Origin of the sequence: Aquimarina litoralis (assembly GCF_039523995.1) — a bacterium.
Classification (GTDB): Bacteria; Bacteroidota; Bacteroidia; order Flavobacteriales; family Flavobacteriaceae; genus Aquimarina; species Aquimarina litoralis.
Genome location: NZ_BAAAGE010000006.1, coordinates 57,672 through 115,342, shown reverse-complemented (window position 1 = coordinate 115,342; position 57,671 = coordinate 57,672). Strand labels below are relative to the sequence as shown.

Annotated in this window: 48 protein-coding genes (1 of these 48 only partly in view); 16 read left to right on the top strand and 32 right to left on the bottom strand. The window is 33.1% G+C overall.

The window, feature by feature from the left end; all coding sequences use genetic code 11:
• The 15 genes from ABD077_RS22650 to ABD077_RS22580 all read right to left on the bottom strand — a co-directional run.
• On the bottom strand, positions 1–1,700 hold the 5' portion of the coding sequence (locus ABD077_RS22650) for a Piwi domain-containing protein (protein WP_343914488.1). 346 nt of this gene lie to the left of the window's left edge; only the first 1,700 of its 2,046 coding nucleotides appear in the window; the start codon lies at positions 1,698–1,700; the stop codon falls past the left edge of the window.
• Positions 1,701–2,242: 542 nt separating this feature from the next.
• Positions 2,243–2,836, bottom strand: coding sequence for a hypothetical protein (locus ABD077_RS22645; RefSeq protein WP_343914487.1), 594 nt, complete (start codon positions 2,834–2,836; stop codon positions 2,243–2,245).
• A 515-nt stretch (positions 2,837–3,351) separates the two neighbouring features.
• Positions 3,352–3,759, bottom strand: a complete 408-nt coding sequence (locus ABD077_RS22640) for a DUF6326 family protein (RefSeq protein WP_343914486.1) — start codon at positions 3,757–3,759, stop codon at positions 3,352–3,354.
• Positions 3,760–3,789: 30 nt separating this feature from the next.
• Entirely contained in the window at positions 3,790–4,434 is a 645-nt protein-coding gene (locus ABD077_RS22635) for a hypothetical protein (protein WP_343914485.1), read from the bottom strand.
• 734 nt (positions 4,435–5,168) lie between these two features.
• Positions 5,169–5,867 (bottom strand): LytR/AlgR family response regulator transcription factor, encoded by a 699-nt coding sequence (locus tag ABD077_RS22630; protein ID WP_343914484.1) that lies wholly within the window; start codon positions 5,865–5,867, stop codon positions 5,169–5,171.
• A 59-nt stretch (positions 5,868–5,926) separates the two neighbouring features.
• Positions 5,927–6,952, bottom strand: a complete 1,026-nt coding sequence (locus ABD077_RS22625; protein WP_343914483.1) for a sensor histidine kinase — start codon at positions 6,950–6,952, stop codon at positions 5,927–5,929.
• A 261-nt stretch (positions 6,953–7,213) separates the two neighbouring features.
• Positions 7,214–8,932, bottom strand: a complete 1,719-nt coding sequence (locus tag ABD077_RS22620; RefSeq protein ID WP_343914482.1) for a serine hydrolase domain-containing protein — start codon at positions 8,930–8,932, stop codon at positions 7,214–7,216.
• Between the two features lie 66 nt (positions 8,933–8,998).
• Positions 8,999–9,811 carry a helix-turn-helix domain-containing protein gene (locus ABD077_RS22615; protein WP_343914481.1) on the bottom strand — a complete coding sequence of 271 codons (813 nt, stop codon included), beginning with the start codon at positions 9,809–9,811 and terminating at the stop codon, positions 8,999–9,001.
• A gap of 67 nt (positions 9,812–9,878) precedes the next feature.
• Entirely contained in the window at positions 9,879–10,415 is a 537-nt protein-coding gene (locus ABD077_RS22610; RefSeq protein ID WP_343914480.1) for an SRPBCC family protein, read from the bottom strand.
• A 178-nt stretch (positions 10,416–10,593) separates the two neighbouring features.
• Complete coding sequence (locus ABD077_RS22605) at positions 10,594–12,507, bottom strand: DUF1963 domain-containing protein (RefSeq protein WP_343914479.1); 1,914 nt, start codon at positions 12,505–12,507, stop codon at positions 10,594–10,596.
• 8 nt (positions 12,508–12,515) lie between these two features.
• The gene (locus ABD077_RS22600) at positions 12,516–13,334 is read right to left on the bottom strand and encodes a M23 family metallopeptidase (RefSeq protein WP_343914478.1); all 819 of its coding nucleotides are present in this window, start codon (positions 13,332–13,334) and stop codon (positions 12,516–12,518) included.
• A gap of 82 nt (positions 13,335–13,416) precedes the next feature.
• A complete protein-coding gene (locus ABD077_RS22595; RefSeq protein ID WP_343914477.1) occupies positions 13,417–15,159 on the bottom strand; it encodes a TonB-dependent receptor in 1,743 nt (580 codons plus the stop codon).
• A gap of 27 nt (positions 15,160–15,186) precedes the next feature.
• The gene (locus ABD077_RS22590; RefSeq protein ID WP_343914476.1) at positions 15,187–18,204 is read right to left on the bottom strand and encodes a tetratricopeptide repeat protein; all 3,018 of its coding nucleotides are present in this window, start codon (positions 18,202–18,204) and stop codon (positions 15,187–15,189) included.
• 179 nt (positions 18,205–18,383) lie between these two features.
• Positions 18,384–19,316: a hypothetical protein gene (locus ABD077_RS22585; protein WP_343914475.1), complete on the bottom strand. Its 933-nt coding sequence runs from the start codon at positions 19,314–19,316 to the stop codon at positions 18,384–18,386.
• A complete protein-coding gene (locus tag ABD077_RS22580; RefSeq protein WP_343914474.1) occupies positions 19,316–20,737 on the bottom strand; it encodes an MBOAT family O-acyltransferase in 1,422 nt (473 codons plus the stop codon). Before ABD077_RS22580 ends, ABD077_RS22585 begins: the two co-directional genes overlap by 1 nt.
• A 132-nt stretch (positions 20,738–20,869) precedes the next feature.
• On the opposite strand from ABD077_RS22580, the gene ABD077_RS22575 reads away from it, so the two are divergent.
• From ABD077_RS22575 to ABD077_RS22565, 3 genes are read left to right on the top strand one after another with little or no spacing between them, the layout of a single operon-like run.
• Positions 20,870–21,553 carry a cell division ATP-binding protein FtsE gene (locus ABD077_RS22575; RefSeq protein ID WP_343914473.1) on the top strand — a complete coding sequence of 228 codons (684 nt, stop codon included), beginning with the start codon at positions 20,870–20,872 and terminating at the stop codon, positions 21,551–21,553.
• A 3-nt stretch (positions 21,554–21,556) separates the two neighbouring features.
• On the top strand, positions 21,557–22,300 hold the full coding sequence (locus ABD077_RS22570) for a methyltransferase domain-containing protein (RefSeq protein WP_343914472.1): 744 nt from the start codon (positions 21,557–21,559) through the stop codon (positions 22,298–22,300).
• Positions 22,300–23,271, top strand: coding sequence for a class I SAM-dependent methyltransferase (locus tag ABD077_RS22565; RefSeq protein WP_343914471.1), 972 nt, complete (start codon positions 22,300–22,302; stop codon positions 23,269–23,271). The genes ABD077_RS22570 and ABD077_RS22565 overlap by 1 nt, the downstream gene beginning before the upstream one ends.
• Positions 23,272–23,285: 14 nt before the next feature.
• On the opposite strand, the gene ABD077_RS22560 is transcribed toward ABD077_RS22565, so the two are convergent.
• Positions 23,286–24,116 carry a 2OG-Fe(II) oxygenase gene (locus ABD077_RS22560; RefSeq protein ID WP_343914470.1) on the bottom strand — a complete coding sequence of 277 codons (831 nt, stop codon included), beginning with the start codon at positions 24,114–24,116 and terminating at the stop codon, positions 23,286–23,288.
• Between the two features lie 59 nt (positions 24,117–24,175).
• On the opposite strand from ABD077_RS22560, the gene ABD077_RS22555 reads away from it, so the two are divergent.
• Both ABD077_RS22555 and ABD077_RS22550 read left to right on the top strand, forming a co-directional pair.
• Complete coding sequence (locus tag ABD077_RS22555) at positions 24,176–25,054, top strand: glycosyltransferase family 2 protein (RefSeq protein WP_343914469.1); 879 nt, start codon at positions 24,176–24,178, stop codon at positions 25,052–25,054.
• Entirely contained in the window at positions 25,054–26,004 is a 951-nt protein-coding gene (locus ABD077_RS22550; RefSeq protein WP_343914467.1) for a glycosyltransferase family 2 protein, read from the top strand. The genes ABD077_RS22555 and ABD077_RS22550 overlap by 1 nt, the downstream gene beginning before the upstream one ends.
• Here ABD077_RS22550 and ABD077_RS22545 read toward each other — a convergent pair.
• From ABD077_RS22545 to ABD077_RS22530, 4 genes are read right to left on the bottom strand one after another with little or no spacing between them, the layout of a single operon-like run.
• Positions 25,987–26,430 (bottom strand): sugar 3,4-ketoisomerase, encoded by a 444-nt coding sequence (locus ABD077_RS22545; protein ID WP_343914466.1) that lies wholly within the window; start codon positions 26,428–26,430, stop codon positions 25,987–25,989. The genes ABD077_RS22550 and ABD077_RS22545 overlap by 18 nt on opposite strands.
• Entirely contained in the window at positions 26,400–27,536 is a 1,137-nt protein-coding gene (locus ABD077_RS22540; RefSeq protein WP_343914465.1) for a glycosyltransferase, read from the bottom strand. Before ABD077_RS22540 ends, ABD077_RS22545 begins: the two co-directional genes overlap by 31 nt.
• A complete protein-coding gene (locus ABD077_RS22535; protein ID WP_343914464.1) occupies positions 27,514–28,803 on the bottom strand; it encodes an O-antigen translocase in 1,290 nt (429 codons plus the stop codon). Before ABD077_RS22535 ends, ABD077_RS22540 begins: the two co-directional genes overlap by 23 nt.
• Position 28,804: 1 nt before the next feature.
• On the bottom strand, positions 28,805–29,926 hold the full coding sequence (locus tag ABD077_RS22530; protein WP_343914463.1) for a DegT/DnrJ/EryC1/StrS family aminotransferase: 1,122 nt from the start codon (positions 29,924–29,926) through the stop codon (positions 28,805–28,807).
• A gap of 178 nt (positions 29,927–30,104) precedes the next feature.
• On the opposite strand from ABD077_RS22530, the gene ABD077_RS22525 reads away from it, so the two are divergent.
• Positions 30,105–31,253 (top strand): glycosyltransferase, encoded by a 1,149-nt coding sequence (locus ABD077_RS22525; protein ID WP_343914462.1) that lies wholly within the window; start codon positions 30,105–30,107, stop codon positions 31,251–31,253.
• A gap of 50 nt (positions 31,254–31,303) precedes the next feature.
• Here the strand turns inward: ABD077_RS22525 and ABD077_RS22520 are convergent, their stop codons facing one another.
• The 3 genes from ABD077_RS22520 to typA form a co-directional block, all read right to left on the bottom strand.
• Positions 31,304–32,236 (bottom strand): GNAT family N-acetyltransferase, encoded by a 933-nt coding sequence (locus ABD077_RS22520; protein WP_343914461.1) that lies wholly within the window; start codon positions 32,234–32,236, stop codon positions 31,304–31,306.
• 228 nt (positions 32,237–32,464) lie between these two features.
• Positions 32,465–32,698: a uroporphyrinogen decarboxylase gene (locus tag ABD077_RS22515; protein ID WP_299610187.1), complete on the bottom strand. Its 234-nt coding sequence runs from the start codon at positions 32,696–32,698 to the stop codon at positions 32,465–32,467.
• Between the two features lie 232 nt (positions 32,699–32,930).
• Positions 32,931–34,730 (bottom strand): translational GTPase TypA, encoded by a 1,800-nt coding sequence (gene typA / locus ABD077_RS22510; RefSeq protein ID WP_299610188.1) that lies wholly within the window; start codon positions 34,728–34,730, stop codon positions 32,931–32,933.
• A gap of 320 nt (positions 34,731–35,050) precedes the next feature.
• Here typA and kdsA point away from each other — a divergent pair, with 320 nt between their 5' ends.
• Positions 35,051–35,869: a 3-deoxy-8-phosphooctulonate synthase gene (kdsA, locus tag ABD077_RS22505; RefSeq protein ID WP_343914460.1), complete on the top strand. Its 819-nt coding sequence runs from the start codon at positions 35,051–35,053 to the stop codon at positions 35,867–35,869.
• Here kdsA and ABD077_RS22500 read toward each other — a convergent pair.
• Entirely contained in the window at positions 35,856–36,218 is a 363-nt protein-coding gene (locus ABD077_RS22500) for a DUF1801 domain-containing protein (protein ID WP_343914459.1), read from the bottom strand. The two genes, kdsA and ABD077_RS22500, sit on opposite strands and share 14 nt — an antisense overlap.
• Before the next feature lie 61 nt (positions 36,219–36,279).
• Here ABD077_RS22500 and ABD077_RS22495 point away from each other — a divergent pair, with 61 nt between their 5' ends.
• The 8 genes from ABD077_RS22495 (at position 36,280) to ABD077_RS22460 (ending at position 42,251) form a co-directional block, all read left to right on the top strand.
• Positions 36,280–37,764 carry a carboxypeptidase-like regulatory domain-containing protein gene (locus tag ABD077_RS22495; protein ID WP_343914458.1) on the top strand — a complete coding sequence of 495 codons (1,485 nt, stop codon included), beginning with the start codon at positions 36,280–36,282 and terminating at the stop codon, positions 37,762–37,764.
• 69 nt (positions 37,765–37,833) lie between these two features.
• On the top strand, positions 37,834–38,439 hold the full coding sequence (locus ABD077_RS22490) for a hypothetical protein (protein ID WP_343914457.1): 606 nt from the start codon (positions 37,834–37,836) through the stop codon (positions 38,437–38,439).
• Positions 38,440–38,484: 45 nt separating this feature from the next.
• Positions 38,485–38,778, top strand: a complete 294-nt coding sequence (locus ABD077_RS22485) for a winged helix-turn-helix domain-containing protein (protein ID WP_343914456.1) — start codon at positions 38,485–38,487, stop codon at positions 38,776–38,778.
• Between the two features lie 56 nt (positions 38,779–38,834).
• Positions 38,835–39,296 carry a hypothetical protein gene (locus ABD077_RS22480; RefSeq protein WP_343914455.1) on the top strand — a complete coding sequence of 154 codons (462 nt, stop codon included), beginning with the start codon at positions 38,835–38,837 and terminating at the stop codon, positions 39,294–39,296.
• Positions 39,293–39,610, top strand: coding sequence for a hypothetical protein (locus tag ABD077_RS22475; RefSeq protein ID WP_343914454.1), 318 nt, complete (start codon positions 39,293–39,295; stop codon positions 39,608–39,610). Before ABD077_RS22480 ends, ABD077_RS22475 begins: the two co-directional genes overlap by 4 nt.
• Complete coding sequence (locus tag ABD077_RS22470; RefSeq protein ID WP_343914453.1) at positions 39,607–40,260, top strand: DUF1361 domain-containing protein; 654 nt, start codon at positions 39,607–39,609, stop codon at positions 40,258–40,260. Before ABD077_RS22475 ends, ABD077_RS22470 begins: the two co-directional genes overlap by 4 nt.
• A 28-nt stretch (positions 40,261–40,288) precedes the next feature.
• The gene (gene creD / locus ABD077_RS22465; protein ID WP_343914452.1) at positions 40,289–41,644 is read left to right on the top strand and encodes a cell envelope integrity protein CreD; all 1,356 of its coding nucleotides are present in this window, start codon (positions 40,289–40,291) and stop codon (positions 41,642–41,644) included.
• Between the two features lie 112 nt (positions 41,645–41,756).
• A complete protein-coding gene (locus ABD077_RS22460; protein WP_343914451.1) occupies positions 41,757–42,251 on the top strand; it encodes a DUF192 domain-containing protein in 495 nt (164 codons plus the stop codon).
• Positions 42,252–42,331: 80 nt separating this feature from the next.
• On the opposite strand, the gene ABD077_RS22455 is transcribed toward ABD077_RS22460, so the two are convergent.
• From ABD077_RS22455 to ABD077_RS22425, 7 genes are all read right to left on the bottom strand, one after another.
• A complete protein-coding gene (locus tag ABD077_RS22455) occupies positions 42,332–46,018 on the bottom strand; it encodes a starch-binding protein (protein ID WP_343914450.1) in 3,687 nt (1,228 codons plus the stop codon).
• A 441-nt stretch (positions 46,019–46,459) separates the two neighbouring features.
• On the bottom strand, positions 46,460–49,507 hold the full coding sequence (gene secDF, locus ABD077_RS22450; protein WP_343914449.1) for a protein translocase subunit SecDF: 3,048 nt from the start codon (positions 49,505–49,507) through the stop codon (positions 46,460–46,462).
• 199 nt (positions 49,508–49,706) lie between these two features.
• Positions 49,707–50,324, bottom strand: a complete 618-nt coding sequence (locus ABD077_RS22445; RefSeq protein ID WP_343914448.1) for a hypothetical protein — start codon at positions 50,322–50,324, stop codon at positions 49,707–49,709.
• Between the two features lie 84 nt (positions 50,325–50,408).
• Entirely contained in the window at positions 50,409–51,332 is a 924-nt protein-coding gene (locus tag ABD077_RS22440; RefSeq protein ID WP_343914447.1) for a SecDF P1 head subdomain-containing protein, read from the bottom strand.
• 99 nt (positions 51,333–51,431) lie between these two features.
• Positions 51,432–52,358: a malate dehydrogenase gene (gene mdh, locus ABD077_RS22435; RefSeq protein ID WP_299610214.1), complete on the bottom strand. Its 927-nt coding sequence runs from the start codon at positions 52,356–52,358 to the stop codon at positions 51,432–51,434.
• Positions 52,359–52,466: 108 nt separating this feature from the next.
• A complete protein-coding gene (locus tag ABD077_RS22430; RefSeq protein ID WP_343914446.1) occupies positions 52,467–53,456 on the bottom strand; it encodes a DUF6588 family protein in 990 nt (329 codons plus the stop codon).
• A gap of 286 nt (positions 53,457–53,742) precedes the next feature.
• The gene (locus ABD077_RS22425; protein WP_343914445.1) at positions 53,743–54,510 is read right to left on the bottom strand and encodes a LytR/AlgR family response regulator transcription factor; all 768 of its coding nucleotides are present in this window, start codon (positions 54,508–54,510) and stop codon (positions 53,743–53,745) included.
• Between the two features lie 370 nt (positions 54,511–54,880).
• Here ABD077_RS22425 and ABD077_RS22420 point away from each other — a divergent pair, with 370 nt between their 5' ends.
• Positions 54,881–55,195 carry a hypothetical protein gene (locus tag ABD077_RS22420; RefSeq protein ID WP_343914444.1) on the top strand — a complete coding sequence of 105 codons (315 nt, stop codon included), beginning with the start codon at positions 54,881–54,883 and terminating at the stop codon, positions 55,193–55,195.
• Positions 55,196–55,586: 391 nt separating this feature from the next.
• On the opposite strand, the gene gyrB is transcribed toward ABD077_RS22420, so the two are convergent.
• Positions 55,587–57,527, bottom strand: a complete 1,941-nt coding sequence (gene gyrB, locus ABD077_RS22415) for a DNA topoisomerase (ATP-hydrolyzing) subunit B (protein WP_343914443.1) — start codon at positions 57,525–57,527, stop codon at positions 55,587–55,589.
• Positions 57,528–57,671 lie beyond the last annotated feature (144 nt).

The following is a 57,671-nucleotide window of genomic DNA, read 5'->3' as shown; positions in this document are numbered from 1 at the left end:
TTGTTAAACCTAAAATTATGACCATCACCTACATAGACAAAAGAATACTTAAAGTTTAAACCACTGAATTCTGAAATCATTTTACTCAGTGCATCAATTTCATTATGATATCCTGGTTTCTTGAATAAATGAAAAACTAAATAAATTGGTTTTGCGGAATCCAAAATTTTGGAGTCCAAACAATCTTGAATGTTTCGGGATAACACTTCATTTAAATGCTTATTATAGTCAACAATACTTGTCACTGCAGCTACATTACCCACTAAGTATTTTCCATCACCTTGGAATATTGAAGTCATTCCGATTTGAGGAGTTCCTTCAGAATCCGTTGTTGCTCCAACACCTATTACTAGCTCGTTTCTATTTTTTGGATTAGACTTAACGGTCCACGCAGTTCCGCCTAATTTTGCATAGATGTTAAGTGAAATATTGTGATCCGCATAATTGGAATAACCAGACTCTTGATCGGATATGAATTTATTTATTTGCTGTATTTGAACCTCTTGACTATTTATTCCTCTCTTAATAAATTCTGCCTTGCAAAAGTAGTAGGGAGAATCTTTTATTGGTAACAATTCATGAATTTCATCTACGACAACTATTGCTAAATCAATTCCTGTAGTTTCCTGAAATACTGATTGATATGAACTTAATTGTGAGTCTTCGATTGGAAATGTTATATATTCAAAATTTGATTTTTGAATTCTATAAATTTCGCATAACTCTTCTTGAACAGCTTTCATAAATCTTGAAATTTTCAAATGATTTGGTTTTGGAAAAACAACACCGATTGTTATTGTCCTATTTTCAAAGCTATCATAAGAGGTTGGTTTATTATATTTTATCTTACTTCTCATAGGAAACTTATCTGCACTTTCAGGGGGAGTTGAGTTTCCGTAGAAATAGAATTTTGGATTAGGCAAAAGTTCAAATCCATATCCTTTAGTATCTTGAATTTCCGAGAAATTAATCTTTCGAATATTCAATATTTCAAGGTTGTCAGGTAATTTGTAATTCTTCCCGTTAACGAAAAATTCATTTACAAAAGAATTACAGCAAGAGATATTTATGCTTTCTTCTGTTAACTTGTCTATTGACTGTTTAAGCTTGCTTGAATCTCCAAAAAGGTTACTAATTTTATATATGGATACTGTATCTGCTCTTACTTTTCCGTTTTCTAAAATCGTTAAACCACTAGTTGAAAGATCGTTAGTTTCAAAGTCTTCAATTCCCCATGTCAACTGATGGCTTATTCCACAAGTGATATTAAATCCAAGACTTGTGATTCCATCTACATTTATTGGACTGAAAGTTAGATTGTAGTGTCGGTAAGTATTTAAATAAGGGAAATCATTATTCGATATATCAAGTCGATAATCCGTTATTCTTATTATTCCATAAGATCTGACTATAAATAGCTTTGCCTCATGGTAGAATTGTGATAATAATGCCTCGGAGATCAGCTTGATTAATAAATAATCATGTTGACCTTTATCAACATATTCTTTTGAGGCAGCATGAAAATCAATATCATCCCATATATAGACTTTGTCTTTGTATCGTACAAAAGTAGAGTTATTATATTTTTCTCTAAAAGATTTGAGGTTGTCTGAATTTCTAAACTCAATGGACTGTATACTCACATTAGATTTAGATAATTCTATCTCATGCCAATTACTTTTTATAAAGTCATTTTTCATTTATCTATCTTTGATCTAATTGCTCATAAAGTAGGTGTATACCAACCTATCGTTTTATTCTAACTGTATTTAATCTATTTGTACCTACTTACAAACCCCACTAAAGAAACGTAAATTTCCCCAAATAAAAAAACCAGCTTGTATAAGTTGCTGGTTTTGTTGTGTGAGTGGTTGTGCTTTGGGAGCACTTCGACAAGCTCAGTGTGACACTGCATGATTACTGTACCGCACTTCGAGAGCACTTCGACAGGCTACTATTGCCGTATTTTATAAAACATTGTTTTTCAAATCGATGCAATGAATTTAATTTTATCTAATTCACTTTAATGGAGCTTCTTTTCTTTTTTTCATTACCAACCCTTCGACAGGCGCTGTCCTGAGCTTGTCGAAGGGCTCAGGATGAAACCGCGGTGTACGCTTCATTTTTGTTCTTCAAAATTTACTTGTCTTCGATACAATCCGCTAGAGGCGGATCACTCTGACTGACGTAAATTTTGTGTCAGCTCAGCGTGACGCCTCAGTGCTCGGGTTCTTGGTTGGTTTTAAAATTGGTAGCCGATAAAGAACCAAAAGTTGTTTACAAAGCGGTGTGCGTTAATCGTAGCGCCTTCCCACTGCGTTTCTGGGATGTTATTAAAGTAATACCGAAAAGGGATAGAGATATTGGTATATAAATGTTTGATCCCAAATATATTTTCTTTTCGGTATCCAATCGCAACTCCTACGGTAGCGGTTTCATTTACCAAACGATTGGTAGAGATCAGATGATTATATTCATCTTTTACATAGGCAATACTACCACTGTAGTAAAAGTTCTTCCGCTTTCCAAAATACCGGTCGTAGTACAATTCATAAATACGAAAATAGCCTTCTACATTGTCGCCATCCACCGCTGCAGATTCCCACTTACTAGACAAATGCCTTTCGGTGAGATTCACCTCTCCGATCATGAGTCGGATTTGATGTTTTTCATTAAAACGATAGCCTACTTCTCCCGCAAAATTCTGGAACTTATTCATCGTCATTTCAAAGGTTTCGTATCCCACAAAAAATGAGGAACGATCTTGTTGCTGTGCATTCATTGCTATCATCCATAGCAGTAATGCGATTATTAATAGTTTCTTTATATGTATCATATGTTTTTTGTTTGTGTTGATTACACTTCTAGAGGGCATCATTGACGTTTTTTATAAAACATTTTTTTTCAGACCGATAAAATGAATTTAATTTTATTTAATTCACTTTGATGGAGCTTCTTTTCTTTTTTTCATTGCCAACCCTTCGACAGGCTCAGGATGACAAAACAAAAAAGTCTAGGCTTACAAAAAGAACTTAAGAAAATGCTACGCCACCTTCAGCCACGGATGAAAAAAACTCGCTATCGCTCAAACAGTTTTTCATCCCCAAGCCCTCGCTGCTGCCTTGATTTTTAAAGTTCTTTTTGATAGGCCATTTCAAACTCATTAGGTCAAATCCCTAAACTGGGTAAGATTTTTATTGGATGGTTTGGTGTGACATCTTGGTGTACTCTTTCAGCTTTGGTTTAGTATAATTAGATCCTTTTTCAAAATTTACTTGTCTTCGATACAATCCGCCCAAAGCGGATCACTCTGACTGACGTAAATTTTGTGGTATTAAACTCATATTAAGTTTATAATAATTGCTCTGTATTTGGTTTTGAGAGTGGATTGGATAGTTTCCAGGAAACTCTGATGATTACGAGTAGTAAGATATTTTCGATCACTACAAAGAAGATATCATCCATATCTGCGTTAGGTAATGTGCTTAGAAAACCTAGTGACGTTATGATCGCTGCAATGGTATTGTACCACGTATTGGCTTTGTCTTTTAATATTCTGGATAATAAGATCATTAAAATTGGAATCTGAGATACGAACCCATATACCAACATATTTACTTCTGGGATTTGAAGTGACATCATATGTTCGATATATCCTTCGCGCAAAAATTCGTGTAAATCTCTTACGATCATATTAAATAAAATGACAATCCACAAGGTGGATAATAATATTCTTGGGTCTATAGTGTTTGTTTTCATCTGTTTGTATTTTTTAAATGGATTGAAATGTTAGTGTATGGCTGTGATGCGATGGTTGGGTACAAATTTTAGATCATCCAATACGGCATTGGATTGCCCCCAATAAAAACTATCATCGCTACCGGATATTAATTGAATCGCAATGGTGACATAGGTATTCTTTTGGATCTTGTCTATCTCTAAATAGAACCTATCGAATTGGGCTTTGGGCGTGGTTATATCCAAAATATTGGCATCTTCCAGATGTGTATCTGAGATAGTTTGGATCATTTTTTCCGAAGAAATAACGATGATTCGTAGTACGTCTTCTGCCTCATCGATATCTGATCCTGAAAATTTATATCGTCCAGTCAATTGTAGTTGTTGGATATTCTCGGTAACAAAAAAACTGGTTAGAATTTCATTGGTTTGTGCGAGATATCCTCTATGCAATGCCAAGGCATTTTCATTGGCATCTGGTAATTCATATTTGTAAGCAAAACCTTCGTTATAGGATTGTCTCCATCGTTCGTTTTTAGGATGTTCTTTCCATCCTACTGGTAGTTCATATTCCTGATCTTGACATCGGATCATTACGAACTGATTAAAATCACCGTTTGGAATTGTTACCTGCGCTGCCATCTCAGATACCGTGGCGATGATGAATAACAATAATTTGATTCGTAAAGTTCTCATTACTTCATTTTTTACTGGATTACACAATTAATACTGAAGCAAATATCTAGTGAAGTGAATGGTTATAAAACTTTACTATGCAAGACGGAGATATGTCTCTGCAAAAGCGGATTTTCTATCTGCAAAAGGTTTTGAGATTTATGAGAATTATCGTTGAGAATAAAAGCTATTCTCGATACCTTCTGGAGGCGGGCTAATTTTTCTACATCCCATTATGAAAAAATTACTCGAATGGAGACTATTTAGATATATAGCATATTAGTTTATAGCAAGCTATAAGTAATAAAAAATATAAAACACTAATTTTAAATCATTTACATTTTTTTTTGTTTTAAAAAACATCCTCACCCTTCCCAACGCGCTAACTCGCCCATCACTGTCATGACGTCGTTTCAAAGGAGAGGAGTCAAAGATCCCTCTTTAGAAGAGGGATTTAGGGAGATGTATTAGTTGTATTATTAAAACACTAATTTAAAAGAACTAAAAACACTACAAACTTTGCATTAACTAGAATACACATCAGCACTATACTATAAATTAATTATATATTTAGAAAGAGGTTTTCTAAAAAGTATGTAGAACTTGTATTTGTCAGTCTGACTCTCCTCCATAAACGGACAAGTGTCGAAGACAAATTAAAAATCAGCTGACTAAGAACTTCGACAAGCTCAGTTTGACAATAATATAGTATTTTAACTTAGAATTCAGCCTATTGAATATTAATCCACACAACCTTACCATTTACTGGTACTGATTTGCTGAAAAAAAGAAGCTTTATAGGTTTCGGAAATGGGAATGAGTTGTTCTCCGATTCGTATTCGGTTTCGTTCTATAGAATCAATTTTACTAATAGAAACCATATAGGACTTATGAACCCTACAAACTAAATTGGTAGGAATGATCTGCTCAAATTCTTTAAAGTTTTGCAGTGTCATAATTCTTTTATCTGGCATATGTATTCGGCGATAATCTCGCATTCCTTCGATATATAAAACATCTGCAAGATTGATTTTTTCTAATCGATTTTCTGTCTTTACAAAAATGAAATCTGGTTGTTGCTTTTGGGTTTTATTTTCTAGATTTTCCTGAGCTTTATTCACCGCTTGTAAAAACCTATTAAAAGTAAAAGGTTTTAATAGGTAGTCCGTAACATTAAGTTCAAAACTTTTTAAGGCATATTCCTGATAAGCAGTAGTCATAATTACTTCACTCGTAATCTTGGAGCTTTCTAACAGTTCAATACCCGATAATTCGTCCATATTGATATCCAGGAAGATTACATCTACGGTATTTGCTTTTAAAAAAGCGAGACCATCTAATGCATTGTCAAAAGTAGCAGCAACATTGAGAAAAGGAATTTTCTCTGCAAATTCTTTAGTTCTCTCAAGTGCTAAAGGTTCGTCTTCGATAATAATGCATGAATATGGTGTCATTCGTGATTCAATTCTTTAAAATTTACTCGATAATCGAGTTTTAGATGCTACTCAATAGTTTACTCGGTGATTATCAAACGTACTTTATATTCTTCTTTTTCTTTTACGATAGCTAAAGTGTGTTTTTCGGGATACAGCAGTGCCAACCTTTTTTCGATCAGTGCATTTCCTAATCCATGATTCATATGCGTTACTTTCCTATTGGAATTGAACTTGTTCGCACACTCAAACCGAATACTTCCTTCTTCTATAAAGATATGAATCGTAATGGCATTGTCGATTTTTTTATTAGAAGTATGTTTAAAAGCATTTTCAATAAAAGGAAGAAAAACCATCGGAGCAATTTCTTTACACTTTGGTGAACCTGTTATCTGATAATTGATATAGCGCTCATTGGCCGTTCTTATCTTTTGCAGTGCTAAGTACTTTTCGATATACTCCAGTTCTTTGGTGAGCAAAATTTTGTCTGTTTTGGTCTCAAAGAGCATAAAACGCATGATATCTGATAATTTGTTTAAGTAATTGGAAGCTTCTTCTGCATTTTTAAGAATCAGAATATCAATATTATTAAGGGTATTGAATAAAAAATGAGGATCTAGCTGTGATTTTACCAAAGCCATTTCCATTTCATGATTTTTTTGCTTCAGTGCTTCTTTTACTTTTAATTCTTCATACCAAGTAATAAATCCTTTGGTCACTAATGCGATCACTCCAACGATAAAACTGACAAAAGAAATAAACACGATACCTACGGTAACCGATTCCTGAGCTTCTGTTAAACTCTCCTTTCCCAGGAATACATAGATCAATACATTTCCGATGAAGGCTGCGCCAATCGAGAAAACAAAAGCATATATGATCGACAGTAGTATCCTTTTTTCTTGAATTTTGGGGAATACCAAAAAATAAAATGAGTAATAAGAAATAACGGATGGAACTATCGAAAAATAAAAAGATCGCACCATCATTTGCTCCACAATTTCATTGCCTTCACTTGCTACTGAGAGATATACCAGAATAATTGTTAATACTAAATAGCATAACCAAAATCCAATTTGTAATCCAATAATGATTGACTTCTTCACGATGAACAGCTATAAGTTTACTCGATAATAGAGATCTAAATGTTCTAGGTTTGCCTATACATCTACATCTTTTTCAATCCAACTCTTTATGGTCTTACCACTGAGGTGAATTACTACTACAAAAATCATCTTTTAATTTATAACTATAAATTATATTCTGCAAAGTGGCAGTATTTGTCTGCAAAATTGGAAATAAGGAGTTTGTATATTATTCTATATCTCTCTTCATCATTATACTTTGAGAACTCTTGTGTGTTTCACTTATTCTATGATCGCTGGTAGGATAAATTTTTGTAAAAGATCTCTTGGGTGGTTTCCTTTTCTGTTTCTGAAATTTCCGGAAGTAACCACTATCACCGTTTCTAATGCTGGTACGATAAAAATGAACTGTCCACCAGCTCCTCTGGCTTCGAAGGTTTCAATGCTTTTTCCTTTTACTTCATACACATCATGCCACCATAAATACCCATATTGATTTTTGTCATTTGTATCCTGTAATCTCCTGTATTTACCAAAGGATTCTTGCACCCATTTTTCAGAAATAATCTGTTGTCCTTTCCATGTTCCTTTGTTCAGATATAACTGTCCAAACTTTAATAAATCTCTTGGTGTTAGCAACATTCCGCCACCAAAATATGGAATGCTTTCGGTATCATCGGTCTGATTGATATAGTTTCTGATGCCAAGTGGTGCAAATAACTTCTCATCCATATAATTTTCTAATGGCATATTCAACCGTTCATGTAAACAAACTCCCAGTAAAAAAGGATTTGCAGATCCATAATCGGCATAGCTTCCTGGTTCTTTCACCATTGGAGCTTCTAATACTGTTTGTAACCAACTATTAGGATTACTTGGATTCTGATAGGTATTCTCTGAAGCTTCTTTATTTACTGCTAAACCACTGCTCATTGTTAGTAAATCTTGTAGCGTTATCTTAGCTTTTAAAGGATCTTTGGTATACTGAAACTTTTCGGGAATAAAATCATATAGCTTTTGGTCTACTCCTTTAATAATTTGATCATCTATCGCAATCCCGATCATGGCAGACGAAATACTCTTGGATGCGGATCGCAAATCATGTGGAATGCCTTCATTAAAACCTTTGAAATAGGTTTCAAAAACTAAAGTATCTCTCTTGGCAATAAGAACACTATGAGTAAATATTTGTTCTTCTTTACGGATATCCTGGATAAGTGTTTCTAACGTACTAGTATTTATTCCAAAATCTTTGCAATTGGCAGTAGCCCAACCATCTTCTAATTGCTTTGGTGTATCTGTATTTTGTACTTGTGGTATTGGATGCTGCGAATATTCCCAACCATCTTTGGCAAAGGTTAAAGTAGTTTTGGTTAAAACTACATCTGTTAATAAAATTTCTAGTTCGATGTTATCTATCAATAGTTTTGCTCTAAAATTAAAACCAGTATTACCATCGGTAAATGACAATATGTTTCCTTCTTTTTTAAAATCTTTGGTCCAGGCACCTCTAAACCGTTGATCTCCAAAGAAAGGATAGGCAGCGATGTTGCTACTCTCGGTATGTTCTACATATAAATCGATATCATCGGATTGCAAACTATTGTTAATCATAAATGGATTCCAATCTGCTTCGTATCGATTTTTTGCAGTTTTATGAAATCTAGTTCTGTACAAAAACTTTCCACTTTTGATAAAACCAACCAATGCTTTTCCATCTTCTTCATACTCCAACTCAAAAAACAATTGCTGATTTATATTTAATTGAACACCTTCCGTGCTAGTCGATGTTAGTTTTTTATCAATGATTGTTTGATCATTTGTAATGGTAAGATTGTAGGTATTAGTTTCCGACTTTTCTAGGGTTACTTTGAAGTTGAAGGTGTTTTTGTTAGGCAAATGCCCTACCCATTCGCCTTGATAATTCTTTTTAGGACTTTGTGCGCAACTCATTAAAGCAGTGCATACGATAAAAACTAAAATTGTGAAGTGTTTGTACATAAATGTAAAAGTTTTGAGCAACAAATGTATTGCATCACCAACTTTAGAAATTGTATGAAATTAACATCAGGAGTTTTTTATAATTTTCTTTCGATAATGACTCGGATTCATGTCGAAATGTGATTTGAAGACACGATTAAAGTGACTTTGATCAGAAAAGCCTGCTTCATAAGTGATTTCTGTTAATGAATTAGAGGTGTTTAATAATAGTGGAATCGCTTTTTTTAGTTTCTGCTGTCTTATATATTTTCCCAAACTCATGGAAAGGTATTTGGGCGCTGCTCTAGAAATATGGACTGGATGAACATTCAGTTCTTTGGACAAATACTCCAAGGATAAAGGAGTACCATCATAATGTAGGAGTTCTTTTAGATGACGTACCCAATCTGGATGTTTCAGCGCTTCCATTTGTTTTACATCGCTCAACGCATCACACACCTGAACTAGTAATAATTCTACTGACACATCGCTAAAGGTATCTGACAGGATAAATTCGCGATAAATTTCTGCAAAAAGAAAATGTAATTTTGGATTATGAATCAGTTGGCTACCTTCCCAAACCTCTAAAGAGATCCCATGCTTGTGGAGCCAGTTTTTTTCAAACTCTAGATGAAATCCACTCGCGTTGGACGAATGTTTAGAACCAAAATGTGGTTCTTGCCAATTGTTAAACATCAAACTACCCGAAGGACAGAGCGTCTTTACCCTTTTATTACAGTCCTTCATGTCTCCTTCTAACACATACATGAAATATGGGTTTTCATGATAATGCCAATCCGTTCGTTCTGCTGTGTAGTCATATCGCGATAACAAAACACCATTGAATGAAATTTCAGAATTTTGTTTTCCGTAATATGTGCCTTTGGTTAATATTCTCAAATTCCGTAATTACTTTATGATCCTATTTTCTTATGAATGTAAGGTTACTTTTGATAATTCTAATGTACTATTCTAAAGCGTAATCCTTGGTGTTATCATCGATAAGTTTTTTAAGCGCGGCTAAGTTTTTATCCTCTTGTTCTTTCATACCACCTTTCATCAAAGCGATCATGGATTTAGCCATCAGACTGTTTCCTTTTATCACTGATTTAGAAGTTATGGTAGTCTTACCATTATCCTCATCAAAAGACATTTCATACTCCATATCCATAAAATCCATAGAAAAAACCATTGCCATAAGTTCATTGGGTTTCATAGCGGTAATGGTTTCTGTCATCATCATTTCTTCTCCCCTTTCATCAATGTAAACGTTAGAAACCGCAGCTACCGTATTAGGTGTGCCACTTACATGTTCTGTTCTTATAAAACCCTCGATCCATTTAGGTAGATTAGATTCATCAGACATTACGGCCCAAGATTCGTTTGCTGGTTTATTGACAACGATTTCATTTTCGTAAGAAACGGAAGAAGTAAAAAGTCCTATTCCAAAAAAGATCAATACGATTACGACTACTGCGATCAGTAGATATTTTAGATATTTCATAATGTTATGTATTGGTTAGTGGTTGTGATATGTATAAGAAAGATTCTCTTTATAAATATACTAATTTTCTGGAAGTTTCTAATATGGTAATTTAAGGGTTGGTACCTAAGTTTTAGATTAATTTATCATTACTCAATCACGTCTAGTGAGAATTCTTCTCACTAACCAAAGACAACACTTAACTACTCTCTATACTACTGCTAATATTGGAAAAGTTCTGAATAGCTAGATCTTTTTTATGAATGCAATAGGTTAGTGTACCTGCATCCCAAAAACTAAACTCTCCAACACTTTCCATATTTAATAACACCATCCACTCTGAAGGTTCTCCTCCAAATTTGGCTGCTGCAATTTCCTGTGGTGATTCATGTTGTGTAAATACAGAACTATGTATACTATGAGAAGCTAATTGAATATGACCATTATCAAAAGCTAACGGTGTGTTTATCTTATCTTCTAATTGTTCTATATACTCTTCTAACAATTCCATGCGATCGTATGCTTCATCTGAATCATCTTGAAATAAGAATGCATATTTCGGAAAACGTTCTTCGCCATGATTCATGGAATTATAAACATTAGGAATACTTATCGCATTTTGAAACTTTAAAGCCACCGCATTTCTAGGATTTCCATCAAAATCGCTATCGGTAAACTTAGTATCTTGATCGTAAGAAGTACTAACCAGTTCTTGATCACTTTCTGCATATAATACAATTGGATGCTGTGCGTATTCCTCGTCGTTCACAAAAAAATACAGCATTCCTTTTCTTGGTAAATAAGACTGAAAAGAAGCTGCCTCTTCGCAATTAATCTGTGCATGAAAAATATAAAAATTACCATTTTTATTAGTAGGATGCTCCCACTCTTTTGGTAAATCTGGAGTTCCTCCAACTTTCGAAGCGCCAATTGTAATTTCTTTTCTTGCAATATCAGGTATTAAATAGGTAGCTATGGAACTATATTCCAAAATTAGATCTTTAAACGACACCAATTCTGGAATATCAAGGATTATTTTTTCCAGATATTGCTTTTCGTTAGGATACCTAGATAAATCATATAAAGCTTCGTCAATCCCGTTTGGGTTTTTACTTTTATAATTTGTATCCTGATATAGTTTTCTATGTTTACGATCGATTTTTACGCTAAAAATATTATTAAGGCTTTTGGGTAGTTCTTTAAACCTATTACCAACAATATTTAGTTCTTTTAGATTAGGTAATAGACCAATATTTTCAGGTAGCGACGTAAGTTGATTATACTCAAAATTTATGTTAGAAAGTTGTTCTAACTCACATATGTTATCAGGTAGTGTAACCAAGTTTCCAGATCTTATTATTAATTCTTCTAATTTAGATAACTGTTCTATTTTCTCCGAAACTTCACCAATTGTATTATTATAAAACTGAATGGTATGCAATTCTTTTAGCTCAAAAAATGCGTCTGGAAGTATTTTAAAATCAAACTGCGCTTGTCCTCCTACCCACAGGCTTTCCAGATTTTTATAACCCAATACTTCTTCCGGAAATTCTTTAAACGTTCCTTTTCCGATATGAAGTGCATAAACTTCTTCAGGATCTTTTTCTCTAGCCTGATCTAAAGTGTATTTTCCTCTTTTGGGAAGTAATTTTTTGGGTTCAAAAGACTTTATAACTTCTACTGGAATACTTGGTTTTTCATCACCATAAGAATTTCTGAATTCTCCTTTTATAGCGACATACCCTTCTTGAATATCGATAGTTCCATGAAACCGAATAGGTTCTGGAAAACCATAGGTTTCGAAACCTGTGGCATTGTTACCATACGGACAAACAATTTGTGTATTGTAAGCGCCACTTTCTACTTCCAGATCATAATAAGTAACCATACGTAAGTAATCAATATGACGAAGATTATCGAAATATGGATCACTCAACATTCCGTTATGCATCTGATCTGTAATGGTAAGTGATGGCGTGAGCAGACTAATTCTTAGCTTTCCTTTCCTAACAAATATTTCTGTATTAAGAGCTCCTTTGGTGAATATTGTTCCTACTGTTGGGTGATTCGCAAATCCAACATCGATGTTATTTATCTTAAAATACTCTTTCATAATTTATACTAATACGATTTACGATACATTTTTCCCTCCTCCAATTGGGTAAATTCTTTTCCGTTCCCGATCAGAAACTTTGTGGGTAAAGTTTCTCGATCATTAAACCGTTGTAGAAAAACAATAAAATGCAGGTGTGGACCTGTAGACCAACCTACGTTACCACTAAATCCAATATGTTGTCCTTTTTTTATGAGATCTCCAGGAGCTACTATAGCGCCATCTTTTTTGATATGTGTATATTCTGCAAATGTGCCATCGGAGTGATACACCAAAATGTAATTATTAAATCTGGCGCAATCTTCTCCTGTACATGTCTTGTTAAAACTCTGCTCTACCAAAACAACCTTACCTTCTCTGGCTGCATAAATTGGAGTGCCAATTGGCATTCTAAAATCTAATGCATTTTCATTATGATGTGAAATGGTACCATTATACCCTTGCGTAACCATATGCTCCGTTCCCTTCTTAAAAGGAAGATGATATGCATAATCGGTATCATAGTCTTCTTGCAAGTGATCTCCATGGTTATAGCGTACACTAAAACCTAAGCGCAATGCTTTTTTTCTATCCACCACCGTAAGATCTGCAATATAAAATTGCGTAGTTTGCTCTGGGACTTCTATAATCTTAATATCCCCAATACTAGAAGTAAGATTTTCGATCTTAAAATCAATCTCTACAGAAACCGGACAAAACTCACCATTATCAGCTAGAATTTTATATCCATCATCCGTTTCCTGATAATATACTTTAAAATTTTCCTGTGAAAAAACTGTTATCCAACATAACGACAGTATCCAAAAAACTACATGCTTCCTATTCATCTCTTTTCCAATTACCAACTTAAAGTACTGTTTTTATTTGGAAATTGCTAATAAAGAATTTTTGTTTTAAAGAATTATTAGATCAATAATTAAACTTATAGGTAATTCCTCCTAATACCTGGATTCCCTGTACAGGAAAGTTTGCCCAGCGTTCGTAATTCTGACCTGCCAAGTTATTACCTTTTACAAAAACTGATAGTTTCTCATTAAATCGATACCCTAAATTTACATTAGCATCAAAATAACTATTTAGGGTCACAGTTGCTTCGGGTGTTGGTGCCGCAAAAGGCACTGCAGTATTAATATCTTTTCGTTCTCCAACATAAAACATTTGTGCTCCTGCAAACCATTGATCTGTGATCTGATAATCTAACAATACGGATGCTTTTAATTCTGGCAAATTCCAAGCCTCTTGTTCATCATCTGTATTGTAATTATAATATTCTCCGGTAATGCCTAGTTTAAATTTCTTGTTGATATTAAAATTCAATTCTCCATATCCACTTAAAGTCAGGATATCATCGTATCGGTATGAAAAAGAATTACCAAAATCGAACCCTTCTAATTGTACAACTTCTGGTCTGTTGTTTACGAATAAAGGTTTATCATTTTCCGAAGCATAACCTCCTCTGAAATTGTAACTTACTACATCCGATATTTTTCCTTTGAAACCTACATAAGCATCAAATTGGTTATGTGTAGTGGTTAAAAATAGTGTTGGTGAGACATAAGGATTTGCCTGTACGGCATCTCTATACGTGTTTTGTTGTAGCCCTCCTTCTAAACCTCCATAAGCAATAACCGTCTCGTCTAGTAATCTATACGATGCAGTTACTTTTGGATAAATAAAGAAATCATTATCATTATTCTGGCTATCGATACTAAAAAATACTGCCGCACCTAGATTTAAAGTTAAATTATCTCGTAATACAACCAAACTTGGTTGAACTCCTAGATTTAGGATACTAAAATCATTTGGCGTTTGTAATGCTAGGTTTAAAGGTCTATCAAATCCACCTCCTAAATAATCAATAATAAAATCTGTAGTTACTAATTCGTCTACGATTTCAAACTCGAAAGTAGGTTTAAAAATGGCATGATGTTCTACAGTACTGGTAGCGTCTCCAAAATAGCGATAGTTTAGAGAAGCTCTCTTAAAATATAGGTCATCGAATTGCAATTTACACCCCAACTTGGCCCCAAAATAATTCTGTTGAGGGTCAATTGCATCAATTTGTGCTTGTGTCAATACAGGAATATCAGGCAACCCATACCAATTATATAACTGGTGCTCGGCACCTACTTCTATCCCGTATGTAAAATCTTTTGTACGTGATGTATAATTTAAATCTAAAAACGTATTGTAAAACTTATCATCCAATACGACATCTTCTATTCCTCCTTGCGAAGAATTATGATGTAAATACAAACCAATATTATCTGTTCTATTTAACTGAAAATTGCTGTAAAACTCGGCCAATACGGATGTAAAATTTCCAAAACCTAAGGTCGCATAATTATCATATAACGGTATTTTTTTAGGCTTATCGATATTAGCAGCTCTTCCTTTTGCTGGTGAAAAGGTAGAGGCAACCGGAACCGAAAAAATACTATATCGTAATTGCTTTTTCTTTTGTGTAACAGAGTCGTCTAAAATTGGAGTAGATTTTACCTTAAACGCATCACTTATCGTTGGCGTATATGTTTTTACGATCACTACTCGTTCTGTTTCTATAGTCTCTTCTTCTTCCTGTGCAAATAATGATGAAATACTACAAGCAATTACGCAGGTAAAAGAAAATAATTTCTTAATATATCTAGACATAAATGGAAAATCGTTTATAACTGATTATTATTGTTCGGTTTTGATGGATGAATTTGTTTTTGCCTCCTCAGCTTTGATCTTTTTGAGTTCTGATCTTGCCTCGGAAATTACATCGGGATAGTCGACAAAGTTTTTGATCACACTTTCTAAAATATAGGTTGCCTGGTAGGCATCTTCTAATCCATAGAAATTCTTAGCCATTAAGACCAAACCTTTAGCTCCGTATAATTTGTATCCCGAAAAATCTTTTGCTAATTTTTGTACTGTTTCATTAGACCCTTTATAATCTCCTTCTTTATTTTTAAAATAAGCATCATAGTACAACGCTTCTGCTGCTAATTCTCCAGTGGCGATTTTTCTAACTTCGGCATAGGCTCTTTTGGCTCTGGCATCATCAGCAGTTTGTAGTGCTGCTCTGGCAATAAAAATCTGCGCATCACTTTTGACATCATTCTGAATTTTAGGATTTTCTAATACCTTTTCTGCATAAGCAATCGTCTCCTGATAATGCACTAACTGATAATGTGATTTCATAAGATTCGACTGCGCAAAAATGATATTCTGTGGAAAATCGGCATCTTTTTCCAATCTTTCTAAGACTGGAATAGCTTTTTCATAGCTTCGGTTTTCTAAATGTATCTGAGATAATCGTGCCAACGCTTGCTCCGTAAATTCTGTTCGTTCTTTTTGTAATACATACTCATAATGCGGAATAGTTGCTTGCTTATCTCCTTTTTTGTAAAATAATTGTGCCAGATAAAAATGACTTTTTAACGCATGAATCCCAGTTGGAAACTCATCCAAATATTTTTGAAATCCTGCAATCGCAGCATTATCATTATTCTCTAAATACTGCTTTTCCGCAGCTTCATATGAAGTATTATCTAAATCTGCATCGGTTACATCTACAAAACTCAAGCCTTTTACCCAACTAGAATACTCATCTGTTCTCCCCAAATCCACATAAATTAATCTAGCCGTATTTACTGCCTGAATCGCTTCTTCGGTTCCTGGGTAGTCTGCTACTACTCGTTTAAATTTATACAGCGCTTTATTACCTTGGTCTCCATTATAATAGATCAACCCTTGTTTTAGCAATGCTTTAGGCACATAAGAACTTCTTGGAATCTCTCTAATCAATTTATCATATGCATCAATACCTCTTTGAGTTTTGTTTTCCGCTACATATGTGTTCCCAAGTGCAAACATAGCATCATCGCGATATGTTGATCTGGTATACTTTTTTAGAAACATTTCCAAATCACTGATTTTCTTATCATTCTTTTTCACAAATCCATAGCTAATCGCCTTCTGATAATGTGCATAATCAGCATCTGCTCCTCCTTTTTTAATGGCTTTGTTATAAGCTTCCATCGCAGGCCAATATTTACTAGAAATAAAATGACTATCTCCTAATCGTAAGTAGGTATCAGTCAATCGAACTTCGTCTATTCCATTATTTTTAGCATAGCTATCAAAAGAATTTGCCGCTTGTGGGTATTGCTTTAATTTAAAATAAGTGTATCCAATATTATAATCTATATCATTATTTTCATTCGTACCAGCACTACCTTCTTGTCCTTTGAACTGTTTAAACCCGATGAGTGCTTCTTCAAAATTACCTTGCAAATAATCACATTCAGACTTCCAATAGATAGCTTTGGCAGTGTATTTAGGATCGGTTTGTTGTGCTAAAGACTTATCAAAATACTTTTTTGCTTCGGCATAATTGGCTTCGTTATACAGTTCTACTCCTCTTAAAAAGGCAACTTTTTGATATACTACCTTATCCTCGAAATTACGACTACCTTCCAATAGATCCATCGCTTCTTTGTAATTTTTAGAAGTGATGTAAGAGCTGATTAATAATTCTTGAATCTCATCTTTGAACTCTGAATTTGGATACGCTTCTGCATATGACAAAAGTACTTTAGAAGGACTCTCATAAGAGTTTCCGATTTCATAGCTCAACTTGGCATAATTATACAATGCATCTTCTTTTATTTTTGCTTCGAAATCCATTTCTGAAGCATTTTTGAATGCATTTAATGCTTGCTGCTTTTGATCTGACTTAAGATACGATTCTGCCAAATGATAATATGCGTTCTGTGCGGTCGCATTGCGCCCATCGACAATCTTATTAAATTCTGAAATCGCATTCTGATAATCGCCTCCTTTATAATAAGCGTACCCTAACTGGTAATAATCTGTATTATTCCATTTTCCTTTTCTTCCTTTATAGGCTTTTAGGTGTGGGATGGCTTTATCATACTCGCCAAGATTAAAATAACTCTCTCCTATAATCTTGTGAAGTTCCGATTTTTCGGAAGGTTTCGATCTAGGCAATTGACTTAATCCATCATTAATCGCCTCTTGAAATTTTCCAGATTTAAAATTCATATCACTCTGGAAGTACGACAAGTTTTTATTGTATTTATCTAAGTCCTTCACCTCATCAAAAAGCTTGTCTGCTTCCTGATAATTATCTCCTTCGTAAGCAATAAAACCTAAGTAATATTTTGCTTGTGCTCCATACTCATCTGTTTCTTCTACCTGAGTCAAGAACTTTTTGGCTTCATTAAAACGTTGAATTTTAAAATAAGCGTACCCATTATTAAAATTGAACTTTTCTTTTTCAGAACGGCTCATATTACCCTGATCCACTTTATCGTACCATTTACGTGCATAAGCATATTTTCCGTTATCGAAATAATAATTAGCAACATCTAAATAGGCTGCGTTACGTTTGATACTGGTTGGATATTGCACCACAAACTCCTCCATGAGATCATCTGCTCCTTTTTGATTTAACCAAACAGCACAGTTGGCAATGTAGTACGTACATTCTGCATCGATATTTTCATCATCTACAGCATCTCTTACCTTATCAAACAGATTTTGAGCAGCCAAAAACTGTTTGTTATTATACAATTCTAGTGCTTGATTGTAAAGCACTAATTCATTAGTGTAAATTGCTGATTGCTGAGCAGAAATCTTTGAAGATAGGATTGCTACAAAAAGCATCAAAGTGATGTATTTGTTCATGTAATTATTTCTTTTAACGTTTAGAACCTGACAACTACCAGCGCTCATGTTTAATAGAAATTTCAAGGTTTCCCTTGACCAAATTTTCTTAAAGTAAATATCGTTTCCCGCGAATAAATTTTGTGTTAAAGATACCCTAATCTTCATACTAATAACGAAATATTTTAAAGATAATTACATCAACGATCATTTTTTGATGTAGATATTAATTGATTTATAATTTGGGTGTATTTTTTTGCTCCTTTATGATTTAAATGATCTGGGTCGTAAAAATCTGAATCTTCTATCCTGTAGTCTTGGCGTAGGTTAATATATCGAACATTTTCATTGTCATTCTCTAGTACTTTACATGAATTGGTAACCTTTTCTAATTTATCTGGATTCAAATACGATACGTATCCATGATATACTGGCATATCTACGATATATACATTACAATTTTTCTTTTTACAAGCATCAATGATTGCTTGTAGCCGACCTATATTTTCACTAAAATCGAATAAAAAATCTTCATGTCGCTTTGCAGCTCCCCAACTTTCGACATCTAATGATTGTCCGTTGGTACTATCATAATAATCACCCCAACCCTTAGCATCACATCCTATGATCGTACCTTCATCGAGATATGCATGCACTAAAGAAATGGATTTATTGAGTCGTCTGGTTAATGCTAAACTATATTGTTTCACATCCCAAGGAGAGATGATAGGTATTTCTAAATCCATTTGATTTTGGTAAAAATATTTACGCCATATCTCTCCTTTTGTATTTTTTAATTTACTTAAACTATAGTACCCAACAGTAATGATTACATTTTGAAGATTAGGTAAACTGTCTTCGTGTTTTTCAAAAAGTAATTGATCCATATACAGACTCTGACTGATATTAGCCAGATTCAATGTTTCTGTATCTATATAAGAAGGATTAACACCGAAAAAAGCATGGGAATCTCCCAAAATCAACGTCTCAATTTCGTTGTATCGTTCCTTTATGATCTTATGCTTATAGGTGTAATTAGAAGGCACCGTTCTATAGAACCATTCTAGGGCTCCCCAAACGATTGCAATAGGAATAAAAAAAACGAGTATTTTTCTTAGAAAAACCTTCATCATTAAAATTGAAAATAAATAAAGGTTTGTAGATTACCTCCAAAATACAGCACTAAAAACACTACGGCATAATAAATAGAATACCGAATTGATTTCGAAAATATATGCCGAATATCTAACAGGTGTTCTCTTCTTTTCTGGAGCCATTCTATCAGCATATATCCTATTAAGAATAACAAAAACCATTTATTTCCCTGAGGTAAAGAAAATAATGAAGTAGAAAAGATTCTTTGTAGGTATTGAAAAGCTTCCGTTATTGTTTCGGCTCTAAAAAACACCCAAGCTATCGTTACAATAAAAAATGTAATTCCTATGCCAAGTAAATCTAAGAAGATAGATTTCTGAGTCTGCAAAAAAGCTTTAATTCTCGAATGTTTTAGCAAAAAGATCGTAAGGATTAAGAATATTCCATGTATCAATCCCCACGCTAAAAACGTAAGATTAGCACCATGCCATAAGCCACTTACCACAAAAACGATCAAAATATTATCAATTAATCTAATATTAGAAACTCGATTTCCACCTAAAGGGATATATACATAGTCTCTAAACCAAGAGGATAGCGAAATGTGCCATCTTCTCCAAAACTCTATCAAATTCTTTGATAAATAGGGAAAATTGAAGTTCTTCATTAAATCAAACCCTAAAAGTCTTGCTGTTCCTATAGCGATATCAGAATAACCCGAGAAATCTCCATAAATCTGAAATCCAAAAAATATAGCTCCACAAAACAGCGTACTTCCAGAATACTCCGTATAATTTTCGAACAGATTATTCACGATTAACGCACAATTATCTGCAATTACCATTTTTTTAAATAACCCGCCTAAAATGAGTTGCAATCCATCTACACTTTTTTCTATATTGAATATTCTTCGCCTTTTAAACTGTGGAAGAAGATTAGAAGCCCGTTCGATAGGACCAGCAACAAGCTGAGGAAAAAAAGAAACAAAGGCAAAAAAAGAGATCACATCATCGGTTGGCTCTATTCGTTTACGATACACATCGATTGTATAACTTAATGTTTGAAACGTATAAAAGCTAATTCCTACAGGAAGTACTAATTGTAGAGATGTATAAGAAATTGGTTTCCCGAATAACAAAAAGGCATCCACAAACGTTTCTAAAAAGAAATCAAAATATTTAAAAACGAACAATACTCCCAGATTACAAAAAACACTAATTCCAAAAAGCATTTTTCTTTGAATTCCAATACTGTTTTTAAGTCTTCTGGCAACTAAAAAATCAATAATAGAACTTAAAAAAATTAAGGATAAAAAACGCCAATCCCAGAAAGCATAAAAAATATAGCTGGTAATAAGAAGAAATACATTTTGAATCTTAATACTGCTATTAAACACAAACCAATACAGTGTAAAAACGATTGGAAAGAATAACGCAAAATCGACCGTGTTAAATTGCAAAATGTATACGCATATAAATTCTTTGGGAAAATTAGTCAAAATCAACGTGGATAAAAAAACATTTTTAATAAATACAATATTCCATAAACTTTATACTTTTACTAAATATTACTAAACTAAGAATTTCATCATATGTCTAATCCTGTTTTAAGTCTTAAAAACGCTTCTATCTATCAACGAGAAAATCTCATCTTATCTGATGTAAATGTAGAAGTGAACAAAGGTGATTTTGTATATCTCATCGGAAAAACTGGAACTGGAAAAAGTAGTTTTATGAAAACGCTTTATGGAGACATTCCTCTTATTGAAGGTGAAGGTAGTATCGTTGATTTTGATTTAAGTACCTTAAAAGAAAGTCAAATACCTTTTTTAAGAAGAAAACTAGGGATTGTCTTTCAGGATTTTAAATTACTAAATGATAGAACTGTAAAAGAGAATCTATTATTTGTGCTTAAGGCAACTGGATGGAATGACCAAAAAGCAATGGATAGTAAAATTGATGATGTATTAGATAAAGTAGGAATGAAAACAAAAGATTTTAAGTTCCCATATCAATTATCTGGAGGAGAACAGCAACGTATTGCTATTGCTCGTGCATTACTTAATGATCCCGAATTAATTTTGGCAGATGAGCCTACTGGTAATCTAGATCCGCAAACCTCTGTAGAGGTTATGGAAGTTTTGCAGGATATCAATAAAAATGGTAATACCATATTAATGGCTACACACGATTACGCATTGCTATTAAAATATCCTTCGAAAACCCTAAAATGTGAAGGCAATAAGGTTTTTGAAGTTGTGCAACGAAAGGGATAGTGTATGTATGAGCGTGTTAAAAAAGTTCTCAAAAAAATCATCCCCAAAGATCTTTTATTTCGGTATGAAGAAAAAATTCGATTCCCTTTTGCAATACAATATTATGGTAGAAACCATGTGTGTAATATCTGCAATGCTCATCTTAGAAAATTTATTATTTTAGATACCGGAGAAAAAATATGCCCTTACTGCGGTAGTTTATCCAGAACCAGAAGGCTTTATAAAATATTATTAGACAGATTTGATTTAAAAGGAAATATATTACACTTCTCTCCTTCCAGATCGTTATATAGAAGACTGAAAAAGAATAAAAGTATATCATACTTTAGTACAGATTTTGAAAGTGAGTTTATCGCAGATTTTCAATATGATATCACTGCTATTTCTGTAGAAGACAATCTCTTCGATTTTATCATCTGTTATCACATTTTAGAGCATATAGAAAATGATAAAAAAGCAATGAGTGAGTTGTATCGTGTTCTAAAACCGAACGGAATATTATTAATTCAAACCCCTTTTAAAGATGGTGAGATCTATGAAGATCTGAACATCAAAGATCCTAATGAACGATTACATCATTTTGGACAAGAAGATCATGTACGCGTATATTCTGTAGAAGGATTAAAAAATAGATTAAAAGAAAGTAATTTTACAAACATCCAATCGTTAGAATTTACTAGTGATAGTACCAATCCATCTGCGAACGGTTTACTTACAGAAGAAACCATATTAGAAGTCACCAAATAATGCGTTTAATTACTCTTGATGATATTATAGAAACCTATACCAAGTTTAGACAACGTGGCTTACCATTTATCATGTCTAAACTAAATCTAAATGCTATCAAAAGAACAAAAAGTGCGTTTAACGAATTAGATATCTCTTCGGCAAATTGGTGGATTATTCCTAAAGTACAAAAACGCTGGAATCTGCTAATCACGGGAGATCCTAACTTAGAATATGAGGACTTCGTGATGCAAAATTATTTAAACGAACGAAAAGATTTAAAAATGCTTTCCCTAGGAAGCGGTATTTGTAGTCATGAACTTACGTTTGCTGGTTATGATAATTTTAAAGAAATCTTATGTTTAGATATTAATGAAGTCCTATTCGATCAAGCTCGAAAAATAGCTCATGATAAAGGATTGAAGTCTATTAATTTTCAGATTCAGGATTTATATAATTATGAATTCCCAGAAAATTATTTCGATATAGTTCTTTTTCATGCTTCTTTACATCATTTTAAAGATATTGAAAACCTTGTAGGCAAGAAGATAAAGAAAACTTTAAAAAGTGATGGAAAGTTAATTATCAATGAATTTGTTGGTGCTGATCGATTACAATTTCCGAAACATCAAATAATAGCAACAAACATTGCATTACAATCGATTCCTAAATCGTATAGAAAAAGGTTTAAATTAAATATTTATAAAAATAAATTTTATGGTTCCGGTATGATACGGATGATTTTGGCAGATCCATCTGAATGTGTAGATTCTTCGCAAATTATACCATCTATTCATAAACATTATAAGACAATTTATGAAGCTTCATATGGAGGCAACCTATTACCTAATGTACTGAAAGATATTGCACATCATTTTGTTACTTTAAATGATGAAAAAGAACAGATATTAGATGGACTTTTTGAATATGAGGATACTTACATAAAAACACATTCTAGTGATTTTGTCTTTGGTATTTATCAAAATACTTAGAATATATCTTCTTCTTAAGAATCTTCTTTTTTATATACATGTGGATTTTCTCGAATTCCTTTTTTAAATATTTTACGAACTCCCATACGTATAGAAGAATCCAATTTTAGTATTTTATCTCTGAAAAACTGACCTGGTCTACCTCTAAATGTAGTTACATGAAAATCTCCTTTGGAACCTACAGGAGTAGTTGAAAAATAATAATTAGAAACACAACATCGAACTTGATCCTTTGTAACTTTACTTACAGAATGCCAAGAAGTTTTGTGAGTAGTCATAACAACTAATCTATTAAAGCTCGAATTTACGGTAATAGGAGTTGCTTTAAGTCCATTAGGCCATAATTCTAAATTTCCTCCATTATCCATTTCCCATCCTGGTGTAACATAATATAACAAATTAAGTACACGCCATAATTCCACATCCTTATCATGAGAGTTGTCCAAATGCGGATTCAAATAATTCCCTTTGCCCATCATAGAGATACCACCAGCGTACAAGTTTTCATCAGGTACAACATCGGTATATCTACAAATCTTAGCAATAAAATCAACAATTCTTTGATCCTGAAAAGCAAATATCACTTCTTCCAATAGCGGATGATATTTATTCATCTGAGCTGCTACATACTTGTACTCTCTAATACTTCGTTTGACTTTTACATCTTTTTTTAGAGGAAACTTCTCAAAAACTTCTTTCGCTATAGTATCCGGAAGTAGATCATCAATATAGAAATACCCTATTTGTTGACTTGTTTGGTCAAAATGCTTTTTTAAAACTTCTTCATTATCTTTGAGCTTTAAAAGAATTAATTCAGCAATTTTATCTCTGGTAAGGTAATTCATTAATCCCAATTACAAATTTGCCCTAAAAATAATTATAAACTTCTAGTAAAGCATCCATAATGTTGTCAATTTTGATCCCTGTTTATAATTATAACACAATTACACTAGTTCAAGAACTATATAAACAGGTTTCTGATTGCAATATTGCTTTTGAAATACTGGTACTAGATGATCATTCGATTTTTTTCTTAGAGGAAAACAATGCCATTAATAAATTAACTGGATGCACTTATCAAATATTACCCAAAAATATAGGGCGAAGTGCAATTAGAAACTTACTAGCTTCAAAAGCTACTTTTGATCATCTTTTATTTATTGATGCAGGTACTTTTCCTTCCAAACACAATTTTATTAAAGGGTATTTAAAAAATATCCATCATAAAGTAGTAACCGGAGGAATGACATATCTTCCTAAACCTCCTGAAAAACCTTACAAATTGCGATGGGTGTATACAAAAAAACGAGAAGCTGTAATTAAAAAACAAAATGACAAAAGACCTATTGTATGTTCTTCAAATTTTCTAATTCAAAAAGAGGTATTTGATAAGGTTCTATTTGATGAATCTCTTACAAAATATGGTTGTGAAGATGTCGTGTTTTTTGATACAATTATTCAAAAAGGCTTCACCATTGAATATATTGAAAACCCTGTGATTCATGATGCAAATGATGATGCTGAAACTTTTATTATTAAGACTGAATATGCTGTTGAAAATTTAATCCAATTAATCAATAAGAATAAACTTACTCCTGATCGATATAAAGTATCTAGATTGTACTATTTACTTCGCAAAATACATTTGGATAAATTAGTCAAATGGGTATTTCTCACTTTTAAGGGCAGTCTTACAAGAAACCTAAAATCATCTAATCCATCTATTTTATGTTATGATTTTTATCGTTTAGGTTATTTTTGCTTTATCAAAAACAAAAAATAGTGCCGTTTTTCTCAATCATCGTTCCTCTTTATAACAAAGCAGATAGCATTGCCGCCACATTAGATTCTGTTTTTCTTCAGACATACGATGATTATGAACTTATTATCATCAATGATGGATCCACTGACCATAGTGAAAAGATTGTAAAGCAATATGCTGACAAACGGATAAAATATTATGCAACTCTTAATCAAGGAGTTTCTAAAACACGAAATTTAGGAATAGAAAAAGCATCAGGTACCCTTATAGCCTTTTTAGATGCTGACGATTTTTGGTACCCAAATCATCTCGAAATACTTTCGAAACTATATCAAACCTATCCTGAGGCTGGAATATTTGCTACTTCTTACGAAAAAAGATATAGTCCCATTGCTATTTTTCCTGCCAATTTTAAAAATATAGATTCAATTGGTCAAACTTTCCAATTAGTAGAAGATTTTTTTCATTCTAATATCATCGATGCAATTATATGGACTTCGGCATGTGCTGTTCCCAAAAAAGTACTGGATGATATAGGCGTTTTTGACACTACGATCACTCATGGAGCAGGAGAAGATACTGATCTTTGGATTAGGATCGCTTTAGCACATGAAGTTGCCCTTGCTACCTATATCACAGCTACGTATCACCTAGATGCTACCAATAGAATTTCTAAAACGGATACACTTAAAAGAAAATTTTTAGATTTCGAAAAATTTAAACAGGAAGAAATAAGCAATATAAGTCTTAAAAAATATTTAGACCAAAACAGGTACGCAATATCGTTACTCTATAAAGCTGCTGGCGATCACAAAACTGCTAGAAAATATAAGGATGGTATTGATCTTCGAAATTTAAGTACCAAGCAGAAAATATTATTATACAGTCCGAAGAATCTTTATCTTTTTATAAGGTCAATTAAAAACAAAATACTTCTAAATGCAGGTATTAAATTATCTGCTTTTGAATAATTTGAATTTTTCAAAATCCCTTATGTAATCATCTTCCTTAAAAACTTCTGAAGCAATAACCAAACAAACAGCACCCGAAGAAAAGTTTTCTAATTCTCTCCATATCCCAGGTTTGATCAATAAACCTTTATTTGGTTTATTAAGAGTAACCTTTTTTGGGTTTGTCCCATCATGTAAAATCACATCAAAACTACCACTGATAGCGATAAGAAATTGATATAATTCTTTATGGGCATGCCCTCCTCTAGTTGCATCACTTGGCACATCATACAAATAGTATACCCTTTTAGCATCAAAAGGAATTACTTCTTTTTCTATGACCGCAATAGTACCTCTGGGATCCTTAATATTGCGGATTTCCATAATCAAACAGTCATTAACCATATTGGTTACTTTTATATTTTCGGAGGAAGTATTGCTTGCCATTGCGGTGCGATATTTTCAATTTTAAACTTTGTTACACTCTTTTTTGTTCCTTCTACACACTGATTATAAAACTCTTCATCCTCTATCATTTTGTTCAGAGCATTCTTGTACGATTCTTGATCTTTAAACGGCACTAATATACCATTATCCCCTGTAACCACGATTTCAGAAGGCCCCGACTTACAGTCTACGGATACAACAGGTGTTCCCATAGCTAACGATTCTACCAAAACCATTGGAAAACCTTCATAGTTACTAGTTAAAGTAGCAAAAAGAGCTTTTTTAATATAAGGAAATGGATTATCTGAAAAACCTAAAAAGATGATGTTTTCTTCCATCTTACACGAACGTACAAGATTTTGTATCATCTCTTTATCTGGTCCATCACCCATGATGTAGAGCTTTACTCCTTTTTGTGGTAATCGAGAAGTTGTATATGATTGGATTAAGAATTTATAATTTTTTGATTCATCAGTAATTCTCCCATAAGATAATATATATGGCTCAGATGGAACCTTTACCTCTTCATCTGCTAAGTTATTCCAGTATTCTTCATCAAAAGCATTATAGATACATCTCCCCTTTTGAAGTTGATACTTCTTTTTAAAATGGAGTACTGATTCTTTGGACACGCCCACCAATTCATATGAATTCTGGTATAGCTTTTTTCCTAAAAAAGAACTATTAGGAAAATAACTACTAAGGTTATAATTATGTACTACGAAGATCGTATCCGTTTTCTGATACACAAATGTATTTATGAACCATTGCCTAAACCAGCTTGGTCTAGGAGCAGCATCGATGATATAATCAAACTTGTTTTTACTGATCAGTTTTCTACTAATCACAAATTTATCCCATCTTTTGCGCAATCCTTTCCGTGTAGCTGTAAGTTTCTCTAGATTAACTAAATCACCTTTATAGTTATATACAACATGATCTAAAATACTCACGATTGTAATATCATACCCGATATCCGATAACATTCTGGATAGTATAGCACTGGAACGCTCTGCCCCGCCAATCCCAAGAGAAGAAACCATAATACATATTCTTATTTTACGTTCTGTCTCCATTTCTATATCAAATACTTCTATCCGGTCCAAAAAATGATTTTCTAAAAACTACTATCAATAACAGAAAATAGAAAATATAATTGCAACAATGCGCTATCGAAGCTCCTACGAAACCATATTTATTAATTAAAAATACACTAACCAGATATAAAAACGTAAGTGAAATTAGTTCGGTGATGATGTAATACCAAAACATTCGCTTTGCCAGAAACTGATATGCAATTACTAAAGAAGCTATTTTAAAAATATCACCCAATAGCTGCCAAAGAAATAATGGCTCCATCACTTCAAATTCCTGTGAAAACAAAATTTTAATAATCACATTTCTTAAAACATAAATCACTAAAAAAACAGCTCCAAAAACTGGCAAGATTATTTTATAGAAACTGATCACTTCTGTCTTAAAACCTTTACTCCTTTTTATCTCTGTTAATTTTGGTAATAGATATATGGTAAGCAGTGTTGTAATAAATAACATGTATTGTGCACTGATATTTTGTATTGCTTCCCAATATCCCGCCTCTGCCACACCTTCATTATAGATAATATGGTTTCGGATTTTAATTAAAATCGCAGGTAATGCTGTTGTTGAGATTAAGGCCATAATAGCATAAGAACTCAACTTTATCATATATTTTTTAGACGGTTTATCGAAGCTAACAAAATCCAAAAGCTCTTTACGATATAAAATTATTGTAATAAATAATGAAACTGCGGGATTTATAATAATTGCCCAAAAAGCACCTTCTAAGCTATATTTCCATACCATAAAAACGGTAATCAACAATCCAATAATACTAGCGATAATATTAATCACTATGTACACTTTATATTTGGAATTGCCATTAATGATGGCGAGACATAGCATATTAACCGTATAAAAAGGTAATGCGATAGCCACTCCTTTGAATACAAATTCATATGAATATTTGGTGCCAAAAACCAGATTATTCCAAAAAAACGGATCTATATACAACCAGATAGAAAGAAAAATAGTAACCAAGAAACATAATACAAAAGAAGTAGACAACACCATCTTCAATTCTTCTTTATCATCCTTAAAATCCGCAACATATTTTACGATTCCATTATATAAGCCTACAGTTCCGGCTGATTGAATAGAAGTAAGTACATTTCTCAAATTTCCCATTAATGCTAACCCTTCTGGGCCTAAAATAACGGCAACGATTTTTAAACTTATCATACCAGTAATCATCTTTACGGCCACACCGACAGCATTAAAAGAACTAACTTTAATTAATACGTTGTTTTTAAGCTTATGAAAATAGGAGTTCACGCTATTGGTATTGATTTAATACTTGTACGATATAATCAATTTCATGGGTTTCTAAGCTCACATTAAGAGGAATACTCACTACTTCATTATGAATTCTTTCGGTAATGGGTAAAGAGAGTCCAGAAAACTCCTGTATTGCGCGTTGTTTATGAGGTGGAATTGGGTAATGAATATGATAACCTACTCCTGATTCTTCTAAATAATTGCAGAAGTCCTTTCGGTTCTCTACTCGTACCACAAAAAGGTGAAAAACATGGTTATTGGATTGATCCCAGAATGGAAGCTTAATTTTTTCGTTTTTTATTTCGGAAAGGTAACGTTTGGCAATCGATCTTCTGCATGTATTATCCTCTGCAAGATATGTCAGCTTTTCCAATAAAAAGGCAGCCTGCAATTCGTCTAATCTAGAATTTACACCAGCGTATTCATTTCGATATTTTTCTGAAGAACCATAATTACCTAGACATCTAATAGTATAAGCTAGCTCCTTATCGTTTGTGGTTATTGCACCTGCATCACCTAACGCTCCAAGGTTTTTTGCAGGATAAAAACTAAAAGCAGATGCATGAAATAAACTACCAGCTACTTTTGTATCATTATGTTGAGCGCCATGAGCCTGGGCCGCATCATCAATTACCAATACATTATGTTGTTCAGCTATTCTTTTAATTGCTTCTATATTTGCTAACTGACCATATAAATGAGTTGGGATAATCGCTTTGGTCTTATAAGTTATATATTTTTCTAGTTGCTTTACATCTAAATTAAAAGTATGCTCATCTGGTTCCACTAATACTGGAGTCAGTCCAGCATATTTAACCGACAATATCGTTGCTATAAAAGTGTTCGCTGCAATAATTACCTCATCACCTATGCGCAATTTACCTAATTCGATATACGCCTTTAGTATAATAGTTAGTGCATCTAACCCATTACCAACTCCTATACAATAATCTACTCCACAGGATGTAGCAAAAGACTTCTCGAACATCTCAACGTAAGGACCTTTGATGTAAATACCAGTATCTAGGAAATTCGCAAAAACACTTTTAAATTGTTCATGATAACGCTTATTGATCTTAGGTAAATCTAAAAACGGAATTGATAGTTTAGCGTTTGTCATTATCTAAAAAGTATGAAACCACTTTTATTACTTCTTAGCAAAATAATTTGGTAGGCTTTCTGTTTTTTTATTAAAGTATTAAAAATACCTTTACGGCAAAGATATTTGTTTTTATGTAAGCCCATAAAAATGGAGTGTTTTTTTTAATATCTTCTTTTACAGAATGAACTCGATATAAATGAAAATATTGTTAGTTGGAGAATATAGTCGATTACACAATTCGCTAAAAGAAGGGTTGTTAAAAAATGGTCATGAAGTGACAATTATTGGTCATGGAGATTTCTTTAAAAAGTATCCTATAGATATCAATATCGATGGAACTTTCACAAAGAAGAATTTCTTCCTAAATAAGGTTAGGCATTTACTCTTTTTAATTTTTAAAATTGATCTTGCATCGGTAGAAACACTTATTAAGTTTAATAAAAATAAAGGGATCCTGAAGAATTATGACTATGTTCAATTAATTAATGAAACTCCATTTAATATTGGAAACTATTTTGAAAAGAAGTTATTAAAATTTCTTTTCGAGAATAATAATCATGTATACTTATTAGCTTGTGGTGATGACTATCGGTATATTTCTTATTCTCTGGCAGGAAATTTTCCCTATAGCACATTAAGCCCCTTACTAAAAAATCCAGGACTCAAAAAAGAATATCGGTATACACTTAGAGCAGTATCTAAAGAGCAAAAAAAAATACACGATTATGTATTTAAGTATATAAAAGGGGTTATTCCAGTAAGTGTAGAATACAACATGGCCTACAGAAATACTAATAAGGCATTACCCATGATTCCGAATCCAGTAAATAGTGATTTGATTAAAATGCAAGAACTAAATCTTGATAAAATCAAAATATTACATGGCATAAACAGCTCTAACTACTTGAAAAAAGGAAATCGCTATTTTGAAGAAGCACTAGAAATTATTTCGAAAAAATATAACCACAAAGTAGAAATCATCACTACAAAAGATCTACCCTATAATGAATACATCAAACATTTATTATCTGCTCATATTATCTTAGACCAGGCACAAGCACATGACCAAGGATATAATGCACTAGAAGCTATGGCAATGGGAAAAGTTATTTTTACCGGTGCTGGAGAAGATTTTAGAAAGCACTACGATTTAAAAAATAAAATCGTAGCTATCGATACATCTCCGGACAGTGCTAAAATTGCTAAAAACCTTGAAGAACTAATCCTAAATCCAGAAAAAATTATTGAAATAGGTAAAAACGCGAGAAAATTTATTGAAGAAGAACATCACTATAAGGAGATAGCAAAAAAATATGTGGACGCTTGGAAAGAACATAGCTGTTAAAATCAATACATCCGTAGATAAACAAAAGCTACTTCTATGGTAGTTGATATTTAAAGACTAAGTCGATAAAAATCTTGCGTATAAATTTCGCAACCTAACTCTTCTTTTTGCTTTAATAATCCGTAGTTATTATCAGTTACAGTACCCATATCAAAAAACCGATAGCCTTCATTTTTATACTTTTCTATTAATGAAATAAAAAGAAAATCTAAAGCTCTATGTGTCTCTCCTTTATCCGTAACTGCTCCGTACTGAGATTTCACCACTTCTTTGGTTTTAAAAACAGTTATTCCTCCTAACACTTCATTATCTAAAAGAATTACAAATTGCTGTATAGCTTTTGGAAAATTATGTTTAAGCAAATGAATCTCTTCTATGGTATGAACGGGTTTTGTATCATGCTTTTCTTTCAACCTTGGTTTTAACACTTGATTCCAAAAAACCGAGAAATCGTCTTCTTCTCTTATTTCAAAACCTAATCCAGCTCTTTTCTTATAGTGCTTTAATTTACTTTTATGTATGGTGAAAGGTCTCTGATAATCAATCGCAAGATTTAAATCTCGCCTATAAGGTTTAGCTCCTAATTCTGAAAGAAAAAAAAGAAATTCATTAGATGGTTGTTGATGATAAAATACAGGAATCGATTTCACATACAGATCTGTTATATCATGTAATCGTAAAAAATCTATGATCTGATGCACCATATTCTTTACTCTTTCTCCTCCTATTCTTTTTTTCAAAATTAGACCTCCATATGTCAGCCCCAAATGAGAATATACTTCTGTACCTTTTACATTTGCAGGAAGTACTCCTATCAGCTTATCCTGATCAAAAACCAGTAAAGAAAAATCCTGAAACCGATCCGAATGATACTCCGTAAAATCTCTTTTAAAAAGAAATGTACCATTCTTAGCAGTATCAATAAAACTATTCCAGATTGAATAATGGTCTTTATGATATCTCTTAATTACGTAGGTAGACAAATTGAATATTTTGAAAGTTGAAACGAATATTAAGTGTTTTACAAATCACTTCCCACTATTGAGCATAGGATTCAAAAATCTTCATAATAAAACTAAGCAATCATAAATGTTCTCAATTTTAAAACTTATTTATGATAAAATAACAACTAAAACGTTAAAATGTGAAAATAGTTAATTTGTTTGAGTATCTGGAATATTAGTTTTATTTTTAGCTTAAGTGATCGTAAATTACGATTCTTTTCTTATAAAAAGGTAATACATATTTATACCAGCTATCGCCGTATTGGTTATGATAATAGGCAAAGACCAGTTGAGTAAGACCCCATAAATTACAAAAGCCACACACCCCACAGTATTTATAAGACGGAGTTTTCTGATATTTCGCATTAAAAATGATATCAATACCATAAATGATGCAAAATATCCAATAAGTTCAATGATAAAATTTTGATCTGAAATCATAGTTAAATGTATTTATTTATAAAACCTGTTGTACCTTTTTTTTAAAAGCTTTTTACAAGTTTTTAATCAATAGCAGTATTTACTTTTGTTGACCGACAAAAATGACCTAAATAACCAATTCATCTCCCTATAAATTGAATTGATCCCAAAACCACAATTATCCCAATTTTCGACAAAAAATCCCGAGTTACCTCGGGATTTTTTATTATTTAGAGCTAAGATAAATACCTGTCTATACAATCTTATTTCTTTTTCGCTCTACTTCTGTTAAGAAGATTTTTCTAAGACGCAAATGATTAGGAGTTACCTCTACATACTCGTCTTTTTGAATGTATTCTAAAGCTTCTTCTAAAGAAAACTTAATAGCAGGAACAATCTTCGCTTTATCATCTGCTCCAGCAGAACGAACGTTAGATAACTTTTTAGTTTTCGTAACATTTACGGTCATATCATCTCCTCTAGAGTTTTCTCCGATAACCTGTCCTTCGTAAATGTCTTCTCCTGGATCGATAAAGAATTTTCCTCTTTCCTGTAACTTATCTATTGAGTATGGTATTGCAGTTCCTTTTTCCATAGAAACTAAGGATCCATTAATACGTCCTGGAATGTCACCTTTTAAAGGTTGATATTCTTTAAAACGATGTGCCATAATTGCTTCTCCAGCAGTGGCAGTAAGCAATTGATTACGTAATCCTATGATTCCACGAGAAGGGATTAAGAATTCGCAAATCATACGTTCTCCTTTGGCTTCCATACTTAACATTTCACCTTTTCTTAGGGTTACCATCTCTACTGCCTTTCCTGATACCGTTTCAGGTAAGTCGATAGTTAACTCTTCTATAGGCTCACATTTTACACCATCAATTTCTTTGATGATAACTTGCGGTTGTCCGATTTGTAATTCGTAACCTTCACGACGCATCGTTTCTATCAAAACTGATAAATGCAAGACTCCTCTACCAAAAACCATAAATTTATCTGCACTATCTGTTTCATTTACTCTAAGTGCCAGGTTTTTCTCTAGTTCCTTTTCTAATCTTTCTTTGATATGTCTAGAAGTTACAAACTTACCATCTTTACCAAAGAATGGAGAATCATTTATGGTAAACAACATACTCATTGTCGGCTCATCAATGGCAATAGTTTCTAATCCTTCAGGATTTTCAATATCTGCAACAGTATCTCCAATCTCAAAACCTTCTAACCCTACTAAAGCACAAATATCACCTGCCTCTACCTTCTCTACTTTTCTTCTTCCTAATCCTTCGAAAGTATGGAGTTCTTTTATTTTTGACTTTTTAATAGTTCCATCTCTTTTTACCAATGAAACCTGCATTCCTTCAGTAAGTGTTCCTCTTTGTAATCTACCGATAGCAATACGACCAGTAAAAGATGAGAAATCCAAAGATGTAATTAACATTTGTAGTGTTCCTTCTTGTACTTTTGGTGAAGGAATATGCTCCATAACCATATCTAACAATGGTTCTATGTTTTCAGTTTCCTTCTGCCAATCATCACTCATCCAGTTGTTCTTAGCAGAACCGTATACCGTTGGAAAATCTAACTGCCATTCTTCTGCTCCTAATTCGAACATAAGGTCAAAAACCTTTTCATGAACTTCGTCGGGAGTACAGTTTTCTTTATCTACTTTATTTACAACCACACAAGGCTTCAATCCTAGATCAATTGCTTTTTGTAAAACAAAACGTGTTTGTGGCATTGGTCCTTCAAAAGCATCCACCAATAATAGCACACCATCTGCCATGTTTAATACACGCTCCACTTCTCCACCAAAATCGGCGTGACCTGGAGTATCAATGATATTGATTTTTGTTCCTTTATAGGTTACAGATACATTCTTTGAAGTAATTGTAATTCCTCTTTCACGTTCTAGATCGTTATTATCCAAAATTAAATCCCCTGTGTTCTCGTTTTCACGAAATAATTGACAGTGATACATAATTTTGTCTACCAAGGTAGTTTTACCGTGATCAACGTGTGCAATTATTGCAATGTTTTTTATAGCAGTCATATACGCCTGATTTTAAGCGTGCAAATTTACATTATATTTTAATAGTTTGTATATTAATTTTAAAATATTAAAAACACCTAAAAATCAGATACTTAAAACCTTTACCAAAGACAGGACATATTTTACAGTATTAGGAATTATAATCAGAATTTGATATTAAAATTCTCATGTTTATAACAATCCTTTAGAGATTTAATATTTCATTATTTTTCTTAATCTGTTACTTCTATTTCTTTCTCTGAGTTTCTACAATAAAGCTATTCATATAAAAGTAACAATATGAACTAAAAGATATATCTTTGCTGTTCTAAATTACAAACATGGAACTTTCTAAAATCAAAAACCTAAAAAACCTGGATGCAAATAATTTTTTCCTTCTCGCTGGACCTTGTGCTATCGAAGGAGAAGAAATGGCGTTACGCATTGCTGAAAAAGTAGTTGAGATTACTTCGAAGCTAAAAATACCTTATGTTTTTAAAGGTTCTTTTAAGAAAGCTAATCGCAGTAGAATTGATAGTTTTACTGGAATTGGAAATGAAAAAGCGTTAAAAATTTTACGCAAAGTAGGAGAAACTTTTGAAGTTCCTACGATAACAGATATTCATGAAAATGATGATGCTGTAATGGCTGCAGAATATGTTGATATTCTACAAATTCCTGCATTTTTGGTTAGACAGACGGATTTAGTCGTAGCTGCCGCTAAGACTGGCAAGACTGTAAACTTAAAAAAAGGACAATTCATGAGTCCTGAAGCCATGCAACACGCTGTAAAAAAAGTAAAAGATAGCGATAGTGATTTAGTAATGGTTACGGATAGAGGAACCATGTTTGGATATCAAGACATGATTGTAGATTTTAGAGGTATTCCTACAATGAAGCAATATGCAACTACAGTTTTAGATGTGACCCATTCTTTGCAACAACCAAATCAATCCAGTGGAGTTACTGGTGGTAGACCAGATATGATAGAAACAATCGCTCGTGCTGGTGTTGTTACTGGTGTAGATGGATTATTTATGGAAACACATTATGATCCAGCAAATGCTAAAAGTGATGGGGCTAATATGTTAGATTTACAGTATTTAGAAAAATTACTAAGCAATCTAGTCGCAATCAGACAAACTGTTAACTCGTTATAATTTTCTTATTTCTATGTTGGTATGCTTGCTCGAGTAATTCGATCAATATATCATTTTCTATCTCATCTTGGTTTCTGAAGCGCAAGGATCTGACATACTTTCTCTTATCACTTTGCAATTTATCTAGGTGATCGGTAAAATATTGTGCAGCCCAAAAACCAATATCCAAGTATCCTTTCGTTACGTTTAAATAACAAATGGGTGCCTTTTCGACATAGTAAAAAGGAACTCTCCATTTAAATAACAACTCTGCTTCAGGAAGAGTAGATTCTACAATCACCTGAACTTGAAGTAACATCCTTTTAAATGGTTCAGGTTGATTTAAGATATATTGCTCCGCTGGTTTCAATAAAAAATAGTATTTTAGAAAGACTGTTGCATATTAGTAACCCCCAAGATATCTAATCACTTTGAAACCTCAAAACATAACACTCCTATTTGTTTTTATTATCCTGTTGTTAGGGTTTGGATCCTCTAGTTCTTTCGCACAACAAAAGAAACAAGAAACTATTACTATCGAAGCTACTGTATTTGATAAGGAAACGAAAGATCCTTTGCCTTTTACAAATGTACTACTAGAAAATACTTCTATAGGAACTATTACGAATGAAGATGGAAAATTCGAATTAACTTTTAGTAAAAAATATGCTTCCTCTTCAGTCATTTTTTCATTCGTTGGTTATGAGAATAACAGTATCCCAGTTAAAAAGCTTAAATCTCCTACTTACAAGATTTTTTTAAAATCAATCTCTACCTCATTAGATGAAATTGTGGTTACTGCGAAAAACAAATACAAGGAAATGATCAATGAAGCAATCTCTCTTATCCCCAAAAACTATGCGCAACAAGCTGTCACGCTAGAAACATATTATAGAGAGCTAACCAAAATAAATGATAATTATACCAAGTTTGCTGATGCAGCAACCGAAATTTACTATTCTGCATATGACAATAATTTTGATTACTTATTATCCAACACTAATTACAAGCAATTCAATCGTTTAGAATTCAATATAAATCAAGTTCCATTTCCAGAACCCAAGGAGTTTGTGGCTGACATGAGGGATAAAACCAAAATAATTGCCTTAAGAAAAAGCGATAACCTTCAGGATTATAAGATTATGGAACGATCAGAAGATCTAAAATCCATTGATACTACCAATTTAAAATGGTTAGAAAATAACGAGATTGGAGGAGGCCCACTGAGACTTACGGGAGCTGACAAAGTAAAACGGCAAGCAGATTTTTTTAATCCTAAGATAAATCACAAATATAAATTCACTTTATACGGAAAGAGTACTTACAACAATAAACTGGTATACATAATCTCATTTAAACCCAAGGATTCTAATGATATTGAAGCTCCCTATATCGGAGAAATAACATTAGAAGAAGAAAGTAAAGGTATCATTTCCTATAGTTACGAACTCACAAAAAAAGCAAAGAAGAAATTAAACGAACGCTTTGCTGCACAACTAAGAACACCTGAGATAGTAGAAAAAGAATCCAAAAAAGCTTTTATTACACGTATTACTAGTTTAAAGGATTTTAAAGTGTATGTTAATTTCTCTGTATATCAAGATAAATGGTATCTAAAAAGAATCAAAGCCACTAATTCTTATGATAACAAAGGTGACTTATTCGAAAGTTATGAAGCTACCACAGAATCAGAATTAGTGGTAAACTCTATTAAAACCGAAAAGCTATCACCACCTGAAAATGAAAATATATTTAAAAATAATTTCTCTAATTCTTTGTTTACCTATCCTCTTCCCTATGATCCTAGTTTCTGGAAAGATTACAATGCTTTAATCCCTACAGCTCTCCTTGGTAAAGCATTAGAAGATCTAGAAGCTAAGGAAAGTTTAGAATCTCAGTTTCAGAATAAAAACTGATTTAATCTCCAAAAAAATTTGTGAGTATCATTTATTTATTTTTACTTTGTATTTCAAAGTACTTTTAGAATGAGCACAGAAGATTATTTAAAAGACATCACTGAGATCAAAAATATGATGAACAAATCATCACGATTTTTCTCGTTAAGTGGTTTATCAGGAATACTAGCAGGAATATATGCGATTATAGGGGCCGCCATTGCATATTATCTAGTGAGCAATAGTGGTAGAGATTACCTTATTTTGCATAGTAAAATCTTCAACTACATTTTAATTGATTTAGCGGCCATAGCTATATTGAGTATTGTTACTGCTGCGATATTAAGTAATAGAAAAGCAAGAAAAAATAACGAAACCCTATGGAATGGCACTTCTAGAAGATTACTGGCAGCCTTTTTAATTCCACTAATAACTGGTGGTATTTACATTCTGATAAAAATCTATAGTAATCACTATGGACATACAGGATCGTTGATGCTTATTTTTTATGGTTTAGCCTTGGTAAATGCTTCTAAATATACAATTGGTAATGTAAAATATTTGGGATATGTCGAAATTATATTAGGTTTGGCATGTGCCATATATCCCGGTTTTGGATTCTGGTTTTGGGTACTTGGATTTGGGGTGATGCACATTATTTACGGAAGTATGATTTACTTTAATCACGATCGGTAATTGCTTAGCAATATACATCTGTGTATTCGCTAAAAAAATCAAGGAATGAGTAGTATAATTGGTAACATAAATAAAGCATTTGATCATCGAATTCGATTGGGTATCATGTCTATCTTAATCGTTAATGAATATGCTGATTTTAAAATGCTAAAAGAGTTATTGGGGGCTACAGATGGAAATTTAGCGAGTCACACCAAAGCATTAGAAAAAGAAGCATATATACTAGTCGAAAAATCATTTATCGGACGTAAACCAAATACCAGATATAGTGCTACCAAAAAAGGGAGAGAAGCTTTTAAAAAACATGTTGAAGCTATTGAAAAATTATTAAAACAGTAGCTATATTTTTTTATTCATTTACTTTGAAATTCAAAGTACTTTTAAAAAACAAAAAAATGAGAGCAATTTTATTGGAAACTTTATACGAATGGAGCAAGATTCCATACCAAAAATGGTTTAAAAGTGAAGAACCTTGGGATATCTCTGTCTCACAACTACTACAATTCCCAAAAGAAACTCTTGGTTTTTATTTAGGTGCATTTTTATTGAAACACGATTTTTCACCTCAACCTAAACTTGAGAATCATGATGTATTTCATGTACTTACAGATACAGGAATTACTGTACCTGAAGAAATTGCAATGCAGTACTATCTTCTAGGTAATGGAAAAAAAAGCACCTACCTATTTACGGTAATACTTATTGGAACTATACTCTATCCAGACAAGTTCAATTTATTTCGAAATGCTTTCAAAAAAGGTAAAAGTGCGTATTCTTTTTACCAGTTGGATTTCCGGAAATTACTAGACACTCCTTTAAAAACAATGCAAACCACATTTTTAATCTCTACATCATGAAAATAACACAATCTATCAATCGGAATGCACTTATGATTGCTAGCTGCAGTTTCTTATTAGGTACAATCATTTTACTTATGCATATGATCATTCCTTGGGATCAAATTATAGTAATCGGTCTTTTTTATGTCATAATCGCTATTGTATTAAACGGAATTACATTGATTGGTTTAATCGCTAATTCTATTATAAATTATCACAATTCAAAAGAGAATCTAACCACTATTGGGATCTTTTTACTAAACATTCCTATTACTATAGGATACTTCCTGATCGTAGCTAATAATCCATTTCCAAAAACCTTTCTAGCATGAAGTATTTACAAAAACAATTACCATTCATAAAAGGATATAGTATAGCTGTTATCTTCAGCCTAAGTTTATTGTTTATTAGAGTTTCAAAATTAGATTCTATTTTTTTCCTATTCCTCATCTGGAATCTATTTTTAGCCTGCATACCGTATGCAATTACAACATTACTTAGCTTTCGTGAGCTATATAAAAATAGATTCTTGCTCGCTATTGGATTCATATGTTGGCTTGCTTTTTTACCTAATGCTCCTTATATCCTTACAGACTTACAGCATATCCGCTTGAGCACATTACATTCTGTTTGGTTCGATGTCTTGCTTATACTTTCCTTTGCCATCAATGGATTGATCATAGGATTTGCTTCGTTAAGATCGATGCAAAAATTCCTTAGCTATCATTTTTCAAAAAAGACTGTCTCTTTCATTATCCATACTACGCTATTACTCTGCGGATTTGGCATTTATATGGGAAGAATACTTCGCTGGAACAGCTGGGATTTATTACAAAATCCAATACATATACTCGGTGATATATTTAGAAGAATTATTTCTCCGATTGAGTATATCAATACCTGGGCTTTTACAATAGGTTTTGGTAGTTTTTTAATTATTACCTATCACCTAATCCGCCATTATCAAAAAGAAACTATTTAAAAACATCATCATTATAAACAAGAAAATTATGGAAACTCAAAAGCAAAAAAAGTCCTTTGGACAATGGATAAAAACTTCTGTAACCATCCGTATGCTTATGGTAGGAATTCTCATTTTGGTATTACTTATTCCACTTTCATACATTAAAAATTTAATACAAGAAAGATCTATACGACAAGAACAAACTGTTGTCAATGACATTAATCAGAAATGGGGAAATGAGGTATTATTTTACGGACCTGTTTTAAAAATTCCATACCAAACTCATAAAATAAAAAAAATCTGGGATGAGAAAACTAAATCTTATCTAGAAGAAGATATAATAACACTTCATAATGCATATTTCTTTCCTAATCTTCTAGACATCAAAGCTAATGTTTCTACAGACACGTTAAAACGAGGAATTTACAAATCTCCTGTATATACATCAGACATGAAAATAAATGGTTCTTTTACCACTCCTTCATTCGAAATAAAAGATGTAGCCGAAGAAGATATTTTATGGGACAAATCCACCATCATCGTAAATTCAACTAATTTAAAAGGAATCAAAAGTAATCTTCAATTACAATTGGGACCAGAAAATTATATTCTACAATCCAAATACTCTAAAGATTCCTACACAAACACTCTCGAAACCAAGTTTTTACAAGAAAAATCGTGGCCAAAAGATAAAACAGTAGACTTTAGTTTAGACCTAATTATCAACGGTAGCAATCAGTTAAAATTTATACCAGTAGGTAAAGAAACCAATGTCGCAATTACCTCTGATTGGGAGTCACCAAAGTTTGATGGAAATTATCTACCAGATCCTAAAACCAAATCTATTACCGAAAAAGGCTTTAAGGCAAATTGGAAAGTACTGCAGGTTAATAGAGAGTTCGAACAAGAGTTTTTTGGAGAATTACCTTACATAAACTCCTCGGCATTTGGAGTTCAATTTATAGTTCCCGTTGATGATTATCAAAAAAGTGAACGAACTGCAAAATATGGATATCTCGTAATAGCTTTAACCTTCTTAGTATTTTTCTTGATACAAACGATTAGTAAAATAAATATTCATCCTTTTCAGTATCTAATGATCGGATTAGCGTTAACGATGTTCTACACCTTACTTATATCCATATCAGAGCACTCTAGCTTCCTATATGCGTATCTTATAGCAGGCACTTCTGTGGTACTTCTCATCTCTATATATTCCAGAGCTATTTTAAAAAGCTTAAAATTCATGGCTTTAATATCTGCCTCGCTAACTGCTTTATATGCTTTTATATTCGTGATTATCCAACTAGAAGATTATGCATTGTTGGTAGGAAGTATTGGATTATTCATAATTCTTGGAACTATCATGATGGTATCCAGAAAAATTGATTGGGGACAATAATAAATAGGAATTATTAATTCTAAAATGCTGGTTAGTTAGTTGAGAAAAAGTCGTGCTTCGAATTTTTGAAGTGCGACTTTTTTGTCTACTTTTATCTCCTAAAGTAAGACTGATGCGAAAGAATATTTTAATACTCTGCATAGCCCTAAGCGCTGTAACCATTTTTTCTTGTAAAAAAGAGAATGATAAAAAGATCATTACTGAAGAGATAACATTTAAAAAAGAAGGAGAACTCTCCATCTATAACATACAAGATTCTATTCCAAAATCTATAGTAAACTTAGATATCGAAATTGCGGATAATGATTATGAACGCGAAACAGGTTTGATGTATCGCAAAACCATGAGAGAAAAACGTGGAATGCTTTTTATTATGGAAACCTTAAGGCCACAGAGTTTTTACATGAAAAATACAGAGATCTCTTTGGATATTATTTATATCGATGAGCAATTTAAAATCGTGAGTTTCCAGAAAAATGCAAAACCATTGGATCCAACCTCGCTACCCTCTGGAAAACCTGCTAGATATGTTTTAGAAATTAATGCAGGGTTATCTGATCAATGGAATCTAAAAGAAGGTGATTCTATTAGTTTTAAGAAAAGTTAGATTGCCCAAAAAAGAAAGACCTCTTGAAAAACAAATATTCCAAGAGGCCTTATCTAGGTAGTACAAAAAAAGGATAGCCGCTAATTAATTATTTTTACAACCTTATTGATGTTTTTATTACTGAACTTTATAAAGTATATTCCTTTTGAAACATTCAGTGGAATTGATATCGTTCCGTTTTTACTCGTCACTCTATCCGAATAATACAGAGCACCTTTAACATCTCTAACAGTAACATTTACTGCTTCTGTTTCTCCAGATACATTAAAATTAACGATATCTTCAAATGGATTTGGATATGGTGCAGAAACATTGATTTCATCTTTTTCTGGACCTTTATTTAATGGTGCACTTACCCAACCATTATCATACCAACCTTCTCCACAAATCTCTAAGTCTTCTGTTTGCTGACTTCCGTTAGTACTAAAAATTACTTTGGCACAAGTAACACCTGTTAATGTATATTCATACCATCCATCATTATCATCGTCTGTCATCTGAACTCCTGGCCATGAAGTACTCAAAGCAGCTGGAGACGTCTCCCAATAATACAAACTAACGGTATTCCAATTTGTATTGTTATTGTTGTAATAGATTGTTAAACTATCATCAGTGACATCACCTGGACATGCCACTGGGCAATCTGGATACCAAAGATTTGTCGATGGATCATACCAACCATCTATAGTTCTATTGAGATCATCAGATTGACTTCCGTTATTGTTGTTATTAAAAACCATACCTATATTTCCTGATTCCTGAATCGCAAAGGAATACCATTGAGAACTTTCTATTCTAGACATAGGCTGTCCTGGCCAGCTCCATCCTGGTAATGGCTGATTGGTATCTTGATTAAATAAATACACATACACATCCGACCAACTCTGAGTATTTCTATAATGAACTGTATAGGACTGAGGTTGATTAATAGTATACTCCTCGGATAGTACACTAGAAGCACCCGTATCATTATAGGCAATCGCAGATAGTGTTGACGTTTCTGTTAAGACCAACGAATTCGAATACAAAGAACTTGAATCTGATGGTGTGGTCCCGTCTAATGTATAATAAATGACACCTTGATTCGTAGCAGTTAAATTAACTGTTACGCTACCTTCATAAGTTCCTCCTTGAGGAGTTACTGATAATACTGGTAACTCTAATTCTCCAGGGCAATCAGAAGGACATTGATCGTACCAAACATTTTCTGATAATACGTACCATCCTTCTGCATTTCTAAACTGATCATCTGATTGTTGTCCGCTTCCATTCGTAAATACCAATCCTACTTCAACTGATTCTTCAACTTCATAGCTAAACCAAGGAGAATTTGGTGTTGGAGCCATCAATATTCCTGGCCAATTCCATCCAGGTAATGGCGTATTATTGTTCTTATCAAATGCGTACACATACACATCATTCCAATTGGAAGTATTCTTAAAGTACACTTTATAAGAAGGGATGTCTCCGAATGTATAATAGCGTGTTATTACGTCAGAAACATTTCCATCTGCGTCATACGCCACAACTTTTAGCTGGATTGGATCACTATCCTCATTTCCTAAATCAAATGGATTAGAATAAAGAGTGCTATTCCTCGTAGGTTCCGATCCATCTATGGTATAATAAATTGTCACATCATCATTATCAGAAGTTGTAGATGCCTCTAGAACTACTTCAATAGTATCGTCATAATTTCCAGAATTAGGTTCCACAGTGAGTGTGACCTCATCACTACTGTTAAAATCACCAACATACACATGCTGAATTGGAGTCTTAAATACATTTCCTTGTGTATCTGTTGCTTCAACGTAGTAATCTACTAATACATTAGACAAACCACGAATTTCTGCATAGCATAGATCTGCTATCGCAGTAGGCTCTATAAAAAGATCAATTTCTGGATCCTGAGTGATATTATCTTTTGGAAATTCCTTTTGTGTCATCGAAATGGTATTCCAGGAACTTACTCCTTCTCCTCCAGCATAGGTATCGTTTACATTATCAGCGATAGGATTTATACCGTCATTATCAGTTCTATATTTTAAAACTACAGAAGCCAATCCACTTACATCATGAGCAAATGTCCATACATGAAAATCAGAAGAATTTTGAACTTCCTGATACGCATATATTGGACCAAAACCTTTACCACCAGGATTGTAAGGAAATCTTTGAGGAATAAATACAGAAGGCGGTGTATTATCTTGATTGATAGATCCCCCAAGCGCATCTAATGCATGTTCTATAGCTATGTTTCCAGCTAAGGTTTGCTTTACTTCCATATCGATTGCTTTACCATAGTACATATAACCACTAGTCAGCGATGGTAAAAAGAAATGCCATGCTTTTTCTGCACTGGAAGCGCCAAATGATGGATCAATTATTTTTGCTATATCTACTCCATTACTATTATCTTCTGCCATTAATACATAATTTTCTGCAGCAGTAATCACCGCCCAGTTTCTAGCATCTTCTGTCCATCCATCAGGATTAAATCGATAATCTGTAGTATCATATAAAGGCCATAACCAATTAATAAATTGTGGATGTCCCCAATCGTTGGCTGCATTTACCCAAGAACCATCTTCTACTTTTACGATATCATTTTCAGGAACTGGGTAAGAATTTAAAAATTGCTGAATTGTAGTAGGATCATATCCTTTAGAGGCTGCTTCATTAGCAAAACCAGGAACAGATTCCTGATAATAACTATCACCACCACCCCAAGCATTATCACCATCATGTGCTAACAAAACGATAGAGGGTTGACTCGCATTACTAAATGGCGCAATGTTAGCGTCAATTTCTCCTGTACCCATAGAACTGAAACCATTCTGATAACTCAACAAATCAGCCATAGGAATTACATCCATCTTATAAGTTTGTCCCGTTTCTGGATCTATGTATTGCGCTTTATGTGCCTGATAACAATATGGAGCAGCAAAGGTACCACCTCTACCGTCGATTTGCCCTTTCCACCAGTTATTACCATTCGTAGCTACTTTATCCGCAGCATTTGGCGGATCGATATTTACTCCAGAAGTACCATAATCTAATGGATAATCATTTAGCGTTCTTGAGAGATGACTATTTGCGATAACCGACCATTGGAAACCTTCTTCTACCAATACTTTGATTATTCTTTCAGAAAAAGAACACTCTGCAGGCCAAAACCCTTTAGAATATTCGCCTCCAAAAGTTTGATCGGTAATATATCGATGTGTTTTTAATTCCATTCTTAGGGCTCTCTCACTAATTAAGGGAGCTAACGCATGATGAAAGGTAAAACCAGTTAGATCCATTCTGGGTTGACCACCAGAAGTTCTCCAGCTTTTTGCTTCGATAAAGTCATTTTGCCAACCTTGATTATATCCCCAAACTCCAGCATTTGCTAGACTGTTTACATTTTCTATCAAACAACCAGAATAATTTACCTGTGCACCTCCATTTGGCAATCCTAATAAGGTCTGAACAGAATTCTTAGGTCCATATTGATACGCTTTTACTCGATCATACTTCCCAAAAATTTCTTCTAAATCATTTAGTGGATGACTAATCCCATCAGCATATACATTCCAGGAATCACCTGATACTTTTAGATTATGTGATTCTAAAACTGTTTGATACCTATTAGGGTTTTCTTTACTTTTCTCTGCCCAATAAATGGGTTGTTGCATGTGCCATAAATAAGAAGTGTGGACTTGCTGTGCTATCATTCCTGAATAAAAGAATAATAACAACAAAAATAGATTAGTGTTTTTCATGAATCTTGTGTGTGTGTGTGTGTTATACAATTAAAAAATGCTGTAAAAACAGCTTACGTATATTCCAAAACTATTTTCCCAAACAATAGTTTTCCAAGATTCTATGCTCATAATAAACATTCATAAAAAGGATATTTGTTATGATCCCATCAAACGAAAATTGTAGTAAACAAACAGTCCCATTTGATCCATGTCTATAACAGCAACAACACTTCTCAACAAGACTGTTAAATACTCAATTTTTTAATAGTTATTTGATGATATTTTCAAAAGTAGGTAATAAAAAAAGTAAACTCTATAAATAGAATTTACTCAAACGATATAGTGTTAATAAAAAACTAAAAAATCCCCGAAATCTTCATTAATCAGGTTCACTTCATTCCATAAAAAAAGCTGCACTTAAAAAAATGCAGCTTTTTGATATTCTAGAAATGGACTTTTCTATGATTCTTCTTCAGTCTTTTTCTTTTCTTTTAAACCTACTTTACTTACTGTATCGTACATTACTGGAGTAGCAATAAACAAAGAAGAGTAGGTTCCTACTAGCACACCTATGATTAATGAGAACATAAACCCTCGTAGAGGTTCTGCAAAAATAAAGATCGCTATTAATACTAATAAGGTTGTTAACGAAGTATTTAATGTACGGCTTAATGTACTGTTTAATGCTCCATTAATATTCTTATTTAACGGCCATGTAGTGTGCTCTGCGAAATACTCACGGATTCTATCAAATACCACCACGGTATCATTCAGCGAGTATCCAATTACAGTTAGAATAGCTGCAATAAACGCTTGGTCGATTTCCATATTAAATGGCATAAACTTCCAAGTAAGTGAGAATACACCTAACACTACCAATACATCGTGGAAAACCGCTGCTACCGCACCTAAACTAAATTGCCATCTTCTAAATCTAAATAAGATATATAAGAAAACAACGATTAAAGATCCTATGACAGAGATAAAAGCAGCTTGTTGAATATCATCTGCAATCGTAGGTCCAACCTTCATAGAACGCATAATTCCTACTTGCTTATCTTCATCGCCATTAGAAAATTCTTCATAACTCATACTATCTGGCAGATGAGATTCTAATGACTTAAATAACAAATTAGAGATTTCCGAATCTACGGCTTCTCCAGATTCGTTAATCTTATATTTTGTAGTAATTTTCAACTGATTTTTTGCACCAAGTGTTTTTGCTTGTGCACTTCCAAATACAGCTACTAAATCCTTTTCTACATCTGTAGGCACTACATCTTTAGCAAAACGAACCGTATATGTTCTACCACCTACAAAATCAACACCTTTATCTAGACCTTGCGTAAATAAAGATCCTAAACCAGCCAATACAATAACAGCAGATATAGCGTAAGCGATTTTTCTCTTCTTTAAGAAATCAATATTTACATTTTTAAATAAATTCTTAGTAGCTGCTGTAGAGAATGCCAATTCTTTACCATTTCTACCATATCCATCAATAAACAACCTAGTGATGAAAATCGCAGTGAATAAAGATGTAAGAATACCGATTAATAAAGTAGTTGCGAATCCTTTAATAGGTCCTGTACCAAAGAATAAAAGAATTAAACCAGTTAAACCTGTAGTAATGTTTGCATCTAAAATCGAAGATAACGCATTGCTAAAACCATCCTTAATAGCATCTACCTGCGATTTACCTTTGGCTAGCTCTTCTTTAATTCTTTCGAAGATCAGTACGTTCGCATCCACAGACATACCTATGGTTAATACAATACCTGCAATACCTGGTAATGTTAACACAGCTTTTAATCCAGCTAATACTCCAAATATGAATAGAATATTTACTACCAAAGCAACATCCGCGAAAGCACCTGCTTTTCCGTAATAAAAAATCATCCAAATTAAGATCAATACCAACGCAATTCCGAAAGACATAATACCACTATCGATTGCCTCTTGTCCTAATGATGGCCCAATAACTTCACTCTGTATAATATCTGCTGATGCTGGTAATTTACCTGCTCTTAATACATTCGCTAAATCTTGTCCTTCTTCTACCGTAAAATCTCCAGAGATCTCACTTCTTCCTCCTGAGATCGGACCTTTAGAAACACCAGGAGCTGAATATACGATATCATCTAACACAATTGCTATCTGACCTCTTGTCTGAGAAGCTCTTCCGGTCATTTCTTCCCATTTCTTAGCTCCTTTACCATCCATCTGCATGGTTACCACCACATTGTTAAGCTGATCATAAGACTGAGCAGCATCTGTAATAACACCACCACTTAATTCCGGAGTATTGTCGCGATTTCCTTTAAGTGCATATAAATCTACTCTCTCTCCTTCTTTTGCTTGCTTACTCCAAGCAAACTTTACAAATCTTAATGATTGTGGTAATAGTGCTCTAATATCTTTTCTATCTAGATACGAATTAAACTGCTCCACATCATTTACCGCTACAGAAACTAACGCTCCAGGAACAGAAGGAGGACCGATTAAATCATTAATAGGATTTACTTGTGCTTCAACATCTGTAGAATCTTCAGAATCCGCTAATAATTTTTCGATTTCTGCATCTGCATCTGTCTGTGTACTATCTGACTGAGCAATATTTACTTCGGTACTATCAGTTTTTACTGTATCTGCAACTTTTTCTGATACTACTTCTTCTTTCTCAGTAGTTTTATTTTCTTTAGCTTCTAATTCTTTTTTAAGCTTATCATTCATTCTTCCTAAGAAGATTCCTAATTCTTGAGAGTTTTCAACATCCCAAAATTCTAATTGAGCTGTACTCTGTAAAAGTTTCTTCACACGATCAACATCTTTAGCTCCTGGAAGTTCTACCAAAATACGACCGGACTCTCCTAAACGTTGAATATTTGGTTGTGTAACCCCAAACTTATCGATACGCTTACGTAATACTTCGAATGCAGATGTTACTGATTCGTCGATTTTTCTTCTTAAAACCGGCTTTACCACATCATTAGACATATCAAAAGTGATATCATCACTTAAGTTTTTATTGGCAAAAATATCTGGAGACGCTAATTGAGCATCAGGGATATTTTCAAACTCTGTAAAGAAGTCATCTACATAGGTATTCTGGCTATCTTTCTGAGTTTCATCTGTAGCATCTAACGCCTGAATGAACGCCGGATTTTTTGAGTTATTTGCTAATCCCTCTAAAATATCTCTTACAGATATTTGAAGAATCACATTGATCCCTCCTTTAAGGTCAAGACCTTTATTTAGTTCCTTTGCTTTTGCTTCGTTATAACTAAAATTTGCAAAGATCGGATCCTTCCCGATTGAATCTAAATAATCTTTTTGAGCTGTTTCTCTAAGTTTAGAGTAATTCTCTACTGTTTCTGGATACTTATTTATCGCAAAAACTTCAGCTTCTTTTTCTTTTGTGTATGTTAAATATGTAAACGATAACTGGTAAAGACATACCAATCCAAATATAATCGCAAACACTCTAACAAGTCCTTTATTTTGCATTGTGGTTTATTTTGGCCAACCCATCAAATGTTTCGAACATTCTTCTGTGATTGACAATTGTTAGTATATTAAAAATGTAATTCAACTAGGTCTGAATATGACTTAGTTATTAGGTTTTAGCTACTAATGTAGTATCGAAATCTACTATTTAGCTATTTTTTATTTTTTTTAGAAATTCGGAAAACAGTATATTTCTGAACTAAGAAATAGGTCCTGCTCTTACCTCTGGAATTTTATAAGAAGTATTATCTATTGCGATAGCAATCGCACTATGCACTTTCTGTGCTAATTGTATTAATCGGTTGATCGCCTCATCAGCATCTTCATTCACAAAACTATAAGAAACACCAGAAGCTCTATCCTGTTTTTGTTCCAATTCTAAAACGTGAATCCCGCTAAAGCCCGTATCGCTATCGGTACTTTTCTGAATTTTGTAAACAGCTACATGATAGTCTGAAGATTCTTTATCAAAAGGAATCTTAGAATCATTAGAACCGTTTTTATCAAAAAGAATATGATTCCAAGAAATATAATTCTCTGCAAGTATCTGTTGTATGCTTTCTACATCGGCATCGCTGTAATAAGAAATTCTTAGCTTACCGTTATGAAGTTCATTCGATATTCGGGTGTTTTTTACACCAATAGATGCTAACTGTTTTTTTACAGTTTTTACTGCATTTTCCGCTTCTTGTGACGATACAGTAACATCTCTAAAGTCAAGAACAATCTCTTGATTAGGCACGACAGTTTGCCCTTGCATCACAACTAGTAACGCAAAAGCTGAAATCAACATTCCGAAGTACCATTCTTTCTTCATGGTCGCAAATATAGAAAAATTAAAACTTCATTTCTAAAGTCCTAAAAAAATATCTTAAAACAAAATAACATAAAGTTCCAATGTTTATTTTATCTCTTCAACATTAAAACTCAAAACTTTCAACTTTGGAATTTCTCCTGACATTAAGATATTAGCAAAATCTTGAGTTTGCTCAACGGTAAAATCACCCGATATTTCAGATCGACCGCCATGTATTGGACCTGAAATAACTCCAGGAGCACTATACACTTGATCATTTAAAACAATTGCAATATTAGATCTCTGCTGAAAAGCTCTTTCCGTTAAATCTGCCCATTTCTCACTACCTTCTTCGTTCATTTGCATCGAAATTACAGGTATATTTAATTCATTATATCTAGTAAAAGCATTTACCACAACATCTCCATGTAAAGCCGCCTGATTTTGATTATTCTGCCTAAGAGCATACAAAGGAAAATAACCAGTACCCTTTTCTTGGGTACCCCACAAGAACTTTACATATCGTCTTTTCACTGGTAGTTTAGATTCTGCAGCTTTAATAGAAAGAAATTTATTTATTCTAGTAGTATCTTTTGCTACCACTGATAACAAATTAGGCATTGCTGGATTTGTTCCACCTTTAATTAGTTCAAACAAGGGTTCTATCGCTGAATTATCATTTTTAGCTAATTCATTCACTTCCATAAGAAAAGGCACTATATCCTTTTTCTTATATACTTCATAAAACTTTAACTTCCCGGGATTTAAAATATATTTTTTAAACCTATCAGATTCGTAATGAGTAGCCGCAGTAATTTGAATCTTTGTAGTATTTAAACTTACTACTTCATACTGACTTGTAATTTTCTGCAATCTTCTCTTAAAAGTTTCTACGGTTTCATGTATCTGTTGCTCTTTTAAATTCTTATCCTGAAGTTCAATTATTAACTCTACAGTTTTATCTGGTTTTGGATCGAAATTGCAAGCAGACAAGATTAAAAAAAACAGGATTATTTTAATAAATTTCATGGAAGTTTGAATTATGATATAGAAAACATAAAGACTTTAAAAAAGAAAGAGCTACTATTTAAGACAGTAGCTCTTTCCCAATATATTCGATAAAACAGATTATAACTCTAACAATCCATTTGTCTTTTTAACTCCTTCTGCACTTTCTGCAAGTTTTGCCTTTTCAGCATCATTAAGTTCGATCTCTACGATTTTTTCGATTCCATTTCTACCCAATACTACAGGCGCACCGATACAAAGATCATTTAATCCATATTCTCCTTCTAACAATGCTGAACACGGGAAAATCTTTTTCTGATCACAAGCAATTGCCTGTACCAAACCAGATACTGCCGCTCCAGGAGCATACCAAGCAGAAGTTCCTAATAATCCAGTAAGCGTAGCTCCACCAACCTTAGTATCTGCTGCTACTTTTTCTAAACGCTCTTCAGAAATAAATTCTGAAACAGGCACACTATTTCTTGTAGCTAATCTAGTAAGAGGAACCATTCCTTTATCACTATGACCTCCGATTACCATTCCGTCTACATCAGAAATAGGCGCTTCTAATGCTTCTGCTAATCGATACTTAAAACGTGCGCTATCTAAAGCACCACCCATACCGATAATTTTGTTTTTAGGAAGATCAGTAGTTTTATGCACAAGATACGTCATCGTATCCATAGGATTACTTACTACAATGATAATAGCATTTGGAGAATGCTCGATTAAACTAGAAGAAACTGATTTTACAATTCCTGCATTAATACCAATTAATTCTTCTCTAGTCATTCCTGGTTTACGAGGAATTCCAGAAGTTATTACAGCAATATCACTTCCTGCAGTTTTAGAATAATCATTTGTAGTTCCTGTTATTTTAGTATCAAACCCATTTAAAGAAGCGGTTTGCATCAAATCCATTGCTTTACCTTCTGCATATCCTTCTTTGATATCTAACAACACTACTTCTGAAGCAAAATTCTTTATGGCAATATACTCTGCACAACTTGCACCTACTGCACCAGCTCCTACTACTGTAACTTTCATTATTTTAATATAATTTTGATTAATATTATCCTGGTATATTGAATTTCTTCAATATCAGCGCGAAAATACGAATTCTTTAACGATTTTGTTTGTGAATTCTTAGTTAAATTACCAACCAAAATTCATACCTATAGAAAGGTTTTGATAGTTCTGTAATGTGTAATCCAAATTAGCTCTAAAGAAACCTAATTTTACATTTACTCCTAGCGTTGCTTTTAGCCCTGAAGTTTTATTATCTACAGAAATTGGATCAACAACGGTTTGTGATGCCAATGGACCACTTTGTACCTCATAAGACCCTAAGACATCGGCAGTACTATTACCTGTATAAAAACCAAAACCACCGTAGAGATTAACTTTTGAAAATTTGGTAGAAATAATTCCACTAACCAACCACGAGTTTGATTTTAATCTAATTTCTTGATCACTACCTTCTGTTTCACTATCAGCCGTAAAGTCGTAAAAGCCCCTTACATTTGTATATCCAATTAATCCCGAAAACCTAAAAGGAAGTCTCTTCCATGAAAAAATCCAATCGGTTAACTCGTGCTGTACAGCTAAACCATATAGAAACACTTCTGTATTTTCTCTAACAGCTATTTTTGGCAAGAACCTTGCTTTTATTTCTGTACTTCTAGAAAATCCAATAGAGCCTTGCAAAAAACCTGTAGGTGCGATGTTTACCTCTTGACCTCCAATTCCATCAGGTAAAGTAACTTCCAGTCCTCCATCTAATACCACAACAATATCTCCACGATTACCCCCAAAAGCATTAGCTACCTCCTGACTTGGAAGCCCATCTCGAAATGCTACTCCATCATATTCTGCTGTATTTAGAATAAACGATTGTTTTTCTTCTCTCACAAAAGACAAATTACCCACAAAACCAACTTCGAAACGCCATAATTTTTTAACTTCTGCGCTCTTATACCATCCATTAGACATACTATTTACCAAGACCTCTCCTCCTGGAGCAAAATAGTCTGTACTAAAACGTTGTGCATTTTGTATACCGAGTTCCAGTAATTGATCTACATTAGTTTGTGCATAAGATACTTTGAGCACAAGCATTAAACAAAAGAGTAAAGTTTTTTTCATCTGTTTGTATCTATGGTTTTCAATAATCATATAAAATTCACAGAACCAAACATTTAAAAATATGGAAGTCTGGCATGTTCATTTCTCTAGATTTGGGTTTTAATAGGCGCAACAATATATAAAAAAATCCGCTATACATGGTATAACGGATTTCATTCTAAATTATTTAGCAAATACTATCTGATTATTTTCATATACCTGTTGATATAATAAAAAATATAAATATTAACTTCTTTTCGGATTATATCCAATCCTAAAACAAACTCCTGACTCAAAATACACACCCTTATTGATTTATACTTTTATCTCCTTTAATCCAATCTTCTAGTTCTTTACGCCTATAATTGGATACTGGTAATGTTTTATTATTATCCATTATCAAAAATCCACCATCCTGTCGATTGATCTCTCTTAGATATCTCAAATTTATTAGCACAGAAGGATGTACTCTAAAAAAGCCATATTTTTTTAATTTCACTTCATAATGCTTCAGGTTTCTGCTCACCAATAAAGTATTTAAATTAGTACAATGAATATTAGTATAGCTACCATCTGCAATCAAATGGGTAATTTCGTGTGGTTCTACTAACCTAAAGCCGTTTTGAATAGGAAATGCAATTTTTGGAGCACCTTTATTTACGTTTTGATCAACCTGATCTTTTGTTAAATCAGAAATCGATCGATTATATATTATTTTTTCTTGTATTCTCCGAATTGCATCTTGTAAACCCGATATTGATACAGGTTTTAATAAATAGTCAGTTGCTTTAAGACTAAATGCTTTTAGAGCGAACCCCTCATCACCAGTTACAAAAATGATTTCAAAATCAATTTCTTTTAAACTATCTAGCAAAGTAAAAATAGTGTCATCTCTTATATGAATGTCTAAAAAAACTAGGTCTGGTTTTTTTATATCTATTAACTTTTTTGCTTTTTTTAGATTTTCTGCTTTCCCAATAATAGCAACTTCTGGACAGAATTTAAGTAACAATATATTCAATGCCTCCAAACTGTTATTCTCATCATCTACAATAATAGTCCTGATTTTTAACATAATAACATCTCTTTTTTTTTACATAAAGATAAAGTAAAGCTAAAACAACTCTTGTCTCTTTTTATTGCCTAATATTTTAGAACTAAACTATATATCATCAAATCACCTAAAGTTTTTTTTTCAAAGACAAGAAAAAATAATTCTTTTTTCATTGTATGAACTTCTTACGAATAACAACTTGTTAGACATGTATTTACTGGCTAAAAGACAGATCTTCGGTAAAATTATAGATCAATTATTCTAACAAATGAATTAGATTAATTAATAAATGAACTGAAATAGGACATTCGTCAATTACCCCCTAAAAGAGGAGCATGATTAAAATACCTTTATATCGTCTTAATTAAATAAACTTTTAAAACTTAAAATCATGAAAACTAAATTTTTCACCTTAATTGCCGCTTTCTTACTTACTTTGTCTGCACAAGCTACATGTACAGTAACAACAGATTGTGGAACTTACACTTTTGAAGATGCTACCAGTATCAGTACTAGTGTTACTTCTGTAAATGGAGAATCCACTTTAATTGTCAAAAATCAAAATGGAGTTGTACTACTTAGATTAGAGGATTGTGGGACTAGTGTATCTTCAAGCTGTAGCTCTTCTGGGAATGATGGAGACGGAGACCTTGATATTTGTGACGTTATTCCTGATTTCTTAAAGCCATTCTTCGATTGCGAATAAGCTATTTAAGACGAAGTTAGCTTAAAACCGCGACTATGGAGAAAATTAAAGTATCCCTAGTCGCGTTTTTTATAAAACAAATATTTAGTAAAATATTTAGAATTAGCTTCATTTCAATTTATCACATGATCACGCTTTAGTTTTAGCATCCCTTTCTACAAAAGTTACTTTATTTTATACATTTCAAAACACTTAAATCAATATTGACGCACTTAGTTACTACAACCACAATGCAAATCCATGATAACTATAATTCCTACGCTTTTCTATTCTCAATTAAATTTTCACAAACCGTAACAGAATTATCATTACCAATTCCCTTAAGGAAATTAAAAAATCCGCTATACATGGTATAACGGATTTCATTCTAAATTATTTAGCAATATTTATATTAGGCATCAATATTTGCGTATACTGCATTTTTCTCGATAAACTCTCTTCTTGGTGGAACTTCATCCCCCATTAGCATAGAAAATATTCTATCTGCTTCTGTTAAATTATCGATAGTTACTTGACGCATTGTTCTAAATTCAGGATTCATTGTCGTATCCCAAAGTTGTTCTGCATTCATCTCTCCAAGACCCTTATATCGCTGGATCTTAGCATTATCTCCAAACTCTTTAACAATTCGATCACGTTGATCATCATTCCAAGCATATTGCTTTTTAGCACCTTTCTTCACCAAATATAGAGGTGGTGCAGCTATATAAATATGTCCCGCTTCTATCAATTCTTTCATGTAGCGGAAAAAGAATGTTAGAATCAGTGTAGAAATATGACTACCATCGACATCCGCATCACACATAATTACAATTTTGTGATAACGAAGCTTCGATAAGTTAAGTGCTTTACTGTCCTCTTCTGTTCCGATAGTAACACCTAATGCTGTAAAAATATTCTTAATCTCTTCATTTTCGAATACTTTGTGATGCATTGCCTTTTCTACATTCAGGATTTTACCTCTTAATGGTAATATCGCCTGAAACATTCTATCACGACCTTGTTTAGCAGTTCCACCTGCAGAATCACCCTCCACAAGGAACACTTCACATAACGCAGGATCTTGCTCCGAACAATCAGAAAGCTTACCAGGAAGCCCTCCGATACTCATTACGGTTTTACGCTGCACCATTTCACGCGCCTTTTTAGCAGCGTGTCTTGCTTGAGCAGCTAAAATTACTTTCTGAACGATTGTCTTAGCATCATTTGGATGTTCTTCCAAATAATTTTCTAACATTTCAGATACCGCCTGAGAAACGGCCGAAGTAACCTCTCTGTTTCCAAGTTTCGTTTTTGTTTGTCCTTCAAATTGAGGCTCTGCTACTTTTACAGAAACAATTGCAGTTAAACCTTCCCTAAAATCATCCCCAGCTACCTCAAACTTTAACTTATCCAGCATTCCAGAAGCATCTGCATATTTCTTTAACGTAGAAGTTAATCCTCTTCTAAATCCGGAAAGATGTGTACCTCCTTCATGTGTATTGATATTATTTACGTAGGAATGAAGGTTTTCAGCATAGGAGTCATTATAAATCATAGCAACTTCTACAGGGATATTATTCTTTTCACCCTCCATAGAAATGACATCACCAATAATAGCATTACGACTTCCGTCCAGAAATTTTACAAATTCTTTTAATCCCTCTTCTGAATGAAAAGTTTCAGACACAAAATTACCATCATCATCTGTATGACGTTTATCTGTAAGATTGATCGTAATTCCTTTATTAAGGTATGCCAATTCTCGCATACGACTTGCTAAAGTATCATAATTGTATTCTAAGGTTTGCTGAAAAATAGTAGCATCCGGCTTAAAAGTTACTATAGTACCATTAAAATCAGTATCACCTGTAGACTTTACAGGATACAATGGCTTTCCTCTCTCATATTCTTGTTCCCATATTTTACCATCCTTATGTACAATCGCATGTAAATGATCAGAAAGTGCATTCACACAGGAAACCCCTACTCCATGCAAACCTCCTGATACTTTATAGGAGTCTTTATCGAATTTACCTCCTGCACCAATTTTGGTCATTACCACTTCTAATGCAGAAACTCCTTCCTTTTTATGAATTCCGACTGGAATACCACGACCATTATCTTTGGTCGTTATAGAATTATCTTCGTTTATAGTAACATCGATAGCATCACAATGACCTGCTAGTGCTTCATCGATGGAATTATCCACTACTTCATATACCAAATGGTGCAAACCTCTTACGCCAACATCACCGATATACATCGACGGACGCATCCTCACGTGCTCCATTCCTTCTAATGCCTGAATACTATCGGCTGAATAATTATTTTTCTTTGCTTCTTCGCTCATAAATCAGCTATATTAATTACAATTTTTTGGTCAACAAACAAAGATAAAAAAACAGTCAAATGTTCAAAGCGTTTTAGAAAGTATGATTTAAAGAGTTATCAACAATTAGTTAAGAACAAGACCAGAAAAAACAAAAAACCTCTT

Excerpts from the sequence above, each read along its gene's own strand:
- ABD077_RS22525 (WP_343914462.1), top strand. The coding sequence starts at position 30,105 with ATGAAAATATTGTTAGTTGGAGAATATAGTCGATTACACAATTCGCTA.
- ABD077_RS22530 (WP_343914463.1), bottom strand. The coding sequence starts at position 29,926 with ATGACAAACGCTAAACTATCAATTCCGTTTTTAGATTTACCTAAGATC.
- gyrB (WP_343914443.1), bottom strand. The coding sequence starts at position 57,527 with ATGAGCGAAGAAGCAAAGAAAAATAATTATTCAGCCGATAGTATTCAG.
- ABD077_RS22620 (WP_343914482.1), bottom strand. The coding sequence starts at position 8,932 with ATGTACAAACACTTCACAATTTTAGTTTTTATCGTATGCACTGCTTTA.
- ABD077_RS22575 (WP_343914473.1), top strand. The coding sequence starts at position 20,870 with ATGTCTAATCCTGTTTTAAGTCTTAAAAACGCTTCTATCTATCAACGA.
- ABD077_RS22515 (WP_299610187.1), bottom strand. The coding sequence starts at position 32,698 with ATGATTTCAGATCAAAATTTTATCATTGAACTTATTGGATATTTTGCA.
- ABD077_RS22470 (WP_343914453.1), top strand. The coding sequence starts at position 39,607 with ATGAAGTATTTACAAAAACAATTACCATTCATAAAAGGATATAGTATA.
- ABD077_RS22560 (WP_343914470.1), bottom strand. The coding sequence starts at position 24,116 with ATGAATTACCTTACCAGAGATAAAATTGCTGAATTAATTCTTTTAAAG.
- ABD077_RS22440 (WP_343914447.1), bottom strand. The coding sequence starts at position 51,332 with ATGAAATTTATTAAAATAATCCTGTTTTTTTTAATCTTGTCTGCTTGC.
- kdsA (WP_343914460.1), top strand. The coding sequence starts at position 35,051 with ATGGAACTTTCTAAAATCAAAAACCTAAAAAACCTGGATGCAAATAAT.
- ABD077_RS22425 (WP_343914445.1), bottom strand. The coding sequence starts at position 54,510 with ATGTTAAAAATCAGGACTATTATTGTAGATGATGAGAATAACAGTTTG.
- ABD077_RS22460 (WP_343914451.1), top strand. The coding sequence starts at position 41,757 with ATGCGAAAGAATATTTTAATACTCTGCATAGCCCTAAGCGCTGTAACC.
- ABD077_RS22645 (WP_343914487.1), bottom strand. The coding sequence starts at position 2,836 with ATGATACATATAAAGAAACTATTAATAATCGCATTACTGCTATGGATG.
- ABD077_RS22565 (WP_343914471.1), top strand. The coding sequence starts at position 22,300 with ATGCGTTTAATTACTCTTGATGATATTATAGAAACCTATACCAAGTTT.
- ABD077_RS22630 (WP_343914484.1), bottom strand. The coding sequence starts at position 5,867 with ATGACACCATATTCATGCATTATTATCGAAGACGAACCTTTAGCACTT.
- ABD077_RS22490 (WP_343914457.1), top strand. The coding sequence starts at position 37,834 with ATGAGCACAGAAGATTATTTAAAAGACATCACTGAGATCAAAAATATG.
- secDF (WP_343914449.1), bottom strand. The coding sequence starts at position 49,507 with ATGCAAAATAAAGGACTTGTTAGAGTGTTTGCGATTATATTTGGATTG.
- ABD077_RS22640 (WP_343914486.1), bottom strand. The coding sequence starts at position 3,759 with ATGAAAACAAACACTATAGACCCAAGAATATTATTATCCACCTTGTGG.
- ABD077_RS22610 (WP_343914480.1), bottom strand. The coding sequence starts at position 10,415 with ATGAAATATCTAAAATATCTACTGATCGCAGTAGTCGTAATCGTATTG.
- ABD077_RS22455 (WP_343914450.1), bottom strand. The coding sequence starts at position 46,018 with ATGAAAAACACTAATCTATTTTTGTTGTTATTATTCTTTTATTCAGGA.
- ABD077_RS22570 (WP_343914472.1), top strand. The coding sequence starts at position 21,557 with ATGTATGAGCGTGTTAAAAAAGTTCTCAAAAAAATCATCCCCAAAGAT.
- ABD077_RS22600 (WP_343914478.1), bottom strand. The coding sequence starts at position 13,334 with ATGAATAGGAAGCATGTAGTTTTTTGGATACTGTCGTTATGTTGGATA.
- typA (WP_299610188.1), bottom strand. The coding sequence starts at position 34,730 with ATGACTGCTATAAAAAACATTGCAATAATTGCACACGTTGATCACGGT.
- ABD077_RS22545 (WP_343914466.1), bottom strand. The coding sequence starts at position 26,430 with ATGGCAAGCAATACTTCCTCCGAAAATATAAAAGTAACCAATATGGTT.
- ABD077_RS22635 (WP_343914485.1), bottom strand. The coding sequence starts at position 4,434 with ATGAGAACTTTACGAATCAAATTATTGTTATTCATCATCGCCACGGTA.
- ABD077_RS22480 (WP_343914455.1), top strand. The coding sequence starts at position 38,835 with ATGAGAGCAATTTTATTGGAAACTTTATACGAATGGAGCAAGATTCCA.
- creD (WP_343914452.1), top strand. The coding sequence starts at position 40,289 with ATGGAAACTCAAAAGCAAAAAAAGTCCTTTGGACAATGGATAAAAACT.
- ABD077_RS22430 (WP_343914446.1), bottom strand. The coding sequence starts at position 53,456 with ATGAAAAAAACTTTACTCTTTTGTTTAATGCTTGTGCTCAAAGTATCT.
- ABD077_RS22595 (WP_343914477.1), bottom strand. The coding sequence starts at position 15,159 with ATGTCTAGATATATTAAGAAATTATTTTCTTTTACCTGCGTAATTGCT.
- ABD077_RS22485 (WP_343914456.1), top strand. The coding sequence starts at position 38,485 with ATGAGTAGTATAATTGGTAACATAAATAAAGCATTTGATCATCGAATT.
- ABD077_RS22475 (WP_343914454.1), top strand. The coding sequence starts at position 39,293 with ATGAAAATAACACAATCTATCAATCGGAATGCACTTATGATTGCTAGC.
- ABD077_RS22420 (WP_343914444.1), top strand. The coding sequence starts at position 54,881 with ATGAAAACTAAATTTTTCACCTTAATTGCCGCTTTCTTACTTACTTTG.
- ABD077_RS22590 (WP_343914476.1), bottom strand. The coding sequence starts at position 18,204 with ATGAACAAATACATCACTTTGATGCTTTTTGTAGCAATCCTATCTTCA.
- ABD077_RS22585 (WP_343914475.1), bottom strand. The coding sequence starts at position 19,316 with ATGATGAAGGTTTTTCTAAGAAAAATACTCGTTTTTTTTATTCCTATT.
- ABD077_RS22605 (WP_343914479.1), bottom strand. The coding sequence starts at position 12,507 with ATGAAAGAGTATTTTAAGATAAATAACATCGATGTTGGATTTGCGAAT.
- ABD077_RS22445 (WP_343914448.1), bottom strand. The coding sequence starts at position 50,324 with ATGAAGAAAGAATGGTACTTCGGAATGTTGATTTCAGCTTTTGCGTTA.
- mdh (WP_299610214.1), bottom strand. The coding sequence starts at position 52,358 with ATGAAAGTTACAGTAGTAGGAGCTGGTGCAGTAGGTGCAAGTTGTGCA.
- ABD077_RS22555 (WP_343914469.1), top strand. The coding sequence starts at position 24,176 with ATGTTGTCAATTTTGATCCCTGTTTATAATTATAACACAATTACACTA.